The 56,816-nt window shown below is 66.8% G+C and carries 50 protein-coding genes, 1 tRNA gene and 1 pseudogene (1 of these 52 running past the window's edge); 23 read left to right on the top strand and 29 right to left on the bottom strand.

Annotated features, from left to right (window positions below):
• Nucleotides 1-88, bottom strand: partial view of a phosphoribosylformylglycinamidine synthase subunit PurS gene (gene purS, locus ACWDTF_RS21880; protein ID WP_240862350.1) — the 5' portion only. Its footprint begins 152 nt before the window's first position; only the first 88 of its 240 coding nucleotides appear in the window; the start codon lies at nucleotides 86-88; the stop codon falls past the left edge of the window.
• A 75-nt stretch (nucleotides 89-163) separates the two neighbouring features.
• Complete coding sequence (locus tag ACWDTF_RS21875) at nucleotides 164-646, bottom strand: glutathione peroxidase (protein ID WP_240862351.1); 483 nt, start codon at nucleotides 644-646, stop codon at nucleotides 164-166.
• 142 nt (nucleotides 647-788) lie between these two features.
• Here ACWDTF_RS21875 and ACWDTF_RS21870 point away from each other — a divergent pair, with 142 nt between their 5' ends.
• Both ACWDTF_RS21870 and ACWDTF_RS21865 read left to right on the top strand, forming a co-directional pair.
• On the top strand, nucleotides 789-1,325 hold the full coding sequence (locus ACWDTF_RS21870; RefSeq protein ID WP_449755072.1) for a MarR family winged helix-turn-helix transcriptional regulator: 537 nt from the start codon (nucleotides 789-791) through the stop codon (nucleotides 1,323-1,325).
• A gap of 50 nt (nucleotides 1,326-1,375) precedes the next feature.
• On the top strand, nucleotides 1,376-2,929 hold the full coding sequence (locus ACWDTF_RS21865; protein ID WP_449755069.1) for a DHA2 family efflux MFS transporter permease subunit: 1,554 nt from the start codon (nucleotides 1,376-1,378) through the stop codon (nucleotides 2,927-2,929).
• A 198-nt stretch (nucleotides 2,930-3,127) separates the two neighbouring features.
• Here ACWDTF_RS21865 and ACWDTF_RS21860 read toward each other — a convergent pair whose 3' ends face one another.
• Nucleotides 3,128-5,272 carry a S9 family peptidase gene (locus tag ACWDTF_RS21860; protein WP_433257905.1) on the bottom strand — a complete coding sequence of 715 codons (2,145 nt, stop codon included), beginning with the start codon at nucleotides 5,270-5,272 and terminating at the stop codon, nucleotides 3,128-3,130.
• Entirely contained in the window at nucleotides 5,269-6,171 is a 903-nt protein-coding gene (locus tag ACWDTF_RS21855; RefSeq protein WP_449755068.1) for a phosphoribosylaminoimidazolesuccinocarboxamide synthase, read from the bottom strand. Before ACWDTF_RS21855 ends, ACWDTF_RS21860 begins: the two co-directional genes overlap by 4 nt.
• 35 nt (nucleotides 6,172-6,206) lie before the next feature.
• On the opposite strand from ACWDTF_RS21855, the gene ACWDTF_RS21850 reads away from it, so the two are divergent.
• Nucleotides 6,207-6,494, top strand: a complete 288-nt coding sequence (locus ACWDTF_RS21850; RefSeq protein ID WP_240862358.1) for a SelT/SelW/SelH family protein — start codon at nucleotides 6,207-6,209, stop codon at nucleotides 6,492-6,494.
• Between the two features lie 115 nt (nucleotides 6,495-6,609).
• Here ACWDTF_RS21850 and purB read toward each other — a convergent pair whose 3' ends face one another.
• The 3 genes from purB to ACWDTF_RS21835 form a co-directional block, all read right to left on the bottom strand.
• Nucleotides 6,610-8,037, bottom strand: a complete 1,428-nt coding sequence (gene purB / locus ACWDTF_RS21845; RefSeq protein ID WP_449755067.1) for an adenylosuccinate lyase — start codon at nucleotides 8,035-8,037, stop codon at nucleotides 6,610-6,612.
• Between the two features lie 24 nt (nucleotides 8,038-8,061).
• The gene (locus ACWDTF_RS21840) at nucleotides 8,062-8,427 is read right to left on the bottom strand and encodes a hypothetical protein (protein WP_240862365.1); all 366 of its coding nucleotides are present in this window, start codon (nucleotides 8,425-8,427) and stop codon (nucleotides 8,062-8,064) included.
• Between the two features lie 193 nt (nucleotides 8,428-8,620).
• Nucleotides 8,621-9,214 (bottom strand): TetR/AcrR family transcriptional regulator, encoded by a 594-nt coding sequence (locus ACWDTF_RS21835; protein WP_449755066.1) that lies wholly within the window; start codon nucleotides 9,212-9,214, stop codon nucleotides 8,621-8,623.
• Nucleotides 9,215-9,390: 176 nt separating this feature from the next.
• On the opposite strand from ACWDTF_RS21835, the gene ACWDTF_RS21830 reads away from it, so the two are divergent.
• The 6 genes from ACWDTF_RS21830 (at nucleotide 9,391) to ACWDTF_RS21805 (ending at nucleotide 15,026) form a co-directional block, all read left to right on the top strand.
• Nucleotides 9,391-10,128, top strand: coding sequence for a DUF6882 domain-containing protein (locus ACWDTF_RS21830; protein WP_449755065.1), 738 nt, complete (start codon nucleotides 9,391-9,393; stop codon nucleotides 10,126-10,128).
• Nucleotides 10,129-10,260: 132 nt separating this feature from the next.
• Nucleotides 10,261-12,408, top strand: a complete 2,148-nt coding sequence (locus ACWDTF_RS21825) for an MMPL family transporter (protein WP_240862033.1) — start codon at nucleotides 10,261-10,263, stop codon at nucleotides 12,406-12,408.
• 58 nt (nucleotides 12,409-12,466) lie between these two features.
• Nucleotides 12,467-12,736 carry a metal-sensitive transcriptional regulator gene (locus tag ACWDTF_RS21820; RefSeq protein ID WP_449755064.1) on the top strand — a complete coding sequence of 90 codons (270 nt, stop codon included), beginning with the start codon at nucleotides 12,467-12,469 and terminating at the stop codon, nucleotides 12,734-12,736.
• A 27-nt stretch (nucleotides 12,737-12,763) separates the two neighbouring features.
• A complete protein-coding gene (locus ACWDTF_RS21815; protein WP_240862029.1) occupies nucleotides 12,764-13,177 on the top strand; it encodes a DUF302 domain-containing protein in 414 nt (137 codons plus the stop codon).
• A 6-nt stretch (nucleotides 13,178-13,183) separates the two neighbouring features.
• Nucleotides 13,184-13,834 carry a mycothiol-dependent nitroreductase Rv2466c family protein gene (locus ACWDTF_RS21810; RefSeq protein WP_240862027.1) on the top strand — a complete coding sequence of 217 codons (651 nt, stop codon included), beginning with the start codon at nucleotides 13,184-13,186 and terminating at the stop codon, nucleotides 13,832-13,834.
• 253 nt (nucleotides 13,835-14,087) lie between these two features.
• Complete coding sequence (locus ACWDTF_RS21805; protein WP_240862025.1) at nucleotides 14,088-15,026, top strand: alpha/beta hydrolase; 939 nt, start codon at nucleotides 14,088-14,090, stop codon at nucleotides 15,024-15,026.
• 91 nt (nucleotides 15,027-15,117) lie between these two features.
• On the opposite strand, the gene purD is transcribed toward ACWDTF_RS21805, so the two are convergent.
• The 4 genes from purD to ACWDTF_RS21785 form a co-directional block, all read right to left on the bottom strand.
• A complete protein-coding gene (gene purD / locus ACWDTF_RS21800; RefSeq protein ID WP_355276750.1) occupies nucleotides 15,118-16,371 on the bottom strand; it encodes a phosphoribosylamine--glycine ligase in 1,254 nt (417 codons plus the stop codon).
• Nucleotides 16,372-16,395: 24 nt separating this feature from the next.
• A complete protein-coding gene (locus tag ACWDTF_RS21795) occupies nucleotides 16,396-17,658 on the bottom strand; it encodes a low temperature requirement protein A (protein WP_374247857.1) in 1,263 nt (420 codons plus the stop codon).
• Nucleotides 17,659-17,982: 324 nt separating this feature from the next.
• Nucleotides 17,983-20,064: an ArnT family glycosyltransferase gene (locus ACWDTF_RS21790; protein ID WP_355276748.1), complete on the bottom strand. Its 2,082-nt coding sequence runs from the start codon at nucleotides 20,062-20,064 to the stop codon at nucleotides 17,983-17,985.
• Nucleotides 20,061-21,329 (bottom strand): glycosyltransferase, encoded by a 1,269-nt coding sequence (locus ACWDTF_RS21785; RefSeq protein ID WP_433257892.1) that lies wholly within the window; start codon nucleotides 21,327-21,329, stop codon nucleotides 20,061-20,063. Before ACWDTF_RS21785 ends, ACWDTF_RS21790 begins: the two co-directional genes overlap by 4 nt.
• Before the next feature lie 146 nt (nucleotides 21,330-21,475).
• Between ACWDTF_RS21785 and ACWDTF_RS21780 the strand changes: the two genes are divergently transcribed.
• Complete coding sequence (locus tag ACWDTF_RS21780) at nucleotides 21,476-23,587, top strand: RecQ family ATP-dependent DNA helicase (RefSeq protein ID WP_240862019.1); 2,112 nt, start codon at nucleotides 21,476-21,478, stop codon at nucleotides 23,585-23,587.
• A gap of 14 nt (nucleotides 23,588-23,601) precedes the next feature.
• On the opposite strand, the gene ACWDTF_RS21775 is transcribed toward ACWDTF_RS21780, so the two are convergent.
• Nucleotides 23,602-24,192 (bottom strand): TetR/AcrR family transcriptional regulator, encoded by a 591-nt coding sequence (locus ACWDTF_RS21775; protein WP_240862017.1) that lies wholly within the window; start codon nucleotides 24,190-24,192, stop codon nucleotides 23,602-23,604.
• Between the two features lie 69 nt (nucleotides 24,193-24,261).
• Between ACWDTF_RS21775 and ACWDTF_RS21770 the strand changes: the two genes are divergently transcribed.
• Complete coding sequence (locus tag ACWDTF_RS21770) at nucleotides 24,262-25,119, top strand: alpha/beta fold hydrolase (protein WP_240862016.1); 858 nt, start codon at nucleotides 24,262-24,264, stop codon at nucleotides 25,117-25,119.
• Nucleotides 25,120-25,124: 5 nt separating this feature from the next.
• Here the strand turns inward: ACWDTF_RS21770 and ACWDTF_RS21765 are convergent, their stop codons facing one another.
• Nucleotides 25,125-25,553 (bottom strand): HIT domain-containing protein, encoded by a 429-nt coding sequence (locus tag ACWDTF_RS21765; protein ID WP_433257890.1) that lies wholly within the window; start codon nucleotides 25,551-25,553, stop codon nucleotides 25,125-25,127.
• Nucleotides 25,554-25,684: 131 nt separating this feature from the next.
• Here ACWDTF_RS21765 and ACWDTF_RS21760 point away from each other — a divergent pair, with 131 nt between their 5' ends.
• The gene (locus ACWDTF_RS21760) at nucleotides 25,685-26,737 is read left to right on the top strand and encodes a DNA adenine methylase (protein ID WP_433257888.1); all 1,053 of its coding nucleotides are present in this window, start codon (nucleotides 25,685-25,687) and stop codon (nucleotides 26,735-26,737) included.
• A 12-nt stretch (nucleotides 26,738-26,749) separates the two neighbouring features.
• Complete coding sequence (locus ACWDTF_RS21755; protein WP_449755063.1) at nucleotides 26,750-27,589, top strand: hypothetical protein; 840 nt, start codon at nucleotides 26,750-26,752, stop codon at nucleotides 27,587-27,589.
• A gap of 270 nt (nucleotides 27,590-27,859) precedes the next feature.
• Here ACWDTF_RS21755 and ACWDTF_RS21750 read toward each other — a convergent pair whose 3' ends face one another.
• The 5 genes from ACWDTF_RS21750 to ACWDTF_RS21730 form a co-directional block, all read right to left on the bottom strand.
• Nucleotides 27,860-29,323: an ATP-binding protein gene (locus tag ACWDTF_RS21750; protein ID WP_433257886.1), complete on the bottom strand. Its 1,464-nt coding sequence runs from the start codon at nucleotides 29,321-29,323 to the stop codon at nucleotides 27,860-27,862.
• On the bottom strand, nucleotides 29,323-30,048 hold the full coding sequence (locus ACWDTF_RS21745) for a response regulator transcription factor (protein ID WP_374247849.1): 726 nt from the start codon (nucleotides 30,046-30,048) through the stop codon (nucleotides 29,323-29,325). The genes ACWDTF_RS21750 and ACWDTF_RS21745 overlap by 1 nt, the downstream gene beginning before the upstream one ends.
• A 93-nt stretch (nucleotides 30,049-30,141) precedes the next feature.
• Nucleotides 30,142-30,819 (bottom strand): DUF899 domain-containing protein, encoded by a 678-nt coding sequence (locus ACWDTF_RS21740; protein WP_355276367.1) that lies wholly within the window; start codon nucleotides 30,817-30,819, stop codon nucleotides 30,142-30,144.
• Nucleotides 30,820-30,882: 63 nt separating this feature from the next.
• The gene (locus ACWDTF_RS21735) at nucleotides 30,883-32,082 is read right to left on the bottom strand and encodes a winged helix DNA-binding domain-containing protein (protein WP_449755062.1); all 1,200 of its coding nucleotides are present in this window, start codon (nucleotides 32,080-32,082) and stop codon (nucleotides 30,883-30,885) included.
• Nucleotides 32,079-32,525 (bottom strand): RidA family protein, encoded by a 447-nt coding sequence (locus tag ACWDTF_RS21730; protein WP_449755061.1) that lies wholly within the window; start codon nucleotides 32,523-32,525, stop codon nucleotides 32,079-32,081. The genes ACWDTF_RS21735 and ACWDTF_RS21730 overlap by 4 nt, the downstream gene beginning before the upstream one ends.
• Nucleotides 32,526-32,969: 444 nt before the next feature.
• On the opposite strand from ACWDTF_RS21730, the gene ACWDTF_RS21725 reads away from it, so the two are divergent.
• Nucleotides 32,970-36,743, top strand: coding sequence for an nSTAND1 domain-containing NTPase (locus tag ACWDTF_RS21725; RefSeq protein WP_449755060.1), 3,774 nt, complete (start codon nucleotides 32,970-32,972; stop codon nucleotides 36,741-36,743).
• Nucleotides 36,744-36,990: 247 nt separating this feature from the next.
• Here the strand turns inward: ACWDTF_RS21725 and ACWDTF_RS21720 are convergent, their stop codons facing one another.
• From ACWDTF_RS21720 to ACWDTF_RS21710, 3 genes are all read right to left on the bottom strand, one after another.
• Entirely contained in the window at nucleotides 36,991-38,355 is a 1,365-nt protein-coding gene (locus ACWDTF_RS21720) for a lipase family protein (protein WP_449755059.1), read from the bottom strand.
• Between the two features lie 248 nt (nucleotides 38,356-38,603).
• Nucleotides 38,604-39,428 (bottom strand): hypothetical protein, encoded by an 825-nt coding sequence (locus ACWDTF_RS21715; RefSeq protein WP_433257875.1) that lies wholly within the window; start codon nucleotides 39,426-39,428, stop codon nucleotides 38,604-38,606.
• Between the two features lie 200 nt (nucleotides 39,429-39,628).
• On the bottom strand, nucleotides 39,629-41,218 hold the full coding sequence (locus ACWDTF_RS21710) for a carboxylesterase/lipase family protein (protein ID WP_449755058.1): 1,590 nt from the start codon (nucleotides 41,216-41,218) through the stop codon (nucleotides 39,629-39,631).
• Nucleotides 41,219-41,389: 171 nt separating this feature from the next.
• Here ACWDTF_RS21710 and ACWDTF_RS21705 point away from each other — a divergent pair, with 171 nt between their 5' ends.
• A complete protein-coding gene (locus ACWDTF_RS21705) occupies nucleotides 41,390-42,247 on the top strand; it encodes a formylglycine-generating enzyme family protein (RefSeq protein WP_240862038.1) in 858 nt (285 codons plus the stop codon).
• On the opposite strand, the gene ACWDTF_RS21700 is transcribed toward ACWDTF_RS21705, so the two are convergent.
• Both ACWDTF_RS21700 and ACWDTF_RS21695 read right to left on the bottom strand, forming a co-directional pair.
• On the bottom strand, nucleotides 42,218-42,586 hold the full coding sequence (locus ACWDTF_RS21700) for a hypothetical protein (protein ID WP_433257871.1): 369 nt from the start codon (nucleotides 42,584-42,586) through the stop codon (nucleotides 42,218-42,220). The genes ACWDTF_RS21705 and ACWDTF_RS21700 overlap by 30 nt on opposite strands.
• Before the next feature lie 90 nt (nucleotides 42,587-42,676).
• A tRNA-Thr gene (locus ACWDTF_RS21695) sits at nucleotides 42,677-42,751 on the bottom strand.
• Between the two features lie 4 nt (nucleotides 42,752-42,755).
• On the opposite strand from ACWDTF_RS21695, the gene ACWDTF_RS21690 reads away from it, so the two are divergent.
• From ACWDTF_RS21690 to ACWDTF_RS21670, 5 genes are all read left to right on the top strand, one after another.
• Entirely contained in the window at nucleotides 42,756-44,192 is a 1,437-nt protein-coding gene (locus ACWDTF_RS21690) for a threonine/serine exporter family protein (RefSeq protein WP_240861988.1), read from the top strand.
• Between the two features lie 123 nt (nucleotides 44,193-44,315).
• A complete protein-coding gene (locus tag ACWDTF_RS21685; RefSeq protein ID WP_240861986.1) occupies nucleotides 44,316-44,477 on the top strand; it encodes a hypothetical protein in 162 nt (53 codons plus the stop codon).
• Between the two features lie 85 nt (nucleotides 44,478-44,562).
• Nucleotides 44,563-46,116 (top strand): alpha,alpha-trehalose-phosphate synthase (UDP-forming), encoded by a 1,554-nt coding sequence (locus tag ACWDTF_RS21680; RefSeq protein ID WP_240862037.1) that lies wholly within the window; start codon nucleotides 44,563-44,565, stop codon nucleotides 46,114-46,116.
• A complete protein-coding gene (gene otsB / locus ACWDTF_RS21675; RefSeq protein ID WP_240861984.1) occupies nucleotides 46,113-46,898 on the top strand; it encodes a trehalose-phosphatase in 786 nt (261 codons plus the stop codon). The genes ACWDTF_RS21680 and otsB overlap by 4 nt, the downstream gene beginning before the upstream one ends.
• A gap of 15 nt (nucleotides 46,899-46,913) precedes the next feature.
• Nucleotides 46,914-48,149, top strand: coding sequence for a DUF4185 domain-containing protein (locus ACWDTF_RS21670; protein WP_240861981.1), 1,236 nt, complete (start codon nucleotides 46,914-46,916; stop codon nucleotides 48,147-48,149).
• A gap of 267 nt (nucleotides 48,150-48,416) precedes the next feature.
• On the opposite strand, the gene ACWDTF_RS21665 is transcribed toward ACWDTF_RS21670, so the two are convergent.
• The 3 genes from ACWDTF_RS21665 to ACWDTF_RS21655 all read right to left on the bottom strand — a co-directional run bounded on the left by ACWDTF_RS21665 (nucleotide 48,417) and on the right by ACWDTF_RS21655 (nucleotide 51,553).
• On the bottom strand, nucleotides 48,417-49,529 hold the full coding sequence (locus ACWDTF_RS21665) for a zinc-binding metallopeptidase family protein (RefSeq protein WP_355276355.1): 1,113 nt from the start codon (nucleotides 49,527-49,529) through the stop codon (nucleotides 48,417-48,419).
• Nucleotides 49,530-49,550: 21 nt separating this feature from the next.
• Nucleotides 49,551-50,360, bottom strand: a complete 810-nt coding sequence (locus tag ACWDTF_RS21660; RefSeq protein WP_355276353.1) for a transglutaminase-like domain-containing protein — start codon at nucleotides 50,358-50,360, stop codon at nucleotides 49,551-49,553.
• 68 nt (nucleotides 50,361-50,428) lie between these two features.
• Nucleotides 50,429-51,553, bottom strand: a complete 1,125-nt coding sequence (locus ACWDTF_RS21655) for an ROK family transcriptional regulator (protein WP_240861975.1) — start codon at nucleotides 51,551-51,553, stop codon at nucleotides 50,429-50,431.
• 65 nt (nucleotides 51,554-51,618) lie between these two features.
• Here ACWDTF_RS21655 and ACWDTF_RS21650 point away from each other — a divergent pair, with 65 nt between their 5' ends.
• A complete protein-coding gene (locus tag ACWDTF_RS21650; RefSeq protein ID WP_355276351.1) occupies nucleotides 51,619-52,395 on the top strand; it encodes an SDR family NAD(P)-dependent oxidoreductase in 777 nt (258 codons plus the stop codon).
• Between the two features lie 125 nt (nucleotides 52,396-52,520).
• Here the strand turns inward: ACWDTF_RS21650 and ACWDTF_RS21645 are convergent, their stop codons facing one another.
• Both ACWDTF_RS21645 and ACWDTF_RS21640 read right to left on the bottom strand, forming a co-directional pair.
• Nucleotides 52,521-53,786, bottom strand: coding sequence for a L,D-transpeptidase (locus ACWDTF_RS21645; protein ID WP_449755057.1), 1,266 nt, complete (start codon nucleotides 53,784-53,786; stop codon nucleotides 52,521-52,523).
• Between the two features lie 32 nt (nucleotides 53,787-53,818).
• Complete coding sequence (locus ACWDTF_RS21640; RefSeq protein ID WP_240861969.1) at nucleotides 53,819-54,397, bottom strand: helix-turn-helix domain-containing protein; 579 nt, start codon at nucleotides 54,395-54,397, stop codon at nucleotides 53,819-53,821.
• A 47-nt stretch (nucleotides 54,398-54,444) separates the two neighbouring features.
• On the opposite strand from ACWDTF_RS21640, the gene ACWDTF_RS21635 reads away from it, so the two are divergent.
• Both ACWDTF_RS21635 and ACWDTF_RS21630 read left to right on the top strand, forming a co-directional pair.
• Complete coding sequence (locus ACWDTF_RS21635; protein WP_449755056.1) at nucleotides 54,445-55,323, top strand: class I SAM-dependent methyltransferase; 879 nt, start codon at nucleotides 54,445-54,447, stop codon at nucleotides 55,321-55,323.
• Nucleotides 55,320-56,273 carry an NAD(P)/FAD-dependent oxidoreductase gene (locus tag ACWDTF_RS21630; protein ID WP_449755055.1) on the top strand — a complete coding sequence of 318 codons (954 nt, stop codon included), beginning with the start codon at nucleotides 55,320-55,322 and terminating at the stop codon, nucleotides 56,271-56,273. Before ACWDTF_RS21635 ends, ACWDTF_RS21630 begins: the two co-directional genes overlap by 4 nt.
• 12 nt (nucleotides 56,274-56,285) lie before the next feature.
• Here ACWDTF_RS21630 and ACWDTF_RS21625 read toward each other — a convergent pair.
• Nucleotides 56,286-56,816, bottom strand: a pseudogene (locus ACWDTF_RS21625) (hypothetical protein); the annotation flags it as partial.

Raw genomic sequence — 56,816 nt, 5'->3', positions numbered from 1 at the left:
CGAGACGTCCCAGGGCTCCGACGATCGCCTGCCCCTGCGGGTCGAGGATCTCGGCCTTGGGCATCACGTCGACCACCACTCGCGCCATGGGCACTTGCTCCGTTCTCGCTGATGCGCTGAATCTCGCCATCACCTTACCGGGTGGGCCAACTCGCCACGCGTCTCAGAGGACCGCCTCGATGGCCGAGACCACTGCAGGGTCGGTGGGCTCGGTACGGGGCCGGAATCGATTGACGACCGTCCCGTTCGCGTCGACGAGGAACTTCTCGAAGTTCCACTGCACATCGCCGGCCTCACCGTCGGCATCTTCGGTCTTGGTGAGCTCGGCGTAGAGGGGATGCTGTTCGTCGCCCTTGACGTCGGCCTTCTCCAGAAGTGGGAAGGTGACGCCGTAGCTGGTGGAACAGAAGGTGGCGATCTCCTCGGCGGTGCCCGGTTCCTGGCCCATGAACTGGTTGCACGGCATGCCGACGACGGTGAGGCCACGATCACCGTAGGTCTTGGCCAGTTCTTCCAGTCCGGTGTACTGCGGCGTCAGCCCACACTTGCTGGCGACGTTGACCACCAGCAGCGGACCGCTGAAGTCCGCGAGATTCACGGTGTTGCCGTCGAGGGAGTTGACCGGGATGTCCTTGATGTTGCCCATGACATCCGAGCCTAGTGGTGTGTCCCGACACAGTGGCCATGTGAGCCCCACCACACAGTTTTGCGAACTATGTGCAAGGTCACCAATGCTTGCGTTGAAGAAATAGTTGCACGGAAGTTAGCATTTCTGGGTGTCCACACCCATGTCTGCGATCGCGTCTGCCGGAGCCACCCCCGGCAACTCGGTGGACACCGCGCAGGTAACCCTGATCGACTTCCTCGATCGTCTTGCATGCCTCGGCAAAGCCCACACGATGGACGACCTGGCCGCCACCGACCTCACCTTCTCGCAGTTGAAGGTCATCTTCGCGCTCGGCGGCCACGGTGCGCCGATGTCGGTCAACGAGATCGCCGAACACGTCAACCTCTCGCTGGCCGCGGCCGGACGCACCGTCGACAAACTGGTCGGAGACGGCTTGGTGGATCGGCGCGAGGACGCCAACGACCGGCGCGTGAAGCGTGTTTCGCTGACCACCGACGGGCAGCGGTTCATCGACTCCCAGCTGAACATCAAGCAGGAGATCGTCCGCCGCTTCGTCACCGGACTACCCGACGACATTCGCGACGACCTCTGCCGAGCCCTGCGACCGATCGTCGGCGCCGACACCGACTACTTCGACATTCCGCACGACGGGCTCTCCGAATTGAGCAACTCGGAACCCGGTGAGCCCGCGCAGTAACTCTCGACTTCCCAATTCTCCGCACGTAACCCGAACCGACAGGAACACTCATGTCAGTCTCCTCGACCGGTGGCCACCTTCACGAAGGTCCACCGGACACCAAACTCGATCGTCATGTCCTGATGATCGCCGGCGTCGTGGTGCTCGGCGCGATCATGTCGATCCTCGACGTCACCGTGGTTGCGGTGGCGCAGAACACCTTCCAGCAGGAGTTCGGCACCGACGCGGCCGGCGCGGCCTGGACGGCCACCGGCTACACGCTGGCCCTGGCCGCGGTCATCCCGCTGTCGAGTTGGGCCGCAGCACGATTCGGCACCAAGAAGGTCTACTTGACGTCGCTGGTGTTGTTCGTCCTGGGTTCGGCGCTCTGCGCGCTCGCCTGGAACATCGGCAGCCTGGTCGCATTCCGCGTGATCCAGGGCCTCGGCGGTGGTCTGCTCATGCCGATCGGCATGATGATCCTGACCAAGGCGGCCGGACCCGAGCGAATCGGTTCCGTGATGGCGGTTCTCGGTATCCCCATGCTCCTCGGCCCGATCGGCGGACCGATCCTCGGCGGCTTCCTCATCGAGACCACGTCGTGGCACTGGGTGTTCCTGATCAACGTGCCGATCGGCATCGTCGCGCTCGTCTACTCGTGGTTCGTCCTGCGTGACGACGAGGAGACGACGAAGGCGTCCATCGACATCGTCGGATTGCTGCTTCTCTCACCGGGTCTCGCGCTGTTCCTGTTCGGCATCTCGTCGAGCGCCGAACACCGCACCTTCCTCACGCCGACGGTGTTGATTCCGGCGATCATCGGCGCCATCCTCATCGTGGCCTTCATCTGGCATGCGCTGCGGGCCAAGAATCCGCTGTTGGATCTGCGCCTGTTCCGAAACCGGACGCTGTCGATCTCGGTCGTCACCATGACGCTGTTCATGATCGCGTTCTTCGGTGCGTCGCTGTTGTTCCCGCAGTACTTCATCGGTGTGCGCGGCGAGTCCACGCTGACCGCCGGCCTGCTGCTGGCGCCGCAGGGTCTCGGCGCGATGCTCACCATGCCGATCGCGGGCAAGCTGACCGACAAGATGGGCCCCGGCAAGTTCGTCCTGCCCGGCATCGTCCTGATCCTGCTCGGCATGGGAGTCTTCATCTTCCTCGGCGCCGACACGTCGTACTGGATTCTGTGCAGCGCGCTGTTCGTGCAGGGCCTCGGTATGGGTATGACGATGATGCCGATCATGTCGGCCGCGCTGGCAACCCTGAACAACAAGCAGGTGCCCGACGGCTCGACCCTGGTGAACGTGGTTCAGCAGACCGCATCGTCGATCGGTACCGCGGTCATCTCGGTGGTCCTCGCCAGCGGCCTGGCCGGCAGCATGCAGGCCGGTCTCGCGATTGCCTCCAACACCGCGCCCGACAAGCTGCCACCGGAGATGCAGAACGCCCCGCTGCCGCAGTCGTTCTTCGAGTCCGCGGCCGAGATCTTCGGATCGACCTTCCTGGTCGCGGTGATCCTCATCGCCCTGACCTTCATCCCGGCATTCTTCCTGCCTCGCAAGAAGATCGAGTCGCCATTGGTCGAGGAGGACATGGATCGCGCGCCGATCATCATGCACTGATCGCGCACGCCGACACACGACAGCCCCGTCCGGCCTCCGGGCGGGGCTTTCGTCTGTCACCAGGCCATCCCTAGGTGCGAAGAGCGAGCGCCCACCGCTGGCTGAGGTGCGAGCTTGCGAGCCTCGAAGCCCCCTGGTGAGACGAGAGCTGTTGTCTCACCAGGCCCTTCGAGGCTCTCGGCTAGCGCCTCGAGCACCTCAGGGAGCGGTGGGATCGGTGGGCGCGAGCGCCCCGGTCTGCTGCAGGATCCAGGCGATCTCGAAGGAGATCTCCTCCCACTGCTTGTAGCGGCCGCTCACCCCTCCGTGCCCGGCCGACATCTCCGTCTTCAGGAGCACGAGGTTGTCCGACGTCGAGCATTCCTGCAGCCGGGCAACCCATTTCGCGGCCTCGGTGTAGAGCACGCGAGTGTCGTTGCGTGAGGTGAGAGCCAGGATCGGCGGATACGGTTGGGCCACCACGTTCTCGTACGGCGAGTACTCGCGCATGTAGGCGTAGACCTCAGGGTTGTGCAGAGGGTCGCCCCACTCGTCCCATTCGATCACCGTCAGCGGCAGTGACGGGTCGAGGATCGAGTTGAGCGCGTCGACGAACGGCACCGAAGCGAGGATGCCGTTGAACAGTTGTGGCGCGAGGTTGGCAACCGCCCCCATGAGCAACCCACCGGCCGACCCGCCCTCGGCCACCATCTGCGACGGCGTGGTCCATCCTTCGTCGACGAGATACTGTGCGGCCGAGACGAAGTCGGTGAAGGTGTTCTTCTTCTGCAGCTCTTTGCCGTTTTCGTACCAGTAGCGGCCCATCTCGCCGCCACCGCGCACGTGCGCCAGCACGAAGACCACGCCACGGTCGAGCATGGACAGCCGCGACACGGAGAAGTACGGGTCGATGCTCGCCTCGTAGGAGCCGTAGCCGTAGAGCAGCAGCGGCGCCGGCTTGTGCTCGTCGGTTCCCTTGCGCCGCACGATGGACAGCGGAATCCGCGTACCGTCCGCCGCGGTTGCCCACTCGCGGGATTGGACGTAGTCGGCGGGATCGTAGCCACCGAGAACCGGCTGCCGCTTGAGCAGAGTGCGTTCGCCGGTGGTGACGTCGAGCTCGATCAGTTCGCTCGGCTCGGTGAAGCTTCCGTACCCGATGCGCAACCGCGGTGTTGTCCACTCGCGGTTGCCTGCCAGCCCGACCGTTCCCAACTCCTCGGCAAACGTGACCTCGTGGAAATCCGCCTCGGTCGGAATTCCGGTGATGGTCCGCAGATCTGCGATGGCGATGCGCGGCAACGCCTCCCGACGGTAGGACAGCACCAGGTAGTCGCGGAACGCGTCGAGGTCCTCGATACGTCGGCCGGGATCGTGGGCGAAGAGTTCACGTCGATTCGTCGGATCGTCGACGGGCGCGATGTCGATCGCGAAGTTCTCTGCCTTGCTGCCGCCCCGAATGTCGTTGTGCACGATGACGAAATAGTCGGCATCATCGATCACGGCATGTTCGACGCTGTATTCGACGCCGTCGACCCGGGGTGCCACGCTCACGAACTCACCGGTCGGGTCGTTCGCGTCGAGGACGTAGACCTCGGAGGTGATCTTGGAGCCCGCCCCGATCATGAGATACCGGTCGCTGCGGGTGGATCCCATGCCGACCCAGTAGCGTTCGTCCGGCTCGTGAAAGACCTTGACGTCGGCGGTATCGGTGCCGAAGTCGTGGCGCCACACGGTGTCGGGGCGCCATGCCGCGTCGACCGTCTGGTAGAAGACGTGCCGGGCGTCGGCCGACCAGACCGCCCCGCCCGCCGTGTCCTCGATCAACTCGTCCAGCAATGCACCGGTGCGTAAATCCTTGAAGCGCAGCGTGTATCGCTCGTCGCCGACCACGTCGGTGCTGTAGGCCAGCCAGTTGCCGTCGTCACTGACCGACAGTGCGCCCAGACTGAAGAAGTCGTGGCCCTGCGCCTCGGCGTTGGCGTCGAGCAGCACTTCCTCGCCGGGAAGCGCATTGTCCTCGGAGACTTCCGGCGGCGTCCAGTCATCATCGTCGCCGATCGGGCAACGACAGTGCGTCGCATACTGTTTGCCCTCGTGCGTCCTGCCGTAGTACCAGTACTTGCCGCGGCGACTGGGGACCGACATGTCGGTCTCCTTGGTGCGCGCCTTGATCTCGGCGAAGATCTGCTTGCGCAATCCGGCGAGTTGCTCGGTGTTCTTCTCGGTGAACGCGTTCTGCGCTTCGAGGTACGCGATGACCTCGGGATCGTCCTTGTTCCGCAACCATTCGTAGTGGTCGACGACGGTGTCGCCGTGATGGGTGCGCTCGGCGGGTATCTTCTTGGCGACGGGCACGCTCATCGCTCCACCTCCGCGCCCGGCCAGTCGTTGAAGCTCAACTGCGAAATCCATTCGTAGGCATCGATATAACGTTGACGTGTGCGTGCCACGACGTCGTCGGGCAAGCTGGGTGGCGGCGTGTCGGAGGCCCGGTCCCACCCGGATGCAGGGCTGGTGAGCCAGTTGCGGACGATCTGTTTGTCGAAGCTCGGCTGCACCTCGCCGGCCCGGTAGGTGGCGGCCTCCCAGTAGCGCGACGAGTCGGGTGTCAACACCTCGTCGGCCAGGATCAGTCCTCCGTCGTCGCCGATGCCGAACTCGAATTTCGTGTCGGCCAGGATGATTCCACGCTCTGCGGCGATGTCGGCGCCCCGCGAGTAGATGTCGAGGGTGGCCGCGCGCAATGCTTCGGCCCGCTCGGCGCCCTCCTGTTCGACGACGTGAGCGAAGCTGATGTTCTCGTCGTGCTCGCCCTGTTCGGCCTTGGTCGCCGGGGTGAAGATCGGCGTCGGGAGCTTGCTCGCCTCGTCGAGCCCGGTGGGCAGGTCGATGCCGCACACCGACCCGGTCGCCCGATAGTCGAGCAGTCCCGACCCGGTGAGGTATCCACGGGCGACGCATTCGACGGCGACCATCGGCAACTTGCGAACGACCATCGAGCGCCCGACGACCTCGTCGGGAATGCGGTCATCGGTGGGCCCGCCGACCAGGTGGTTGGGCACGCCGAGCGCGTCGAACCAGAAGAAGCTCATGGCGGCGAGGATCCGGCCCTTGTCGGGGATGACGGGGCTCAGGATGTGGTCGTAGGCGGAAATGCGGTCAGACGCCACCAGCAGCAGGGTGTCCGCGTCGATCTCGTAGATCTCACGAACCTTGCCCGACGCGACGTGACGGTACGACTCGAGGTCTGGGTGGGCCATGACCACGACAGTAAACGTATGCGAGGCTGGCAGCCATGACCGGGCCACAGATCACCATCACCTACTGCACCCAGTGCAATTGGCTGCTGCGCGCGTCGTGGATGGCGAGCGAACTCCTCAACACCTTCGGTGCCGAACTCGGGTCGGTGACTCTGGTCCCGGGCACGGGTGGTGTCTTCCACATCGACGTCGACGGCACCCAGGTGTGGGAACGCAAGCGCGACGGCGGATTTCCCGATGTCGTCACCCTGAAGCGACTCGTCCGAGATCAAGCGCTGCCGGATTGGAACCTCGGGCATGCCGATCGGCAGGCCGATAGCTGAGTCCCTTCTGTCGTCTGATGCGTCCACCACCGATGGCTGAGGTGCGAGGAGCGGTAGGGGCTTCGCTTGCGCTCCGCGTACCTCAGGCAGCGGGTGAGGCGAGCGCGAGCTGGAGTCAGAGAATGGCGGCAGGCGTGTATGACGCCGCTTCCGGATACTGCGCAATGACCTTCTCGGCCGCGGCGATCACGTCGGCGACCTGCGCTTGCGCCGCACCGACAAACGCGGACTTGTCATCGAGCAGGGCGTCGAGCTGAGCACGGTCGAGCGGGATGCGCTCGTCGGCGGCGAGACGGTCGAGCAGATCGGGTTCGCGCCCCTCCTCACGCATGGCGAGCGCGACGTCGACGGCGTTCTCCTTGATCGCCTCGTGCGCCGTTTCGCGCCCGACGCCGGCCCGCACCGACGCCATCAGCACCTTGGTGGTGGCGAGGAACGGCAGGTAGCGGTCGAGTTCGTTGGCGATCACCGCGGGGTAGGCGCCGAATTCGGCGAGCACCGTCAGGAATGTCTCCATCAGTCCGTCGATGGCGAAGAAGGCGTCGGGCAGCGCGACGCGACGCACCACCGAGCAGAAGACGTCGCCCTCGTTCCATTGCGCGCCGGCGAGTTCGGCGGCCATCGATCCGTAGCCACGCAACACCACCGCGAGGCCGTTGACCCGCTCGCAGCTGCGGGTGTTCATCTTGTGCGGCATCGCCGACGACCCCACCTGACCCGCCTGGAACCCCTCGGTGACCAGCTCATGCCCGGCCATCAGTCGGATCGTGTGTGCCAGCGACGATGGCGCGGCCGCGGTCTGGACCAGCGCCGACACCACGTCGTGGTCGAGCGACCGCGGATAGATCTGGCCGACGGAGGTGAGCGATCGCGCGAAACCGAGATGGTCGGCGACCCGGTGCTCGAGTTCGGCGAGTTTGCCCGAGTCACCGCCGAGGAGGTCGAGCATGTCCTGTGAGGTGCCCATCGGGCCCTTGATGCCGCGCAACGGATAGCGGTCGATGAGCTCGCGCAGCCGGGTGAGCGCGATCATCAGCTCGTCGGCGGCCGACGCGAACCGCTTGCCCAGCGTCGTCGCCTGCGCGGCGACATTGTGGCTGCGACCGGCCATGACCAACGACGCGTACTGCGCCGCGCGCTCGGTCAGCCGGGCCAGCACCGTCACGCCGTGCGCGTGCACGTGTTCGAGGGAACGCAGGATCTGCAGTTGCTCGACGTTCTCGGTGAGATCGCGGCTGGTCATGCCCTTGTGGATCTGCTCATGCCCGGCGAGAGCGTTGAACTCCTCGATGCGGGCCTTCACGTCGTGCCGGGTGACGCGCTCGCGATCCGCGATCGACGCGAGGTCTATCTGGTCGACAACGCGCTCGTAGTCGGCGATCGCGTCGGCCGGCACATCGATCCCCAGATCGCGCTGCGCCTTGAGGACCGCGATCCACAGTTGGCGTTCGAGCTCGATCTTGGCGCCGGCCGACCAGATCTCGGCGAGGTCGGCGGAGGCGTAACGGCTGGCCAGAACATTGGCGATGGCAGGCTTGGGCACCGCACCAGTGTAGTTGCGGCCTCCTCAGAAGCCGAAGCAGAGTCCGTTAGACCCGTAGCCCTTGCGTACCTTCACCAGCGTCTTCGCCGACGTCTGACCGTTCTGGACGGCGTACAGGTAGCGGTCGCCGAGGTGGCGCGGGACCCAGGTGGTCGAGGCGAGCGCTCCTCGCGGCAGATCGCGGCCGACGAAGATCGGCGGATACCCGGTGCGCTGTTCGTAGAACGCGACCCAGCCCGAACTGTTGACGGCGAGCGTGACCGGATAGGTGCAGCCGGTGCCGTAGACCACCGACGACAACGGCACACCGGCGTCCGGCTTTCCGGCCGGTGCCGCACTGCTCTGCCCCGCGCCGAGCAGGGCGGTCGCGGTGCAGACGAGCGCGAGCACCGCCGCACCGATCGTCCTGGCGGCCCGACGACCCGACGCCGAGCGCACGCGAGAAGAATCCTGCACCGTCACCACCCCAATTCCGTCCAAGCGTTCATTCCCCCGGCCACCGCGGACACACACTGTGACCGTGGTCATCCTGACACGCTTGCATACCGGGCACCCCAGGATCGGGACAACTGTCCCGATCGGCTCAGCCCTGAGGCGCAAGCACGCCGACGACCTCGTGCAGCGCATCACGTGTTGCGTCCAGTGGACTGACCGACGGCTGGCCGAGCGCGCCGACGATGGCCCCGTCCTCGACGGCGATGAGCTGACCGACGTGGACCGGCTCGGCGATACGACCAGACTTGGCGAGCAGAGCGGAGTGGTACGCGGCGAGCGAGTGCCGCCGCTCGGTAACCACGTCACGGAGTCGCGGGTAGCGCGCCGCGAGCGCGATCAGTTCGTAGCGGGCCGCGAGCTCCTCGATGGAGGTTGCCTCGCCGACGAACACCTCCGCGAGCACACCGGCCGTCGCACTGTTGCCGCGTCGTCTCCGTGGAACCGCGTCGGTGCGCGCGGCGACGCCCTGTTCGTCGTTGCGGCACAGGTGAGCCGCCGCCTCGGCCATCAGATCGTCGAGAGATGCAAAGTAATAGGTTGTCGATGCGAGCGGGAGTTGGGCCCGGTCGGCGACCGCCCGGTGACGCACCGCGTCGAATCCCCCTTCGAGCAGCAGGGCACCGGCGGCCTCGATCAACAGAGACCGCCGCCGCGCACCCTTGGGCGTCGCCGCCGATGTCATGTGCTCATGCTGCCAAAGCGATCAGGACCGCCGGGTTGCTTTCACGAAAGCGGTCCATAGGGTCGCGAACTACCGTATAAGTGCGTCGTCCGAACGCCATATGCACTGTTCAGGCGCTGTCAGTCGGATGTGGGACACCTGCGGAGATCGGCCGTTTCGGCGGATAACGTGGCCCCATGCAGTTCGACGGTTTGCATGCGGTCGCGGACTACGCGGCGTTGTATGCCGTGCTCCGTCAGGGCGCCCTCGCCTCACATCTCGAAGGTCAGCTCGGCGACTATCAAACGCACGCGGACGTCGCTGGTCAGACGTTGTCGTTCACGGCTGCCGACGGCAGCGAGATTCGTTCGGCGACAACCCTGGCGGCCGTGCTCGACCCCGACGAGATCACCTGGGGTTGGGCCCACCCGTTCGGCGACCCGAGCGGGCTGGCCGCGGCCATGCGCGACACCGGCAACCGCTACGGCATCGCCGACCTGGTCTCGCCCCGAGTGGGCTTGCCGGCTCACCTGGCCCCGGCCGAGGTCGACGCCTACCTGAGCGAGACCGCGGAGATCGTCGCCGCGGCAGCGGTGCACAGCACCGGCCACAGCCCGTATCACTCCGCGGACATCGGCGGGGGCGCGCGGGCGGTGCTCCTCCTCGACGACATCGCACTCCCGGAACCCACCTTCGCCGACTTCGCGACGACGATGCCGGGCGTGCTGAACACACTCGCGGTCAACGACCATCGCGTCGCCATTCACGGTGTGGCCGCCCGGTTGGGTTGGCACATTGCCTGGGCGTCCGGCGAGGACAGCACGCGTTCACCCACCTGCGACATCACCGACGGAATCTCTACTGCCCATATCGATTTCGATCGCAAGGGCCGTCCGCGCAGTTACCGGTGCAGCCTCGGCGCCGCGGCCGGCTGATTCTCCACGGCATCTCACCGCCGCCTTCACCAAACGCACCCCCTTGCTTGATCCATACCCCTATGGGTATATTCGGCATCGTTCTGACATACCCATGGGGGTATCTGATACGGCCGGCGGCAAGGAGCCCACGTGACGACGCAAGAGAAGTCCCCACCGCAGTCCCCGTCCGAGGCGGACCCCGGCCCACTGGGCCGGCTCGGCGCCTGGACCGCCACGCATCGCAGATGGGTGTTCGGCACCTGGGCACTGCTCGTGATCGGCCTCGGCATCGCCGCGCCCAGCGTCTTCGGGTCGCTCGCGGGAGCGGGATGGCAGGCCAACGACTCGGAATCGGTGGCTGTGCGCAACCTGGCTCAGGAACACTTCGGCGGCAACTCGTCGGCAGCCGTCCAGGTGGTCATCCACTCCGACAGCAGCCAGATATCGAGTCCAGAAGTCGCCCGCCTGATCGACGAGATCAAGCGAATTGCGCATTCCGACAACCGATTCGGCGAGGTCGTCACGCCGCAGCCGGGCATGACGATCAGCCGCGACGGCCACACCGGCGTGGTGATCATCGGCGCGAACGCCGACACCGACGCCATGGTCCGCGCCGTCGACGACCACAAGGACGAGCTGGCCTCGTTGTCCGGCAACGGAATCGCGGTGTATCCGACCGGCGCGTCGGCACTGTGGAGCGACTTCAACAAGGCCAATCACGACGCGATGATCAAGGCGGAAATGGTGTCGTGGCCCATCACGCTGGCGATCATGATCGTGGCGTTCGGCTCGCTCGTCGCGGCGGGTCTGCCATTGCTGCTGACGATCGCAGGCCTGGTCGCATCCGCAGGCGGACTCGTGCTGCTCAACATGGCGACGCCGATCTCGGTGTGGGCGATGAACTTTGCGATGATGTTCGCGCTGGCGCTGGGCATCGACTACGCGCTGTTCATGGTCTCGCGCTTCCGCGCCGCAATGATCCTGCACGACAGCGGACGACGGGCGATCACCGAAACGATGGACACCGCAGGCAAAGCCGTACTGCTGTCCGGACTGACGGTGCTCGTCAGCCTGTCGGCCGTGCTACTCGTCCCGGCGCCGGCAGTACGCACCATGGCCGTCGGGATCATGCTGGCCGTCGTCTTCGTGCTGGCCGCGACCATGACCCTGCTGCCCGCCGTGCTGAGCGCATTGGGGCCCAAGGTCAATGCCGGTCGTCTGCCGTGGACCAAGCAGCAGGAGCACCACTCGACGTTCTTCGCGTCGTGGGGCCGTCTGCTGCATCGCCATCCCTGGCCGTTCGCGATCGGAGCACTCGTCATCCTGCTCACGCTGGCCGCACCCGTGCTGGGACTCAAGGTCGCCATGCCGTCGATCGCCGTGCTGCCCGAGGATGCGCCGGTGCGTCAGGGCTACGCAGTCGTCGCCGAAGCGATGGGTCCGGGCGCCCCCGGAGCACTGCAGATCGTGACCACCAGGGCGGATGCCGACGCAGCGGCGGCCGCAGCGGCCAACTCACCGGGAATCGCCATGGTCACACCCCCGATCCCGTCGGCAGATGGAACGGATCATGTTCTTCTCCAAGCCATTCCGGCCATCGACCCATCGGCTGCCCAGATCGAGGAGGTGATCACGACGCTGCGCGATCGACTACCGGCCGGTGCACTGGTCGGCGGTGCAGCCGCCGAGAACGTCGACTTGCAGCAGGCACTGGACACCTGGTTCCCGATCATCGTCGCCGTCATCCTGACACTCGGTTTCCTGCTTCTGCTGGTGGCCCTGCGCGCACCGGCGATCGCGCTGATCGGCACGCTGGTGAGCCTGCTGTCGACGGGCGCGGCCTTTGGGGTCGCGAAGCTGATCTTCCAGGATGGTCATGGCGCAAGCCTTCTCGGATTCGAGCCACAGGGGTTCCTCGATGGTTGGGGCCCGGTGTTCTTCTTCGCGATGATCTTTGCGATCGCCATGGACTACACGGTGTTCCTGCTGGCCACCGCGAAGGAGCACTACGAACGCTCGGGTGATCCGCACGCTGCCCAGATCGACGGCCTCGCCTACTCGGGACGAATCATCTTCGCGGCGGCGGCGGTCATGGTGGCGGTGTTCTTCACCTTCGCCCTGGCCGACCCGCTGCCACCCAAGGAGATGGGCATCATCCTCGGTGTCGCGGTGCTGCTCGACGCGACACTGGTCCGCCTGGTGCTGCTGCCGGCATTGCTGCGCCTGTCCGGGCACGGCGCGTGGTGGACTCCTCGATGGCTGGATCGAGTGCTCCCGAAGATCACCTTCCAGCACTGAGCAGATACCCCATAGGGTATAATGAGAAGCCAGAAATGCGCCGAAGAGAGGAGTCGTCATGGTCGGCGACGAAGAATCGATCACCGTCGTGCTCAACAGACTTCGTCGAGCACACGGTCAACTGGCCGGTGTGATCTCGATGATCGAGCAGGGCCGTGACTGCAAGGACGTCGTGACCCAGCTCGCCGCAGTGTCGCGCGCTCTCGACCGCGCCGGATTCAAGATCGTCGCCACCGGCCTACGCCAGTGCCTCACCGGCGAGAACGCCGGCAACTCCGAACCCATGACCACCGAGGAACTCGAAAAGCTGTTCCTGGCCCTCGCCTGAGGACCGGCTCGAAGAGAAAGGAAGATCATGCAACTGGGCATCCGCACCACACTGCACACCACCTTCGACGACGCCGTCGCCAAGACCCGAGAAGCGCTGAGCGAACAGGGTTTCGGCGTGTTGACCGAGATCGACGTCCAGGCAACGCTGAAGAAGAAGCTCGACGAGGACATGGAGCGGTTCCTGATCCTGGGCGCGTGCAACCCGCACTTCGCACACCAGGCACTCGGACTCGAACGCCAGATCGGACTGTTGTTGCCATGCAACGTCGTTGTTCGCGACGACACCGAGAACGAGGGCTCCGTCATCGTCGAGGCGATGAATCCCGACATCATGGTCGCCGTCGCCGACGTGCCCGGCCTGCCCGAGGTCGCCGCCGGTGCGGCAGAACTCATCCGGGCCGCGATCGCGTCTCTGGAAGATGCCAAGGCCGAGGCCTGAGAAGCGATGAACGCCAACACCTCTCCGAATACACCGACGCAGATCGAATGCTACGTCGACCCGGTGTGTCCCTTCGCATGGGCGACGTCGCGCTGGCTGGCCATGGCGACCGCCGCGCGACCGGATGTCGCGGTGACGTGGCGTCAGATGAGCCTGGCGGTACTCAACGAAGGCCGGGAACTCGATGGGGCCCACGCGGCTCGCATCGAGGCATCGCGGCGGGCCGGTCGACTGTTCGCCGCGGCGATCGGCCCCGACGAGTCGATAGGTGACCTCTACATGGCACTGGGCCGACGCATCCACACCGATCCCGCAAGGTCGGCGGAAGTGTTACCTCGAGCCGTGGCGGCCGGGGCGCTGGCCGAGTGTGGACTCGACACCTCACTTGCCCAGGCGTTGGACGACCCGTCCTTCGACGACGAAGTGCGCCGCCGGCACGACGAGAGCCAGCAGGCACTCGGCACCACGGGCGGGAGCCCGATCACGGTCGTCGGTTCGCATGCGTTCTTCGGCCCGGTCCTCACGTCGATACCCGACGACGCCGAATCGGTTCGGCTGCTCGACGCGCTCCTCACCGTCGCCTCCACGCCGGCGTTCTCACAGTTGGAGCGACCCCGCAGCGGGCCGCCGAACCTCGTCGAGAAGGGGGCGGCCTGACATGTGCCATGCGGTGCGGTGCCGCCGATGCGGCAAAACCACGTGGTCGGGCTGCGGACGGCATGTCGCGCAGGTCAAGGCCGCGGTTCCGGCCGGCCAGTGGTGCGCGGGCCACGACGACGAGCCGGGCGGTGGACGAGGACTGTTCCGACGTCGGTGGTGACAGCGTCGGAGCAAGATCGGTCACACTCGCGCGTGGCACACCACGTTGGTTTCGCGAAACCGGCGCCCACGCCAGTACGCTGTTGACTCGATGGCTCGTCTGACCCCGAATCCCGCACCCGAACGTGATCTCGTTCGGGTGCGTCGTCGTACCGTCCTCGCCGCGGGTCTCGGATCGGCCGCCTTGGGGCTTGCGGCCTGCGCCGGACAAGCGAAGACCCCCGAGGTCGAGCCGCGGAAACTCGAGTCGCGGGCCGCCGACGACGAACTGCCCGCCGAGACCACCCCACCGCAGATCGCGACCGGGCCGCCGCTGATCACCGGGACCTTCCCGTCGGCAAAGATGCGCCGCGACACGCGCTGGGCCGTGGTTCGCCCCGACGGCGTGTCGGGACGGATGCCGGTTGTCGTCGTCCTGCATGCACTGAACACCAACGAGAAGTCGATCTTCTCGTCGAAGCTGGAGATCCAGTCGGTCCTGCAGCGCTACGTCGATGCCGGCAACCCGCCGTTCGCGATCGCGGCCGCCGACGCGGGACGCAACTACTATCACCGACGCGCCGACGGCACCGACGGCGCCGCGATGGTGCTCGACGAGTTCATCCCGATGCTGGCGAACAATCGCGAGCTGAACGTCTCCACCGAGCGCATCGGCCTGTTCGGCTGGTCGATGGGCGGGTACGGCGCGCTGCGGCTGGCGTCGCTGCTGGGTGCGCCACGTGTTGCCGCCGTCGCGGTCAGCTCACCCGCACTCTGGGCCGACCCACGCAACTTTCCGCCCCGAGCCTTTGACGGCCTGGCCGACTACCAGGCCAACTCACTGTTCGGCACCCAGGACGCCTTCGCGAAAATCCCGCTGATGATCTCGGTCGGGTCGAGCGATCAGTTCTTCACCTACACGCGCCAGTGGGCCGCCGGATTGCACCCGCCCGCCGCGTTCGGGACCTCTGCCGGCGGTCACACCAACCGCTACTGGCGCAGCGTGCTCCCCGACCAGGTGGAGTTCCTGGGCCGCAATCTCGCGAGCTGACCTCGCCGACGCCGTCGGAAATCTGTACACCTCAGACCCGCCGTGTGCACTGTGCACGCGGGTCGGCTCCCAGGTACAGCTTTCGGACCCGTCAGATGCTGATCTTGCCTTCCAGGGCGTTGCGACCGATGTCGGTGCGGAAATGCGAGCCGGGCAACTTGATCCCGGCGAGCCGTTCGTACGCCTGCGCGCGGGCCTCGGCGAGGTCGGCACCCGTTCCGACGACGGCCAGCACCCGGCCGCCCGACGACACGACCGCACCGTCGGCGTTGCGTGCGGTTCCCGCGTGCAGGACGCCCTCCGCGTCGGAGCCGGTGATCACGTCGCCGGTCCGGGGTTTGCCCGGGTAGTTCTCGGCCGCCAGAACAACGGTCACCGCCGCACCGTCCGCCCATTCCAGAGGCGGCAAGGCGTCCAGTGTTCCGGTGGCGGTGGCGTTCAACGCTTGTCCCAACGGGGATTTCAGCAGTGCGAGCACCGCTTGGGTCTCCGGATCGCCGAAGCGGCAGTTGAATTCGACGACCGACGGGCCGTCTTTGCCGATGGCGAGTCCCGCATAGAGCAGGCCGGAGAACGGGGTCCCGCGTCGAACAAGTTCTGCCGCAACAGGTTTCACCACGTCATCGACGATCTGTCGGGTCACATCGTCGGGCAGCCACGGCAGCGGTGTGTAGGCGCCCATCCCGCCGGTGTTGGGTCCGGAATCGTTGTCGCCCACCCGTTTGTGGTCCTGCGCCGGGATCAGCGGGACCACCGTCTCACCGTCGACCAACGAGAACAGCGACACCTCCGGGCCGTCGAGGAAGCTCTCCAGCAGCACCGGGTGGCCGCTCTCCAGGCATTCCGCGGCGTGATCGCGCGCAGCGGCCCGATCGGTGGTGACCACCACGCCCTTGCCGGCCGCGAGCCCGTCGTCCTTGACGACCCAGGTGGGACCGAAACGGTCGAGGGCAGCGTCGAGATGCGCAGGGTTGTCGACGACTTCGCTGTGAGCGGTCGCCACGCCCGCCGCGGCCATCACGTCCTTGGCGAACGCCTTGGAACCCTCGATCTGGGCGGCCTGCGCGCCGGGACCGAAGGTGGCGAACCCGGCCTCGCGCAGCGCATCGGCCACGCCCAGGACCAGTGGAACCTCGGGACCGATGACGACGAGATCGGCGTCGACCTTGCGGGCCAGGGCCACCACGGAATCGCTCGACGCGACGTCGACGTCGTGGTTGGTCGCCAGCGCCGTCGTGCCCGCGTTACCGGGTGCGACGTGCAGGTCGGTCACCGACGAGTCCTTGGCGAGTCCGATGAGCAGGGCATGTTCGCGGCCGCCCGAGCCGATCACGAGTACGCGCACGCCGTTGACTCTAGTGGTGTGTGTCTAGGACATCGTGTCGAGGACCGCGGCGAGCGCTCTCTCCCGTCGGGGCACCCCCGCGATCTCGTCGACGATCACCATCATCACCGGGGCGAGAGCCGCCACCGCGACCGCGAGGATCACCGACGCGCCGGCCGCGCACATCCACGTCGCCACACCCAGCACGACGATGACACCGGTAGCGAGGAACAGGCTGAGCGGATCAAACGGCAACAGGTAGTCGTACATGGCGATCACGCCCAGGCAGTAGATGCCGAGCGGGACCGCCACCGACGCGACCACCACACCGCCGCCCACGTGCGCCTCGTGCTCGATGTAGAGGGCTGCGACATGCAGACCGGCCCCGACCGCAGCGGCCGCCATGAAGATGACGATGTGGCCGTAGCCCCACCAGAAGCTCTTGTTCCGATGGGCGTGGAGCGCATCCCCGACCGGGACGGTGAAGTAGATCCACCACATCGCGAAGGTCACGGTCATCGACGACAGACCGAGCACGGCAGTGTCGAGCGACCATCCGTGTGTCTCGATGAGTGCGCCGAGCACGGCGACGGTCCCCACCACGCCTTCGCCGAGGGTGATGATCGTCAGGAGCGAATAGCGCTCCGCGATGTGGTGCGGGTGCCATGGGGTGCCGCCCGACGAACGCGTCTCGCCGACAAACGGTCCCAGCAGTTCGATGCCGACACAGATGGCCATGCCGACGAGCGTCGGGATGAGCGACATGTTGATCAGGAGGACTGCCACCCAACCGAATTGGGCCAGCAGCGTCATGGCCGCATAGATGAGGCACGCGCCGCGATACTCCGGACTCTGCGCTGCCGCCCGCAGCCACTGGGCCACCATGCCGACGCGCATCAGGATGTAGCCGAGCACCAGCACCCGGTTGTCGACGTGCTCGTGGCCGCCCAGCGAGGAGAACACGTCGGGGATGCCGAGGGCGATCACCGCCACACCGATCATCTGCACGAGCGTGACGATGCGGAAGAACCAGTCGTCGGTGTCGAAGGCAGAGGCGAACCAGGCGAAGTTGATCCACGCCCAGATCGCGGCGAACGTGCACAGCAGGTAGCCGATGACGCCGGTCTGGTAGTGGCCCTCGGCCAGTTGATGGGCCAACTGGGTACCGGCCACCGAGAACGCGACCACGAACACGAGGTCGTAGAACAGCTCCAGGTTGGTGGCGGCGCGATCCTCCTCGTGCGGATCTCGACCACTCATTCTGTTCAGGCGGTGACCCATCGACGGGACGCTCGGCAACGCAGACATGCGCCGAACTCTAGGCGATCCTCTGGCCCAAAAGGAAAGCCGTCACCTCCTGGTCGCCGACCGTCTCGGCGCTCATCGGGCGCGAGTGAGTGGCTGGCGCTCATCGACGGAGGGAAGGGTTGGAGGTTTGGGCGCCCACAAAAGTAGGGGAAGAAACTTCATCCCCTACCCTTGGAGTCCTCCCCCAGAAAATTCTCGCGGACGACTACGAACCCCGGGGACGAGGTTCGTCCCCTGGATTTTGCGGCAGGACGCTGGCGCATTTCCGCAGGTCATCGGGGTCGGTCACCCAGTTCTTCGGATCGGCACCACCTGCAGGGAGCATCAGGCCTTCGGGGCCGTCAGGTCGTAGACCGTCACGCCGTCGATGGTGGTGGACGAGAAGTTCTCGGTGACCCAGGTGGCGATCTGCGACGACGGTCGAGCAGTATCCGACCCACCCGGACCGAATCCTCGACCACCCGCGATGAAGAAGTGGATCTTCTTCTCCGCGACCAGTTTCTGGAACTGCTCGAGTGTCGGCGAGGGATCGGTGCCGTTGAAACCGCCGATCGGCATCACCGAGTAGCCGGTTTCCAGCTGGTAGCCCGACGCCTCGTTGGAGCCGACGGCCGCGGCCATCCACGTGAAATCGCTTGCGTCACGGGTCAGGTGGTCGATCATCGCGGCACTCGGCTTGGACCCGTTCAGCAACCCGCCCGGACCACCGGGACCGCCTGGGTAGCGTGCCATGCCAGGGCCCTGCTGGCCTGGCCCCTGCGCGCCGGGACCCTGATTGGGCATGCCGCCGGGGCCGCGCCATCCGCCACGATTGCCACGCATACCCGGTCCGCCGCGGCCACCCGGGCCGAACTCACCGTCGACCCGTGGGCCGGCGCTGATGATCGAGCCCTGCTTGGCCGTCGCAACCGTGTCGACGGTGTAGGCGAGCGGACCGGCGAGACCGGCCAGCACCGCCAGGGTCGCGGCAAGTGCACCGAGGTATTCGCGATCGGCCGCGATCATCAGACCGCCCGCGACAATCCCGACGATGATCACGAGGAACCGCAGCCAGGGCACGAAGTCCGGCGATCGGTCGAGTAGGACGAATCCCCAGATCGCAGCGATCCAGATCGACGCGGCGAGCACCAGGCGCACCCAGAGCCGTTCTCGCTGTTGCCAACACACCGCCGCACCGCCCGCGACCACTGCGGCCACCGCAGGCGCCAGCGCCGCCGTGTAGTAGCTGTGGAAGATGCCGGCCATGTAGCTGAACACGACCATCGTGATCAGGAGCCACAATCCCCATACGACGAGGTAGGCGCGACGGAGATCCGTGCGTGAACGGCGTCCGATCAGTACCAGCGCGGCGATGCCGAGGACGAGTCCAGTGGGGATGAGCCAGGCGATCTGGCCGCCCTGTGCGGGTTCGAACATGCGGAAGAATCCGGTCTCACCCCACATACCGCCGCGTCCTCTGGGTCCGCCGGGACCGCCCTGACCGAAGTACGCAGCTGGGCCGCCCATTCCGGCGTCGCCCCCGCGGCCGCCCGGCATGACACTGCCGGTCTCATTGCCGTTGAGACGACCGAAGCCGTTGTAGCCCAGTGTCAATTCGAGAATCGAGTTGTTCTGCGAGCCACCGATCCACGGCCGCGACGACGCCGGCCACAGTTCGACGGCGAGAATCCACCAGCCCGCGCTGACGATCATCGCACCCAGCGCCGCGAACAGCTCACCGAGTCGTCGGAGCCAGCCGCGGGGACCGAAGGCCAGATAGGTGATCGCCAGCGGCGGAACGATCAGCATCACTTGCAATTGCTTTGTCAGAAAGCCGAATCCGACGAATACGCCGACCAGGATGAGCCAACGAATCCTGCCGGATTCCACCGCCTTGAGGCAGGCCCAGACCGCGGCGATCATCAGCAGCAGGAGCAACGCCTCGGGGTTGTTGAACCGAAACATCATGGCCGACACCGGAACCAGCGCGAGTACCAGACCCGCGAGGATACCGACCCAGTGTCCGAAGTATTTGCGGGTGATCCAGTAGAGCAGCGCCACCGCGGCGACGCCCATCAACACCTGCGGCACCAGGATAGACCACGAGTTGAGCCCGAAGATCCGCACCGACAGACCCGGAATCCACAGCGAGGCAGGTGGTTTGTCGACCGTGATGGAGTTCGCCATGTCCGACGACCCGAAGAACCACGCCTTCCACGACTGCGATCCCGCCTGGATCGCGGCGGAGTAGAAGGAGTTGGCCCAGCCGTTGATCGACAGATTCCACAGGTAGAGGACGGCCGTACCGACCAGGAGTGCGGCCAGCGACAGCCGCTGCCACAGAACGCTGTCGGCAACACGGCCGACGGCCGCCGGACCCGCGGGTGCGGAGTCCGACGGCCGGTCGGTGTCGAGAGTGGCGGTCACTGGGCAGCCCGCGCAGTTGCCGGGGACAGGTGTGAACGGAAGACCCAGCGCAGTCCGACGAAGCGGGTCATCGTCGCCACCAGATTGGCCACCACGAGCACCAGCAGTTCGATGTGCTTGGTCGCGTCGGGCACAAAATAGTGCAGTGCCACAAGCGATCCTGCGGTCACGATCCATCCGAACAGGAACACGCCGAGGCCGAACATCTGGTGCCGTATCGCGTCCTTGCGTCCGCGCACACCGAAGCTGAAGCGGCGGTTGGCGGCGGTGTTGAGGACCGCGGTGACGGCGAGCGCCACGAAGTTCGACACCTGCGCACCCAGGAACGAGTGGAGCAGCAAGTAGAGCACCGCGTAGGCGACGGTCGAGGCCACGCCGACCACGCAGAAGCGCAGCAGCTGGCCGACCATGCCGGTCGGGACGCCCGCGAGGTCGGGGCCGGGTCCGCGGTCGCGACCGATGGCGGCGCGCAGGTCGGCGATCGGCAGTCGTCCCGCGGCCAGCGCGTAACCCACACGGGCGCAACCCTTGAGGTCAGCTACAGCGGTGGACACGATGTCGACGGTGCTGTCCGGGTCGTCGACCCAGTCGACGGGCACCTCGGCGATCCGCAGCCCGATGCGCTCGGCGAGCACCAGCAGTTCGGTGTCGAAGAACCAGCCGGTGTCCTCGACGTAGGGCAGCAGTTCGCGTGCGATGTCGGTGCGCATCGCCTTGAATCCGCACTGGGCGTCGGAGAACTTGGCGCGCATCGTTGTTCGCAGGATCAGGTTGTAGGAGCGGGAGATGAACTCGCGCTTGGGTCCGCGGACCACGCGGGAGGTCCGGGCCAGCCGGGTGCCGATCGCGATGTCGGAGTGGCGCGAGATGAGCGGCGCGATCAGCGGCATCAGTGCGTTCAGGTCGGTCGACAGGTCGACGTCGCAGTAGGCGACGATCTCGGCGTCACTGCCCCGCCACACCGAGTTGAGCGCGCGCCCGCGGCCCTTCTCGTCGAGGTGGACCACACGCAGCCCGTCGATCTCCTCGGTGAGCGCCGCGGCGATCGCCAGCGTCGCGTCGGTGCTCGCGTTGTCGGCGACCGTGATGCGGGCGGTGTACGGGACGTGGGTCCGGAGATGCTCGGCGAGGCGTCGTACCGAATCGGCGACGTCGGCTTCCTCGTTGTAGACCGGAACCACGATGTCGAGGGTCGGGAACTGCGACGAACTGTCGGCCACGATCGTCGTTGGCGAAGCCGTTCGCGGGAGTGCTTCTGCTGTCATGGTCACCACTTTCGACCCCTAGGCTTCGCCCACTCTGCGCCGAACCTGCCAGCTTGCTGTGAGCGATTCGCGCAGTTGTCCACACATCGTCGGCGGGAGATGGATTGCCGGTGGCGCTGTCGGTGAGGGCCGTTAGATTGGGCTCCATGACCTCAGCGACCGGAACCCTCACCGCCGCGCAGCGTCAGGCCGCCGACCGGGTGATCACCAGCCTCGCCGGACCCGACGCTGCCCTGCGGGAGGACCAGCTGCGTGCGGTCACGGCGCTCGCCGGCCCCGCCGAAGGTGCGGTGGGTCCGCGGGTCCTCGTCGTGCAGGCCACCGGCTGGGGCAAGTCGGCGGTGTACTGGTCGGCGACCGCGGTCATACGTGCCGGCGGCGGCGGTCCAACGCTGATCGTGTCGCCGCTGCTGTCGCTCATGCGCGATCAGGTGGCCGCGGCCGAGCGTGGCGGGTTGTCGGCGGCCACCCTGAACTCGTCGAACTTCGGTGAGTGGTCGGAAGTGGAGACCCAACTACTGGCCGGTGACCTCGACGTCCTGCTCGTCTCGCCGGAGCGGCTGGCCAACCCCGGATTCGGGCGTCGGGTCCTCGACGCGTTGGCCGGCAACCTGGGTCTGCTGGTGATCGACGAGGCACATGCGGTGTCGGACTGGGGTCACGATTTCCGACCGGACTATCGGCGCGTCGCCGATGTGCTGCGCACCCTCAACCCAGGAACACCGGTCTTGGCCACCACCGCCACCGCCAATCAGCGCGTCACCGACGACGTCGCCGCCCAACTCGGCGACCAGACCCTGGTGCTGCGCGGTTCCCTGGCACGTAAGTCCTTGCACCTCAACGTGATCGACGGAATGTCGCCGATCGCCCGCTACGGTTGGGTGGCACAGCACATCGACACCCTGCCCGGTTCGGGAATCGTGTACGTGCTGACGGTCGCCGACGCCGACCGCCTCGTCACGGCCATCAAGGCCGTCCACGGCCCGGAATATCCCGTTGCGGCGTACAGCGGAAAGCTCGACGGCGATCGCCGCCATCAGCTCGAGGACGCACTCCTGCGCAACGAGGTGAAGGCCCTTGTCGCCACGTCGGCGCTCGGGATGGGCTACGACAAACCCGACCTCGGCTTCGTCGTGCATGTCGGCTCACCGCCGTCGCCGGTGTCGTACTACCAGCAGGTGGGCCGTGCCGGCCGCGCCCTCGACGACGCGGTGGTCATGCTCCTGGCCTCGCGCACCGACGACCGGATCTGGGACCACTTCGCCACCGCCACCATCCCGGAACCCACCCGCATGCACGGGATTCTGGATGCGCTGGGTGAGTCCGACGAACCGATGTCGGTACCCGCGCTCGAGGCGGTCACCGGGTACCGGCGCACCCGCGTCGAACTCATGCTCAAGCAGCTCGCGGTCGACGGCGCGGTCGACCGGACCACTGACGGGTGGCGCACCACCGGCGAACCGTGGGAGTTCGACGCCCCGCACTACGACGGCATCATCGCCGTCCGACGCCGCGAGGCCGACATCATGCGCGCCTACATCACCGGCGACGACTGCCTGATGCGCCTGCTGATCGCCTCGCTCGACGATCCCGAGGCCACGGCGTGCGGCCGCTGCTCTGTGTGCCGGGGCGAGCTGACCTCACCACTGACCGCCGACGTCGCCACCGAGACCCTGCGCGCGGTCACCGGCGCGCTGCGATCGTCGGCTCTGGAGCTGGAACCGCGCAAGATGTGGCCCGGCGGGGCGTTCGGAACGCGCGGTCGAATCAGCGCGGACCTGGCCGCCGAGCCCGGTCGGGTGCTCGCCCACGCCGACGCTCCCGAGTGGGCGGACCTGCTGGCGGCCGCCCGATCCGGCGACGAGGCAGCACTGGCCGAACTCGGCGATGTCGCGGTCGCGACGCTGTCGTCGTGGGTGCGCCAGGGTGGCATCCGGCCCGATCTGATCCTGTCGCTGCGACTGACCGGCACGACGCTCGCGGAGAAGATCGCCGCGCATCTCCGCGAGGTGGGTCGTCGGGGCGGCGGCGTCATGCCGGTGGGCCCTGGTGACCCGCCCACCGATACGGCCGGAGCCGTCGAGGCCGCGCACTGGCGCGACCGGATCGGTGAGCCGCCACCCGAGGTGACCGGACGCGCGGTGCTGCTGGTGGTCGATGCGACGTCGAGCGGCTGGGCCATCACTCTCGCCGCGGCGGCGCTGCGACGAGCGGGAGCAAGCGCGGTGTCACCGTTGCTGATTCACCGAACTGTGTGATTCACAGTCCCGCATTAGAGGAGCCCCTTCAAGTAGGTCGCGATGATTGCCTCGACCGAAGTTCCTCCACCGACGATCGTTCGTTGAAAGACAAGCGCGTCGAGGAGTGAGACGACTTCGTCGGCCTGAGCGTCATCGACCGTCTGACCGCGCGCCGCCAACGCGCTTACGACCACCCGTCGGCCCACCGACTGCACCTCGGAATCGCCCAACAGTTGCCCGCGCAGGGCATCGTCGTCGACCTCGAGTATCAACGCCAACCGCGCCTTCATATCGGAGTGTCGAGAGGTGAGCGAATCGACGAGGTCGCCAAGCGCGCGCGCCAACTCCTCTACGCTCACCTCCTGCGAGTCCTCGAACCGCGCATCGAGGAAGCTGGCCAATCGAGTGGCGTCGGCCAGAGTTCGTTCGGCGAGCGCACCAACGACGACTTCGAGGAGGGCACGTCGCGTTCTCGCATGGTATGAGGTCGAGCCTTGAGGTATCCCAGCTTCTCTGTCCACCGCGCGGTGCGTCAAAGCGCGCACGCCGTCGCGGGCGATGATCTCGATAGCGCTATCTGCGATGAGCGTTCGTCGTGCGGCGGCACCAGATCGTGTGGACACCCCCAAATACTACAGGTGTAGTGTCTCACGCAGAGAACACTACATCTGTAGCGATAGTCAGGAGTGGCAATGGGCATCGATTTCGTACCCGATCGAAATCTCTATCCGTTCACCTCGCGATGGTTCGCGTCGTCGGCGGGCTCAGTCCACTACATCGATGAGGGTGTCGGACCGACGATCCTGTTCTGTCACGGATCTCCGACATGGAGCTTCTTGTACCGACATGTCGTGACGAGACTGCGCGACAGATTTCGGTGCGTGGCCGTTGATCATCTCGGGTTTGGTCGTTCCGAGCGGCCCGATAACTTCGGGTACACCATCTCCGAGTTGACGAGAGTTCTCGGCGAGGTCGTCGACCACCTGGACCTGGAAGGTTACGTACTGATGGGCCACGACTGGGGCGGCCCGATCGGTCTTGGCGCCGCCACTGCCCGGGCGGATCGCGTGCGTGGAATTGTGCTGGCCAACACCGCTTTCTGGCCGATCACCGCCCTGCCGAACAGAGCGTTCAGCGTCGTCATGTCGAGCGATCCGGCGCGCCGACGAATTCTCGAGAACAACCTGCTCGTCGAGAGGTTTCTCCTCGGCGAACTCGGTTCCACACTGACGTCCGCCGAGGCCGATCAGTACCGTTTCGCGCAGCCCGTCGGCGCACGAGAAGCGCTCGCCGTGATGCCGCGAGAGATTCGAGCGGCCGGCCCGCTGCTTCATCAACTCGAACGCACGGTCCCTGAAACGCTCGGCGACAAGCCCGCTCTCGCGCTGTGGGGCATGCGCGACATGGTGTTTCGCCCGTCGTCGTGCCTACCGCGCGTTCGCGCCGCCTTCCGCGATATCGAGGTCGTCGAGTTGTCGGGCGCAAGACACTTTGTGACAGAGTCCGCACCTGAGCCGATTGCAGAAGCGATCGAGCGTCGGTTCGTCTGAACGTGTCAGTGCTCCGGCACGTACTCCCCGTGCCCGCGACTGCGCAGCGCCTTGCGGATCTTCTCCGCGGCCTCGTCGAGGGATTCGGGACTTGCGTTCTTGTCGGCATTGGCGAGGTCGAAGATCTCCATGCTGCGCGCGGGGAACACATGGAGGTGGACGTGGGGCACCTCGAGTCCGGCGATCAGCAAGCCCATTCGCGGCGCGTCGAACGCCTGCCGGACCGCGCGGCCCACGGTTTGCGCGACGTCGGCGAGATGGGTGAAGGCCGCCGTGTCCAGCAGGTCCCAGTGGTCCACCTCTTTACGCGGAACAATGAGCACGTGCCCCGGCGTCACCGGCTCGATGGTCAGGAATGCGACGGCCTGGCCGTCCTTCCACACGAAACGTCCGGGTAGTTCGCCGTTGATGATCATGCTGAAGACGGTTGCCATGGGAGACAGTCTAGAACCGCCGCATCGTCGAACCGGCCTGTCCGCAAGAGGTTGTCGGGGGTCCATGAGATTCTTTCCCTGTGAGTCGGCCAGAGTTCACGCGTCGGGGGGTCACCCGCGCCGGACGGGATATGAGTTCGAGCGACGTCGTCGCGCGTGCTCAGCGGTTTCCGCGTCTGCGCTACATGGGGTCCAAGTACCGGCTGCTCGCCCATCTCGAGCGCACCTTCGCCGACATCGGCGGCGCGACGGCGGTCGACGCGTTCTCCGGATCCGGGGTGGTGTCCTATCTCCTCAAAGCGCAGGGGTTCGAGGTGGTCAGCAACGACTTCCTCAACTTCCCGCACCTGATCACCCGTGCGACCGTGGCCAATTCGAGCGTCCGTCTCGAACCGGAACTCGTCGAGGAGATCTGCGGGCCGCCCGCCGACGACCGCGACTTCATCTCGACCACCTTCGACGGCCTGTATTTCACGCCGGCCGACCGCGCCTTTCTCGATTCGGCGTGGTCGCACATCGACCGTTTGCGCGGCTATCGCCGTGATCTCGCCATCTCGGCTCTGATCCTGTCGGCGGCCCGCAAGCAACCGCGAGGCGTCTTCACCTTCACCGACTCAACGCGCTACGCGGACGGTCGGCGCGATCTCACAATGAGCCTGCGCGACCACTTCCGCCTGCGGGCCGCGGAGGAATACAGCTCGACGGTGTTCAGCAACGGCCGCAGCAGCCGCAGTGTCTGTGGGGACATCTTCGACCTCGACACGGGGTGGTCGGAGCCACCGGATCTCGTCTACCTCGATCCGCCCTACGCGCCACCGACCGACGACAACGACTACATCAAGCGCTACCACTTTCTCGAGGGGCTGTCCGCATACTGGCAGGGCATGAGCATCATGGAGAACACCAAGACCAAGAAGCTCCACAAGCGCTACACGCCGTTCGCCTACAAACGCACCATCGAAGACGCACTCACCCGCACCTTCGAGCATTTCGAGGATGCGGGGGCGATCGTGCTGTCCTACTCGTCGAATGCCCTGCCCGGCGCCGACCGCATCGTCGACCTGCTCGGCAAGGTGAAACCGTCGGTCGAGGTGATCGCCATCGACCACAAGTACAGTTTCGGCACACACGCGTCGGCCACTCGACGCGACGTCAGCGAATACCTGTTCATCGGACGGGACTGACCGGCAGCCGACATGAGTGACGCGGGCGACTTTGCCGACTACCTGAACTCGTTGGGCCGGTTGACATCTCATGTCGACCCGACGACGTCGACCCCGGAGGCGGAGCGGATCGCGCTGGCCGTCGACCGCCTGGGCGGCCTGCTCGACGCGGATGCGACCGGACTGGCCGCGTGGGTGCGGGACAACCCCGCCGACGTCCCGGTCCTCGGACTCGCCGTCGGGCTGTCGCAGGAGAAGCTCAAGAACGCGCTGCGTGACCGCTTCGACACGACGGGATGGTACGGGCTCGCACGCACACAACCGGTGGAGCTGGTGTCGTGGCTCGACGCCGAGTTCGACCTGGTGCGAACGCTGCGCGCCCAGATGTCGAAGACCTACACCTTCGCCGACATCCTCGTCGCGCGAGCAGGCAGTCGGGTCACGGCGACCCGGGCCGGCGCGTCGGGCCGACGGATCGAAGACGAGATCGAAGACATTGCACGCGATCTGGGACTCGACTACGTCACCCGGTCGCGGTTCACCGGGCGCAACGGTCGTACCGCGCCGGCGGATCTGATCATCGGAGATCCCGATTCCGCCGACATCGTCGTCGCAGCAAAGGGATTCGATTCCACTGGCAGTAAACTCACCGACGCCGTACGCGAGATCGAGGAGATGGCCGAAGTTCGTCTGCCCAAACAACTCGTTCTCGCCGTGATCGACGGGATCGGTTGGAAGTCAAGGCAATCCGACCTTCGTCGCATCCACCAGCTGTGGGCCGACCGGCAGATCGACGGCATGTACACCCTCGTCGGACTCGACCGATTCCGAGCCGACGTCACCGAGTTCGCCCAACTGCGTCGACTCATCTGAGCCCACCACTCCCTGAGCTGACGTGCGAGCGAAAGTCCCCTTCCGCTCCCTGAGGTGATCGAGGCGCTGGCCGAGATCCTCGAAGGGCTTGGTGCGACGACAATTTCACCTCGCCAGGGGCTTCGAGGCTCGCAGGCTCGCACCTCAGCCATCGGTAGGGCTCGACCTCGACGAGCACCTCAGGGAGCGGAGGAGGGGCGGTGTGAGTTGTTCGGTTCACTCGCTTGATGTGCTTCCACGAATCCAGACTGAGGGCCGCCCACGATCCGGTCAGTCGTCGAGGCGAGGTAGGCGAACCCAGAAGGTGGCACCGGCACCGGGAACCGAGTCGACGCCAACACGCCCGCCATGCGCGTCGACAAGTGCGGCGACGATCGAGAGTCCGAGCCCACTGCCGCCGCCTTCCCCACGTGAGCGGGAACTGTCGCCGCGGTAGAACCGCTCGAAGACGTGGCCCGTCTCGTCGGCGCTCAGACCCTGGCCGGTGTCGGCGACGCGCAACACGACGTCGTCGCCGTCCACTGCGACGCCGACCGTGATCGATGCGTCGTCGGGGGTGTGCACCACCGCATTGTTGACGAGGTTGCGCACCACCTGGACGAGTCGCGGGGCGTCACCGAGCACCATGGGTGGCGCGTCGGACACGTCCACCTGCATTCGGATGTCGCGGTTCGGCGCCGCCACTCGCGCGGCTTGCACAGCGTCGGCGGCCAGTGCAAGACAGTCGACCGGTTGGGCGTCGAGTGGTCGCTGCGCGTCGAGGCGCGCGAGCACCAACAGATCCTGCACGAGCAGCGTCATGCGGCCGGCCTCATCGTCGATGCGCCGCATGGCGTCTGTCGCGTCGGGCACACCGCCCTGTCGGTACAGTTCGGCGAATCCCTTGATCGAGGTGAGGGGTGTGCGCAGTTCATGACTCGCGTCGGCCACGAATCTGCGCATCTTCTCCTCCGACGCGCGGGCCTGCTGTTCGGAAGCCGCGGTGGCGGCGAAGGCATGCTGGATCTGGCCGAGCATCGTGTTCAGCGACGCCGACAGGCTGCCCACCTCGGTGTTGGACGCGGCAGGCGGCACCCGCATGTTCAGGTTCCCGGCCGCGATGGCGTGCGCCGTCTCCTCGACCCGGCGCAGCGGACGCAGACTCGAGCGAACCAGCAGATAACTGGCCACACCCAGGACCACGACGACGACCGCCCCGATCGCCAGCTGTAGGCCAACGAGCCTGGAGATGGTCGCATCAACGTCGGACAGCGGTATCGCAACGATGGATTCGCCGTACGGATTGGTGTGTTTGATCAGCCGCCATTCCGGACCGTCACCGTCGGCCGAATCGACCGTGATGGGTCCGACGTTGCCGTCCGGCAGGCCGTTCAGTTGCGGCTCGTCGTTGAAGTCGTTGCTGGACAAGATATCTCCGTCGGGCGTCGTGGAGACCACGAAGTACGGAGATGGTGGACGACGCGGACCGGGCGGCGGTCCCGGTGTCGGATTACCCTCGCGGTTGCGAGGTTTGGCCCAGGTGTTGACGGCGTTCTGCAAACCGGTGTCGGTGCGGTCGATGAGATCTTGCTTCATCGCGGATGTGACGGCGACACCGGAGGCGAGAAGACCGAGAACAACGAGTACGAGCATCAGCCCGACCAACGAGAAACGCAGCGGAACACCATGTTTGGGCACCCGCCGAGCCGCAATGGCATCCAGCGGGGCGGGCGACGCCGCCGACGATCCGGCCATCAGTCGCGCGGCTCGCGCATGACGTATCCGACGCCGCGCAGCGTGTGGATCAGTCGTTTGTCGCCGGTGTCGAGTTTGCGGCGCAGGTAGGACACGTAGGACTCGACCACGTTGACCTCACCACCGAAGTCGTAGTTCCAGACATGGTCGAGGATGCGCGGCTTGGACAACACCGTGCCCGCATTCACCATGAAATACCGCAACAGGGTGAACTCCGTCGGCGAAAGCGCAACGAGCTTGCCCGCCTTGAACACCTCGTGGGTTTCGTCATCGAGTTCGATGTCGGCGAAGGTGATTCGCGACGCCTGCTTCTCGGTGGCGTCGAACCCGCTGCGGCGCAACAGTACCTGCAGCCGCGCGACGACCTCTTCGAGACTGAACGGTTTGGTCACGTAGTCGTCGCCGCCGATGGTCAGCCCGTTGATCTTGTCCTCGACCGAGTCGCGGGCCGACAGGAACAGGGCGGGCGCGGCAATTCCATCCGCACGGAGACGACGCAGGAGGCCGAAGCCGTCCATGCCGGGCATCATCACGTCGAGGATGAGGGCGTCGGGTTTGAAGGTGCGGCACCGGTCGATCGCGGCGGGACCGTTCTCGGCAGTCTCGACCTCGTAGCCCTGGAACTTCAGCGAGACCGACAGCAGCTGCCGAATGTTCTCCTCGTCGTCGACCACGAGGATCTTGGCGCCCTTGCCTGCATGCTGCTCACTACCCGGTTCACTCACATCCATCACACTCCCCCATGAGCCTGCCACTGCCCTGGCGACACTCTGGCAGAACCCTGTGAATGTTGACCTGCGACGATGCAGTCGCTGGAGTCAGGTGCCGTACAGTCGCGCGACGTCGGGTGAGTCGAGCCAGCCCGAGTAGGTGGGCCGTTGCGGCCAGCCGTCGGGCGAATCCTGCCATTCCTCCTGGCGGCCCCACGGCAGGACGTCGATCAGCGCGAAACTGTGGCTGAGCTGCTCGGTCCCGCGGCCGGAGGTGTGCCAGGTGCGGTAGACGGTGTCGCCGTCCCGGAGGAACACGTTGACTGCGAAGCCCTCACCCGGCGCGGCATCGACGTCGGACCCGAACGGGCTGTCGGCCGACGAGTACCAGTCCATCTGGTTCCCGACCTTGCGCTTGTACGCCAACGCCTCATCGATCGGACCGCCCGTCACGATGACGAACCGGGCGTCGTAGTTGTCGAGGAAGTCGAGGCGCGTGAATTGTGAGGTGAAGCCGGTGCAACCGCCGCATTGGAATTCGGCACCGTCCGACCACATGTGGTTGTAGACGATGAGCTGCGAACGACCCTCGAAGACATCGGCGAGCCGCGCCGGACCGTCGGCGCCGACGAGCGTGTAGTCGGGCATCTCGACCATCGGCATCTTGCGTCGTTGCGCTGCGATCGCGTCCAGTTCGCGGGTCGCGGACTTCTCGCGAGCACGTAACTCGGCGAGTTGCGCGGCCCAGGTCTCCTGGTCGACGACCTCGGGTATTCCGTCAGACATGTCGGGTCCTCTCGATGAGTGGTTTCCGGTCCCTTGGTGGTCGACCAGCCGCAGACGCCCAACTCATCGCTTGCGCATGAACGGCGCCGGATAGCCCGGTTTCGGCCGGACCTCGCCGAGCCAGGTGGCGAGTTCGTCCGCGCGCTCACCCAGGGCGCGGCGGGCGCTTGCCGGCAGCTTCTCGAGGAGATGCACCTCGACCGCGCCGTCCGGGTTCTGCGACCACCCGCCCACGATCCGACCGTCCCACCAGGCGGTCTGGCCGCCATTGCCGTTGGTGTCGAAGACGTGCGCGGCATGGTCGCCGACGTAGAAGTCGCGCTCCTTGTGGCCCATGGTGGTCGGGTCGAGTTCCGGGAGCAGCAGCGCGCACGGCTCGACGGGGTGGTCGGGGTCAAGGTCGTCGGCGTGGACGTATCCGACGCGACCGCCGTCGAGATCGACGGTCACCACATCGAGGTCGGCAAGCGCGGCGCGCACCGCGGTCTTGGTGGACCCGAGCCACCACACCAGATCGGTCTCGGTTCCCGGGCCGAACGCGCGTAACCAACGGTCGATCATCGCGCGATGCCCTTGTGCCGGGTCGACAGGCTCCAAGGGCGCGCCGAGCCATCGGGACATGAGGACCCACGACGGTCGGGACAGGTGCCAGCCGGCCGCGTTGGGACCGCGGACGATCTCGCCGGCGGCGCTCATCATGTTGAGCACTCGCGGCCCCATCGGCGCCCGGCCCGCCCACTTCGTGCCGGCGCCGTGAACGATGTAGCCGTCCAGCTCGGAGCGCCGCTCGCGGAGTTGGGTCGACGTGAGTGCCGGTTCCGTCCCGAGCTCGTCGAGCACCGCCGCTCGCGCCTTGTCGATCCAGCCGTCGGGATCGTCGTAGTGGTCGGGACCGTCCGGGCTGTCGCTGCGGCGGAGGTCGCGCAGCATGTTGGTGCGCTCCGACGCGGTCACCCGTGGCCCGACAGCGCCGATGGCGTCGGCTAGCGTCGGCCGGCTGAAGACGAACAGAGTCCGCCGCATCGCGAGCTGCTTGACGAGGACTCGATCGGTATAGAGGGCCGCGGTCATGTCGTCCGGATCGAAGTCGGGGATGCGCGCCCACGCCGACAGGTAGACGGTCGACGGTGTGGTCGCGTGTAGCCCGACCATCGCGTCCGCGGCGTCGACCACCCCGCCCGCCGGGTTCTCCGCGGCGAGTCGGTGCCGACGCATGAGCCGGGTTCGACGCTCGGCGTCGTCGATGTGCGGTCGGGACGTCACGGCTGACGCGCACCGAGCGCGGCGACGGCGTCGACCTCCACCACCTGACCGTCGTAGGGCAGCACGGTCACCCCCACGATCATGGCGGGTGGCACATCACCACCGAAGGCCTCGACGACGGCGTTCCACGCGACGGCGAGGTCGGCTTGCAGATGCTCGGCGACATAGACGGTGAGTTTCGCGATGTCGGCGAATCCGGCACCCCGCTCGGTGAGAACGGCGTCCAGATTCGACAGACACCGACGGGTCTGGGCGACCACGTCCCCGGGTGAATCGATCGCTGCTTTTGGCAAGGAAAGGTCGAAGGGAGAGATCCCGGCGGTGAAGAGAAGCGGTCCCGCGTCGACCGTCGCGCTGTACGGGAACCCACCGTCGGGAAGTGCGGCCGATGCGTGCCTGCGGACCCGGCCTACCGATGCGGATTCGGGCAACTCGGAATTCATGCCTCGAGATTAGGCGGGTGGTCCGGGACCGGGCCGACCCCCATCGGCTCCGGCCCCGGTACCCCATTGCGGATGCGGTCGACGTGCGACACACAACCCCCGACAGGCGGTGCAAGCACCTCCGTGTGTCGTCCGTTCGTCCGTCCTCCGCAGCGCCTCCCCCGACGCGCTCCATAAGCTCACCCCAAACATCCGGCCGTCTCCAGTCCACCCTCGGATAACCCGATGAAGATACTGGTCAGGACGCGATTAGAGAATCCGGACCGGACAGCATGTGCTCCGGATCCGGACAAAATCAGGTCATTTGACCTGGCATCGGCGGCACTAAGGACAGCCTCACCACGTGGCCGGGGTCACCTGCATTGGCGTCGCGCCGACACGTACCGGATGATTGAGCCTGCAAGTTTCAGGTGTTCGGTTGGTCGGGGTCGTGGGTGATGGTCAGTGGATTTCGGTGAGGCGTTGGCGCGCCTGTTCGTCCAAGCTGGACGACCCACGCTCCGCGCTGCTGCCTCCCGCGCGAAGGCGTCCGCCCAACGCATCAGCGACTGGCGCAATGGGCGTCATCTGCCGCGCGACTTCGCCACCGTCGAGCCGCTTCTCCTCTGGCTGACGTCGCGTGCGGTCGCGGCCGGCGAGGCCGACGTCTTGAGCATCCCGCAATGGCGGGAACTCTGGGACCGTCACCTCGAGGAGGCCCTCGACACCGACGCGACCACCGCACCGGTCACCCGGCCGTATGCCGGTCTGGCGACGCTCACCGCCGCGGACAGTTCTCTGTTCTTCGGCAGGGACGATCTGGTCACGACGCTCGTCGACACGATCTTGGCGGCTGCCTGCGAGCCGGCGCCCGGCGGTGCGACGGATCAGGGTCCCGGGGCACGGATCGTCGTGGTCACCGGGGTGTCGGGTTCGGGCAAGTCGTCGCTCCTGCGCGCGGGCCTGGCACGCGACCGGCGCCTCGAGACACCGAGTCACGCGACCGTCGGGCCCGCGGGCATTCGCCTCGACCCCACCGACGCCGACTCCGGCGACAGCCCGGCCGTGATCGTGATCGACCAGTTCGAGAACGCCTTCTCTCTGGAACCGGACGCACTGACCTCCACCTTGCTGGAGGTGGAAAGGCTGGCGCGCGACTCCGTGGTGGTGCTCGGCATCCGGGCCGACTTCTTCGAACAGTGCGTGGAGTTCCCGTTGCTCGCCGACGCCTGGCAGTCGCGGTGCGTCATCGTCTCCGAGATGACGCGCAACCAGTTGCGCGAGGTCATCACCGGTCCGGTGCGTATCGCCGGCGGCCGCATCGAATCCGGCCTGGCCGACGTGATGATCACCGACCTGTACGAGGCGTCGACGGTCAGCGACCGGGCCGGACGACTACCGCTGCTCGCCCACGTCCTCCAGGCGACCTGGACGCGCCGATCCGGGAACCGGATGACCCTGTCGGCCTACCGCGCGACCGGCGGCATCGCGCGTGCCGTCGCCGATACCGCCGAGGCCGCCTGGGCCGCACTCGACCCGGGTGACCAGGACCTGGCCCGCGCCTTGCTGCTCGGTCTGGTGCACGTCGGCCCGGCCGGAATCGCATTGCGCGTGCCGCTCGCCCCGGCGACGATCGCGAGCCGCTTCCCGCCGACCGTCTCGTCGGTCATCGACATCTTCGCCCAGGCTCGCCTGCTGACCGTGTCCACGGACTCGGTCATGTTGGTACATGACGTCGTCCTCACCGCCTGGCCGCGTCTGGCGGAGTGGATCGCCGCGGACTCCGGCACCCATCTGTGGCGCCAGCAACTCGACGCCGACACCGAGTCGTGGGTGAGTTCGGGTCGTAGCCGGTCGTTCCTCTACACCGGCTCGCGGTTGGACGACGCACGTCACCATCGGACATCGTTGCGGCGCACGTACCAGCACCTCCTGAGTAAGGAGAACGACGAGTTCCTCGACGCCGCGGCCGCCCAGCAGCGCCGCCGACGTCTGTTCCTGATCGTCGCGGCCGTCATCGTCGCCGGTCTGGCGGTCGCGTCGACCATCACGGCCGCCATCGGACTGCGGCAGGCCCACGACCTCACCCTGCAGCGCAACGCGGCCGAGCGGGCAGCGCTCCTGTCCCACATCGACAGCATGCAGCAGACCAATCCGTCGCTGGCCGCGCGACTGCTCCTCGTCGCGCACAACCTCTACCCCGACGACCCGACGGTGACGAGCCGCGTCCGCGGCGCGGCGACCAGCCCGCTGGCCTACCCACTGACCGGCCACACCGGACCGGTCTACGACCTCGCCTTCAACAGCGACGGCCGGTTCCTGGCGTCGGCCGGCGGTGATCGAGAGGTTCGGCTCTGGCAACGCAGCGCCGACGCCGCCGGATACCGTCAGCAAGCGGTGATGACGGGGTTCGGGCAGTACGTGACATCGGTGAGTTTTCACCCCACCCGGCCGCTGCTGGCCTCCGGCAGCGGGGACGGGACGGTCCGGCTGTGGGACATCTCCACACCGTCGGCACCGCGGCTGGCCGCGACGATGTCGCCGGGACACGGGACGGTCTACATGGTGCGGTTCGCGACCGACGGCACCACGCTGGCCGCGTCGTCGGACGACGGAACCATCACCATCTTCTCGGTGCCGGCGGTCGGCGCCCCGGTCGAGACGGCCGTCTTGCGGGGACATTCCGCGGCGGCGCGCACCCTCGCGTACAGCCCGGACGGGCGACTGCTCGCCAGCGGCGGCGACGACCGGGTGGTGCGACTCTGGACAACGGGCCCCACGCCGGTGCCCGTCGGCGCCCCGATCGCCGGGTTCCCGAGCATCACCCATTCGGTGACGTTCGGCCCCGACAGCCGGCAACTCGCGGTGACCGGCGACAGCCCGAACGCCCAGATCTGGAGTGTCGCTGACCCGCAGCGACCGGTCCCGGTCAGCACGTCGTTGCCCAACACCACTGCCGGCTCGTGGTCGATCGATTTCAGTCCGGCAGGCAATCAGCTCGCCTCAGCACGGGCCGACGGGACGGTCACCGTGTGGAACACCGCCAACCCGACCACGCCGATCACGCAGTGGGCGCTGCAAACCGCGTCGGAACAGGGCTCGGTGCGCACGTTCTCCGCGCAGTTCAGTCCGGACGGGTCGGAGTTGGTGTCCGGCAGATCCGATGGCACGCTCGACGTGTGGAGCCTGCCGTCGACCACACACCCCGACCACGGCGGCACCATCACCGGCATCGGCCAGAGCGCGGACGCCCGCATTCTGGCGACGGTCGGGGTCGACACCACCCTCAACGTGTGGACCAACGATGCCGGTGTGCTGACGTTTCGGTCGCGCACCCCGATCCAGCGTCGCGTCAACGACCATCCGCGGGTGAGCGTCAACGCCACCGGCACACAAGTCGCCACGGCCAACAACAACGGTGGCGTGGTCGAGTTGTGGGACATTGGCAACCCGTCGCGTCCGCGTGCCGCAGCCAAACTCGAGATCGGTACCCGGTATTCGTCACCGGTCGCCTTCGCGCCGACCGGCCTCGAGGGTGGCGGCATCCTGGCGACCGGCGCCGACGATTTCAGTGTTCGTCTCTGGACCACGAGCGACCCCAACCGGCCGACGCCGTTCGGGCCGGTGCTGCGCGGCCCGTCCGACCTGATCCGCGGTATCGCGTTCAGCCCGCAGGGCGATCGCCTCGCCGTCACCTCCGACGACAAACGCGTCTACATCTACGACGTCGCCGCACAGCGGGCGGAGCCGATCGCGATCATCGACGACGTCGCACCGGTCACCGCGGCCGTGTTCTCCGACGACGGCAATGTGCTCGTGGTCGCCTCCAAGGATCTGAGCACTTGGCATCTGCCCCGTGGCGAGGGCCCGGCGACGCCGATCGACCGGCGAACCGACATGCATGTGTCGACGCTGTCGCTTGCCCCGTCCCGGGTGATCGTGGGCACCTCCACCCACGAACTCATGAGCTTCGCCATCAGTGCCGACGGCAAACTGTCCGATCAGCAATCGGTGCTTCCGCTGCTCGCGACCACCGACTCCACCACGACGTGGCAGTTCCCGCCGCTGACGACCGCCGACGACATGATCGTCACCGGCGGCGACACCACCGGCGCGGTCTACCAGCAGACAATGCGCGTCGAAGATGCCCAACACTGGATCTGCAACAGCACGCCCCCACTCACCGACGGCCAGCAGGAGGCGTACCTCCCGCACACCGAGATCAAGGCGGGTTGCTGAGCGAGATCAGCGCTCGCTTTCTGGATTCGCGACACACCGACGCGCGCTCGAACGAGGGGTGGTCGTCCGGCCGAAGGCCACACAAGAAAGTAGGGGAAGAAACTTCTTCCCCTACCCTTGGAGTCCTCCCCACAAAATTTCGCGGGGACGGCTTGGAACTTAGGGGAGGAAGTTCTTCCCCTAGATTTTTCGGCACTACGCAAGCGCATTCTCCCAGGTCAGAGGACCGGTCACCGAACTCTTCGGCTCAGGCCTTCAGACGTGCCGCCATCCAGTCGATCGTCTGCATGCCGAAGAGGTCGGTGCCCCAGCCGTACATGTTGGTCAGGAAGTTGACCATGCTGCAGTTGGTCGGGTGATAGTCCACCCGGGTTCCGCCGAGCCGGTATTGCCTCGTCAGATTGCGCGCGTCGGCAGCCGGAACGATCGACATGAACGAGTCGTCGGCGACGCAGGACGCGATGAGGACCGGCGCCTTCGGTGCCTGGTGGCCGAGCACGTTGTCGCGATAGGCGCGCTGGAAGTCGGGGATGTCGGCGGGATGCTGACCGTTCTTGAACAGTGCCTGCAACGGCAGGAACGGGGTCGCGAAGTACGCAGGGGTCTGGCATTGGGTCCGGAAGACGTCGGCGAGGGCCTTGCCTGCCGGAGAGAGCTTCTCGTCGATCTTCATCTCGGGGTAGCGCGGTTCGAGGCCGAGCAGAGTCGCGAAGGCGAAGCCCGAACCGATGGACCCCGACGACGTGCGAATGAAGTTGCGCTGATCGACGGCCATCCCCTCGAGCACCGTGCCCTTGATGTTGAGTTCCGGGGCGTAGTCCGCGGCCCGCTCGGCGGCGAAGGCCGCGCCCACGCCACCGCCGGCGATGCCGAACATCGAAATAGGTGCGCGGGCAGAGAGTTTCGCCGGACGGTGAGCCAGCGCGGCACGCAGGCCGTCGAGCAGTGCGTTGGCTCCGAACTTTCCGGCAAATACTCCGTGCGGCCGCGGATCCGCGTTGTTGCCGACGTCGCTGACCATCACGGCGTACCCCTTGCCGAACATCATCGCCAGTGGCCCCAACGCCGACCACGACGCACCGTCCATCGGATCTTTCCCCGTCCACATCGTCGACGGATGGCAGTAGGCGCCGACGCTGTCGTTGGCGAACTGATACCCGATCACCGGACGAGTGGCGTCGGACCGACCGTCGACCGGGACCATGAGAATGCCCGTGCTGATCTCGGCCTCACCGTTGAGGCCACGCGTCACGTACATCAGCTGGTATGCGTCGAGATTTCCTGGACGAAAACCGGTGAACTGCACCGCGACTCGGCGTGCCTTGACGATCTTTCCGGGCGCCTCGTCGCCCCGCAGGCGGGGTTCGCGGAAGAACGGGTCGTTCGACACGAGAGGCGTGAAGATCTCCTGCGGTGACGCCACTCGTCCGTCGGTGAAGGTGCCGAGGACGTAGCCGTTGAAGATCTCGTTCAGACCGGGCGTCCGGTTGGGTGCGGAGTCGGCCGACGGCACCGAGGTGAGCAGTGCACACGCGGCGAGAACGAACGCGATCGTGGTACGCCTCCACACCTTTGCGCTGGTGTCGAGAGTCGAAGTCCGGGCATGGGTCACTGCTGCAGCCTTTGCGTCAGGACGTCACCGGGAGACCCCCGACCCAGGCGACTTCGTCATTGGTCATTGACAACATTGCTCATTGACAACGAGACGAACTCTAGATTGCGTCTCAGCTCGGCCGCAAATCATCGTGGCGCAGGTCACTTCGGCCGACTCGCGGGCGGCGACGCAACGAAAGCGCTCCGCAGTTCGACGAGAAACCGACGACCCGCGGAGCGCTTTGCGTTGTTGTGCGAGAAGCAGACTCAGTGCTTCGGCAGGAAGGACCGGGCGAGATCGCCGACCGGGCCGAGCTGCGGGTTCGCGTCGATGGCACGATCGACCGCCGTGACAATGTTCTGCACGGTCGGGTTCTCGGTGACCTCGGCAACCGGGGCGGGCACGACGGCAGGCACAGGAGCCTGTGCCGCAACGCGTTCCGGCGCCGGAACCTGAGCAGGAGCCGACACGTAGGTGGCGCCGATGGCCGCACCCACACCGGCACCGATCGCAGCGCCGATGCCCATGCCGACGAGCGGAGTGGCGATGACCGCAAGCGGCCACGCGACTGCGAGGACGAACGGAGCAACAGGAGCGCCCGCGCCAGTCGCTGCGACGATCGCAGTGGCCGCCGCCGACGCGATGGTGCCGACGAGTGGCGCCGCCAAGAATCCGATACCGAAGCCGATGGCGCCACCGGCGATGGCACCGACGATCGTCGAAGTGCCGATGGCCTCCGGTGAGGCGGCCTCATGACGTCCCGGTACATCCTTCAGGACCCCGGCGTTGTTGAGGACCGCCGACGACGGAATCGCCACCAGGCGAAGGACATTCGGTCCTGCAACGTTCTCCGGGGTGATCGGCGTCATCGCGATCCGCGGCGCCACGTGCGCGGCGACCTGCGAGATGGCCACCGACGGTGCCGCGACCGACTGCGCGCCGGTCACGCCGGCACTGGCCGACGGTGTGGCCATCGCAAGGGCACTGGCCATCGCGACACCCGCGAATCCGGCCCCCACCGTACGATTCATCCAACGACGACGCCCGGCGTCGGCGCCGAGCGACAGCGTCGCCGAGCCCCCCGCGGACATGTCCAATCCCATGTTTTCCCGACCCATTGGACCTTCCATTCATTCAGTTGAAATCTTCTTGCCAGACGGCAACCTCAATCTACGATCGATGATCACGATTGGCTAACGCGAGCAGTCGCCATGTGACGGAGATCGCATCCGGCCTTCAGAGTGACTGGGGCCCAACATGTCTGTTCAGAAACGAAATTGACAATCGCACATCAACGGAAGCCCAACACCTCGTCGCCCCAGGTGCGGCGGAGGTCCGCGTCGAGGTCGTCGACCACGCGATCCTGGGCGTCGACAACGAGGACCGAGCGCGTGCCCGTGTGATATCCCGGCCATTCCGGATGGACCTCGTCGGTGTGCGGCACACCGGTCCTGGCGAAAGATGTCCAGCGTCTCATCAGACGCCGAGACACGTCAGCACCATCGGCACGACCACCGAGAAGAAAGGTGATGTCACGAGATCCGGCAACGAGATTGCCCCAGACATAAGGCAATTCGGTTGCATGTGCCGCACCAAGTCGTAGTGCCCGCAGCATTCGCGTCGCCCAGTCGAAGCGATAGACGAACACGGGTGCTCGCGTGGAGTGCGCGTCGGCCACCCACAGCGTCGGCATCCGGAACGCGACGTCGCGGGCGACGCCGAGGCCGGCGACCTTCGGCTTCAATCCCGAGTACGCGGCGATGATCTCGGCGCGGGCGGGCAGGGTGACGTGCGGGTACTCGCGCGCAATGTCGGCGAACATGCGGGTGATGTCGTGGGGTGTGATCGGCATGAGTGGTGACTTCATCCACTTGAAGAGGTTCGCCTCGTCGCGGTTGGTACCGATGAGCAGTGGCACCGGCAGCGACGACCCGTCGCGGTAGACGTCGATCGGGTGCCGTTGCACGAGGTCGCCGTCGATGACCGGCGCGAAGGCGATGGTGCCGGGGCTGTCCGCAGGGACGTCGGCGAAAACCCGCATCGACGCGGCCACGATCGCAGCAGGATCGGGATCGAACAATGCTTCCGGAGTGGGAGTTTCGCCATCCGGGGCGCCGATGCCGAGCGCGCGGAGGAAGGAACGGGTCACGCGTCGGGCTCGGTCGTGGTCGTACATCGAGGTTGCCGGTGAACTCTGCGCGATGGCCCGATGGAACAGCCCCTCGGCGACCGGCATGGTGAGCAGAGTGGTGACGATGCCGCCGCCGGCGGACTCGCCGAACACCGTCACGTTTGCCGGGTCGCCCCCGAACGCCTCGATCGTCTCCTGCACCCACCGCAGCGCGGCGAGTACGTCACTGAGGGCCGTGTTGGTCTCGAACTGCTCGCCGAGCGTCGACAGGTCCGCGAAACCCAGTGCGCCGAGTCGGTAGTTGAAGGTCACGACCACCACGTCACCGGTCGCCGCGAGCTGCGTTCCGTCGTAGAGCGGCTGCGTCCCGGAGCCGAAAACGTATGCGCCACCGTGAATCCAGACCATCACCGGGAGTTTGGATTCCGGCGTGGCGCCGGCAGGCGCCCATACGTTGAGCCTCAGGCAGTCCTCGGACATCTCGGTTCCGGGACCGAGAGCGATCGCCGGATTCTTCTCTTGCGGACACACCGGTCCGTTGGCGCCCGCATCGAATTCATTCTCGTACGGAACGGGTGGTTGCGCACGGCGCCAACGCAATTCGCCGACCGGGGCCGCCGCGAACGGCATGCCGCGCCAGACGTTGACGGCACCTTCCGTCGATTCCGCTCGGCGCCCGCGCACGGGCCCGAGGTGGGTGGTCACGACGGGGCGGGGTACCTCGGCGTCGACGTCGTTGTCTTCTGCCATGTCCCAATCATGCCGCGAATCTGAGGCGGTGTCCGAAATTGCGCCGCAATAAACAACGACCACGTGGGAGTCCAGTCAACGATTTGGGACGCACGGTCAACGGGGTGGGGCGATAGCCTCGACCATGTGGCCCTCACCGAACTCGTCGACCTGCCCGGCGGCACGTTCCGGATGGGTTCGGACCGCCACTACCCCGAGGAACGGCCGGCACATGAGCGGACGGTCGGGGCGTTCGCGATCGAACGTCACCCGGTGACCAACGCCCAGTACGCGGAGTTCGTCGCCGACACCGGCTATGTCACCGTCGCCGAGGAGCCCATCGACCCGGCAGACTTCCCCGACGCCGACCCGGCCGCGCTGGTGCCGGGTGCCCTGGTGTTCACCCCGACCACTCACCCGGTGAACCTGGCCGACTGGCGACAGTGGTGGCGCTGGCAGCCCGGTGCGTGCTGGCGTCATCCGGACGGGCCGGAGTCCAGCGTCGGAGCTGTGCCCGACCATCCCGTCGTCCACGTCGCCTATCGCGATGCCGCGGCCTACGCGCGGTGGGCCGGACGCCGACTCCCCACCGAGGCGGAGTGGGAGTACGCGGCGCGGGGCGGTCTGGAGGGTCGGGAGTATGCGTGGGGCGATGAACTCCATCCCGGTGGCGCCGATCTCGCCAACACGTGGAAGGGCCGGTTCCCGTTCCAAAGCGACGGTTGGGGCACCACGTCGCCGATCGGCACCTACCCCCCGAATGGGTACGGCCTCGTCGACATGATCGGCAACGTGTGGGAACGAACCTCCGACGTCTTCACACCGCGCCACGTCGTGCCCGACGCGGTACACGTCGGCGAATTTCATGTCGAGGCCGACGGTCGACCCGACCTCCTGGCACCGACCACATCACCGCAGGTCATGAGGGTCACCAAGGGCGGATCGTTCATCTGCGCGCCCGAATATTGCCGGCGCTACCGGCCGGCCGCGCGCTCCGCGCAGTCCGACGACTCCGCGACCTCACACCTCGGGTTTCGCTGCGTCGGGTGACTCGGGTGACTCGGGTGACTCAGGTGACTCAGACGACTCGGGTGACTCAGACGACTTGGGTGGCCGGCGCCAGATCAACTGCCAGGGAAGTGCGCAGAGCAGCAGTCCGCCGCCGACCGCGCCCAACGTCGTCGCCCACACGAATCGTTCCGAGGTCAGGGCCGCGCAACTCGACTCCGCAGCGGCGGCGGTGTCACGCATGACGCTCTTGTGCCACGCCGCCGAGCAGATGATGGGATTCGGATACGCGTCCTGGGTGAGCGCTGGCCGGGTGAAGCCGATGATGCATGCCGCGACGACACAAGCCAGACCCATCAGTGCGAACCGAATGTGCGCCACGCTTTCCGACCATATAGCCGGATGAGTCTCGTCACACTCAGGAACACGCGGGGCCCCGACGTCCGTTGTCGTCGGGGCCCAAAACGTGCGTGGAGCCCCCTGTCAGGATTGAACTGACGACCGCTCGCTTACAAGGCGAGTGCTCTACCACTGAGCTAAGGAGGCCTGCGTGCGCGAGTATATCGGCAGTGCGTTGCGTCGCCTCACCGGCACCAGCCAGGCGACGATCGACACCATCGAACCCGGCAGCATCATGGTGTCGCCGCGAAAACCGATCGATCGGTTCGACGTCGCGGCGATCACCGAGGTGCTCGACCTCGCCACCAAGATCGGTGCGGTACTCCTGGATTCGGGCACTGCCGCCATCGACACCCAGAGCCAGATCAAGTTCGTCGCCGGCGCCTACGGGCTGGCCGACATCGACGTCGATGTCACCTACAACACGATCGTGGTCAGCGCCCGACGCGGCGCCACCCTCCCACCGATCACGACGATGGAGCAGGTCTACTACCGCTCGATGGACTTCACCCGTCTCGCACAAGTGGACAAGCTGATCCGTCGGATTCGGGACACCGGGATCACTCCGTCGACGGCCCACCAGATGGTCGACAACATTATCGCCGCGCCGCATCCGTACCCGCATGCGGTTGCCACCGTCGCCTGGGGCGTCATGGCGTCGGGGATCGCGGTCCTGCTCGGCGGACATGTTCTCGTCGGCCTTCTCGCGTTCCTGACGACCGTCGTCACCGTCACGGTCAACCGCAGGCTCAACCGGATCGGCACCCCGGTGTTCTTCCAGCAGGTTGCGGGTGGATTCATCGCCGTCGTGCCGGCCGCGGTGGTCTTCGGCAACGCCGAGGCCCTCGGGGTGACGATCGCGCCGTCGCAGGTCATCGCGGCGGGCATCGTCGTGCTGCTGTCCGGTTTGTCGCTCGTCGGGTCGGTGCAGGACGCCATCACCGGCGCCCCGATCACCGGGGTGGCGCGGTTCTTCGAACTGCTGCTGATGACCGGCGGCATCATCGCGGGGGTCGGCATCGCCATCCGCATCCTCGAACTCACCGGCATCTACCTGCCGACCATCACCACGTCGACCAGCTTCGACGCGGTCGAGATCCCCTCACGCGTGATCGCCGGAGCGGTCGCGTCATGTGCCTATGCGCTGGCCAGCTACGCGGAGAAGCGGGCCTTGCCGGTCGCCTTCCTCGGCGGCCTGATCGGCTCCGGCGTGGTCGCAGGCGTCACGTATTTCCTGCAGGTTGGTGACGTGATCGCCAACGGCACCGCAGCCGCCTGCGTCGGGCTCATCGGTGGCCTGCTGGCGCGCCGAGCACTGACGCCACCACTGGTCGTCGCGGTCGCAGGCATCACACCGCTGCTGCCCGGCCTCGCCGTCTATCGCGGGCTCTACGGAATCCTCAACGACCAGACCCTCGACGGTTTCACCTGGGTGGCCGCGGCGCTCGGCGTCGGCTGTGCACTTGCCGCGGGGGTGACGCTCGGCGAGTTCGTCGCACGGTCGCTGCGCCGACCCCAGTTGTCGACCAGACCCGAATGGTTGCTGCGGCGCCGACTCGGCGCGCGCGAGTACCGCCAACGTCGGTGAAACCGTCCGCCCGACCGGTGTCGGGTATGAGCGCAATCACGGCCAGGTAGAATCGATCAGGGCGCAGCGCTGCCACTTCTCGGCAGCGCGCCCAGACCAGCGACTGCACAACGAGGGGACGAGATGCCCGCGAAGACCACCGACATCGCCGACGAAGAGCTCGAGCCGGTAGCCGACGAGACCGCCAATTCGGCGCGACGCGTCGTTGCGGCTTACGCCACCGACGCCGACGAGTGCCGGATGCTGCTGTCCATGTTGGGTATCGCACCGGGCGAGAACGCCTAGAACGGTGACGCCGGAAGCGGGCGACCCAATTGGCCAGAGCGGGCCGAGTGTGACCGGCGCCGGGAGCGAAGCGAGCGGGCCGAATGTGACCGGCGCCGGGAGCGAAGCGAGCGGGCCGAATGTGACCGGCGCCGGCAATGCCGAGTTTGTGGTTGTCGCGAATCGGTTGCCCGTGGACAAGGAGGTCCTGCCCGACGGGACGGTGCGCTGGAAGCGCAGCCCCGGTGGGTTGGTCACCGCGCTCGAACCGATCCTGCGGTCGCACACCGGCGCCTGGGTGGGGTGGTCGGGGATCGCCGATTCCTACGACAACCCCGACATCGAGGGCATCGACATTCACGCGGTGCCGCTGTCGACCCGCGAGATCGCCGAGTATTACGAAGGCTTCTCCAACGCCACGCTGTGGCCGCTCTATCACGACGTCATCGTCAAGCCCGAGTACCACCGCGAGTGGTGGAACACCTATGTCGAGGTGAACCGCCGGTTCGCGGAGGAGACCTCGAAGGCCGCCGGCGAGGGCGCGGTGGTGTGGATTCAGGACTATCAACTGCAGCTGGTCCCGAAGATGCTGCGGATGCTGCGCCCGGACCTGCGTATCGGGTTCTTCCTGCACATTCCCTTCCCGCCGGTCGAGCTGTTCATGCAGATGCCGTGGCGGACGGAGATCGTCGAAGGTCTTCTCGGTGCCGATCTGATCGGATTTCATCTGCCCGGCGGCGCACAGAACTTCCTGTATCTGGCCCGACGACTGGCCGGGCAGGCCACCAGCAAGGGCTCGGTCGGTGTTCGTTCCCGCTTCGGCGTCGTGCAGGTAGGTTTCCGCACGGTTCGTGTCGGCGCGTTCCCGATCTCCATCGATTCCGGTGAGCTCGACGCGAAGGCGCGGTCGAAGGAGGTCCGTAAGCGGGCCGCGGAGATCCGCAAGGAACTCGGCAATCCGAAGACGATCTTGCTCGGGGTCGATCGCCTCGATTACACCAAGGGCATCGACGTGCGGCTCCGCGCGCTCTCCGAATTGCTCGCAGAAGAACGCATCGACCCGCACGAGACGGTGATGGTGCAGCTCGCGACGCCCAGCCGCGAACGCGTCGACAGCTACGTGAAGATGCGGGCCGGTATCGAGCAATTGGTCGGCAACATCAACGGCAGTTACGGGGCGGTCGGGCAGCCGGTGATCCAGTACCTGCATCGCCCGGTCCCGCGCGACGAACTCATCGCGTTCTTTGTGGCTGCCGACGTCATGCTCGTCACGCCGCTACGCGACGGCATGAACCTGGTGGCCAAGGAGTATGTGGCCTGCCGCAGCGATCTCGGCGGTGCGCTGGTTCTCAGCGAATTCACTGGGGCTGCAGCGGAATTGCGCTCTGCCTACCAGGCCAACCCGTACGATCTGGACGGCGTGAAGGACGCGATCGCGGCTGCCGTCGACCAGACCCCGAACGAGGGCCGACGCCGCATGCGAGCCCTGCGCAGGCAGGTCCTGACGCACGACGTCGCCAAGTGGGCGGAGGCCTTCCTGGGTGCGTTGTCGGCGACCGCGGAGACCGCGTCGTCGGCCAATCGTGGTGTCCACCTGGTCAGCGAGTCCGACGCGGAGGCCGTGTTGGAGTCGGACGAGCGGAGTGTTCAGAACACATGAGCGCCAACGGAATCCCCGCAGATCTCACCGAAGCACTCACGGCAGCGGCAGGTCGGGGACGACTGTTGGTCGCATCGGACTACGACGGCTGTATCTCGCCGATCGTGTCGCGGCCTGAAGATGCCGTCCCCAATCCGGCGTCGATCACGGCGATCGAACACGTTGCCGCTCTTCCCGATACGTTTGTCGCGGTCATCTCGGGCCGTGAGCTCGCCGTGTTGGCCCAGCTGTCCGGTCTGCATGCCCCGGCCATCCTGGTGGGCAGTCACGGCAGCGAGTTCGAGTCCGGCTTCGCCGAGGAGATCACCCCGGAGCGCGCGGCCCTACTCGATCGCCTGATCGCCGAACTGCGGTCCATTGCAAGCGATTACCCCGGAGCGATGGTCGAGACCAAACCGGCCAGCACCACCTTGCACGTGCGTAACGTCGAGCAGGACGCCGACGACGCGCTGGATCGGGTGCGCCGCGGCCCGGCGTCGTGGAGCGGCGTTCAGGTGACCGAGGGCAAGGCCATCATCGAACTTGCCGTCATCGAGACCAGCAAGGGCCACGCGCTCGATGTGCTTCGCAAGCAACACGATGCCGATGTGGTGATCTACATCGGCGACGATGTGACCGACGAGAAGGCATTCGCTCACCTGCGGCCCGCCGACGGCGACGTCGGTATCAAGGTCGGCACCGGCGACACCATCGCCGGCTACCGCGTCGACGACACCGACGACGTCGCAACGGTTCTCGACTTCGTCGCCACGCATCGTCAACCGTCGGGCACCGGCACCTGACGCCGATCGGGTCCGATGGCTTTCTGGCGTCGTGAGAGTCCGGCCGCGAACTCCGCGATCGGGGGAATGAAGGTCGCCAACCTGACAGGTCCGGGATGTTCCGATGACTTCGGTGTGGGCGCAGCGGATCTGGGTGCCATGGTGCAGGCGCCGAACGGCAAGATCGTCGCCGTCTTCGGTGACACCTACCGTGATGCGCGGGCCGGATCACCGGATTGGCGGTCTCCGGTCATCCTGGTCGGCCACCGTGATCCCGGCGGCGAGCTGGTATGGGAGCACGCGGGCGGCCCCGACCCCGACTACGCGCGCCAATTGTGGCCCTACACCCACGATTCCCCGCCCTGGCGCCGCGGCGGATTCTCCACGGTGATCCCCAGTGACGTGCTGCGCGTCGGCGACGACCTGTTCCTGCACGCCATGGTGATAAAGGGATTCCCGCGGGTGGCGTGGTCGGAGATCTGGCGGTCGTCCGACAACGGCGTCACGTGGGGCCACATGGGACGGCATGCGGGCTTCGCCGCCGGCCTCCACGACGGTTTGGCACAGTCGTGGACCTGGGACTACGACCCCGACGACGGTTGGGTGTACGTGATCTCGACGGTGTTCCAGGCGGGTTCGGGAATGATCCTGCGACGTGTGCGTCCCGCCGACATCGGCGACCGCGATCGCTACGTCACCTGGGGATTCCAGGATGGCCGGTGGGCCTGGGGCGTTCCGCCGACGGTGATCACGCCACCCGGAGAGCTGTGGCGGGAGACCACCTTTCGTCGTCTGCGGGGTGAGCACGGGGTGGGCTGGGTACTCGGCGGCTTCTGCATCTCCGACCGCGGACTCTCCTACCGGGTACTCGAGCGCCCCACCGACGACGTGGGTTCTCGCGTCAAGACGATGCCGATCTCCGAGCTGTCGGACTGGTCGGTCGAGGACCATCCGGGCGGTCGGGTCGCACAAGCGTACGGCGGCTACATCATTCCCGGGTCGACGCTGGACGTCCCCAACGGTATCGGTATCGCGGTGTCGCAGTGGAACACCCGAACCCACTGGCCGTACCGGGTGATGCAGTTCCAGACCACCCTGCACTCGCCGCCGGCCCGATCCGCCCCGCACGCCCGACTGGCGCAACGCGTCGGTGATTGGCAGACGACACTGGAATCCGTCAAAGCGCAGGATGATCTCGCCGACCTGGCCGTCGAGGCCGACCGCGCCCTGGACCGACTGCGTCGAGCGATAGACGGCTCCACCGACGCCTGAGCCGCCCACCACCCCGAGCCGTCCACCGCTCCGAGCCGCCTACCGCTCCCTGAGGTGCTCGAGGCGCAAGCCGAGAGCCTCGAAGGGCCGGTGAGACAAGCCAATTGGTCGACCGGGTAGTGATGGTCGCCAGGCCTTCGAGGCTCGTCGACTTCGAGACGCTCCATGCTCGTACCTCGCAGGGGCTCCTCAGCCCGGCGGCCAGCGCTCCTCGCACCTCAGGCAGCGGGGGGCGGATAGGGCTCGTCGCGCCTCAGGCAGCTGAGCTCACACGTCGGCGGCGGCGGTGACGAGCGGATCGGTGGCCGGATTCCTCCGGGCCGATTCGCGGATCACGCGGTGGACGAATCCGAGTTTGCGCACAACGGGTTTCGGGATGTCGAACGGGTACAGCGGGCGACGACCCATCGCCGAGTTCACCCGATTGAACATGGTGGACAACCACTTCCAGTCGTAGAGCAACCGTTCGATGGACTGGTCGGCGTATGACCGCAGCGGCACGATGTCGCGGTCCATGGTGAAACGAACCTGATCGCTCTCCAGCATGAGCCCGGATTCCCGTGCGGTGTCGATGGTTCCGGTGATGTGCAGGTAGTGGGCGAAGCATTCGGCGAAGTCCTCCCACGGGTGCATCGTCGCATACTCCGAGATGAAGGAGTCCTGCCAGTTGCGGGGTGGGCCGAACTTGTAGTGCCGCTCGATGGCGTCGGAGTAGCTGGCACGTTCGTCGCCGAACAGCTCGCGACATTCGTCGAGGTAGAGGTCGGCACCCGGTCCGGTTTCGACAAGGATGTGCTCGTAGTAGTGGCCGACCTCGTGGCGGAAGTGCCCGAGCATCGTCCGATAGGCCTCACCGAGATCGACGCGGAGCCGTTCGCGGTACGCGTCCTGGGTTTCGGCCAGGTCGATGGTCACCACACCGTTGGCGTGGCCGATCATCACCGGCGTGCCCAGGGTCTGACTCGACAGCAGGTCGAAGGCCAGGCCCCCTTCGGAACGCCAGAACGGCTCGACCGGCAGACCCAGGTCGACGAGCTGGTACACGAGCATCCGCAGATCGCGCAGCGCCGTCGGCAGCTTTTCCAGCGCGAGCGTGTCCTCGGCGTCGGGTTGCCGTCGGACCAGCGATCCGGGAAAGCACCGGCCGCGCAGCCCGATGTCGCGCTGCTCCACCTCGGCGAGCGTCAGCCAGTTGCAGTTGTGGTTCTGCCAGTTCGAGCATCGGACCCACCGACGACCGTCGATGTCCACGCCGGCATCGGACACCACGGCCAGGGATTGGGTGGGGAGGTGGATGCCGACCGCGGTTCCGCAGGACGGGCATTCCAGATTGTCGAATCCCGAGAGGGCGTTGCAGACCGGGCAGGTGAGCGCATGCACGCGCTCAGCCTATGTCACTCATCACCCGATGCGAATGCGTTGGGTTCCGTCGTCGACCGGCAAGTCTCCGCGCACGGTTGCGGTCACCTCGTAGGTGTTGAGCGTGATCGATCCGCGGTGGTTGTCGAGGAAGGCCGTGTCGGCGGCGTCGCGGCCGGTCGCGATCCGGACCAGACTCTGCCGCGGCGCCAGACGGGTCGCATCGACGACCACCCACTCGCCGTCGATGATGGCTTCGGCGACGGCGTGGAAGTCCATCGGGTCGCAACCGGGCGCATAGACGGCGACCAGTCGGGCCGGGATGTTCAATGCGCGCAGCAGTGCGACCACGAGGTGGGCGTAGTCGCGGCAGACGCCGGCGCCGGCCAGCAGGGTGTCGGCCGCGCCGTCGATGGGGTCACTCGCGCCGGGGATGTAGCTGAGCCGCTCTTCGACGAAGGCGGTCACCGCGTTGAGCAGTTCACCTTCGGGCAGCGTCGCGTCGAACTGTCCGGCGGCGAAGCCGAAGAACTTGTCGCACTCGGCATATCGGCTGGGCCGCAGGTACTTCGAGCGGTCGGTGAGGGCCACCGGAATCGGGTCGGCCGGCTTGGTCACCGATGCGGCGTAGTCGATGGCGATGAGTCCGCCTTCGACCTCGAAGCGGTGGATGCGCGAGCCGTGTTCGTCGACGATCTCCTCAGGGGTGATCGCCACACCGTCGATCTCGACTTTGAGTTCTTCGGTCAGCTCGAGTCCGGGCAGCTTGGCGACCGTGATCTGCATCTCTAGTTCGGTGGGTGCCCCGACAAAGACCTCGAGCTTCGCAGAGACATCGCGTGGGAGGGTCATGGACTCCACCGTAAGGGAATCGGCCGCGTGCGGCACATCGCGGTCGCGTCGTTTCCGACGCGGCCATCTCATGTCGACGCCACCGCAACCACCGGATCAGCATAGATCACGCTGAGCGCGACCACGATCGCAGACGCTTCCTGAACGCGCACACCGAATCTCGACGGCGAGATCTCCAGGGGCCAGCCGATGGAGGTCGCGTCGTCGAAGGCCGCCTGGACGGGGGCGAGCCCCGCCGGGTGCGCGGCGAACGCATCGCCGGAGACCACGATCGAATCCGGATTGATCACGTCCCGGATCATCGCGACCGCCCGGCCGAGTACCCGCGCACGTTCGTCGAGGATGGCCGGGTCGTCGGACTGTACACCCAGCCGGCCCGCCGCAGACTCGGCGGCCTCATCGCCGATCACGTCCTGCAACCGACCGGCCCCATCACCTCCGACGAGCACCGGCGCATGGACCGGCAAGTGCGCGATGGTGCCCGCACCTCGTTCGGGCACGTGCACCCGACCGTCGAGAGTCATTGCCATACCGGCGGTTTCGCGGGCGTAGAAGAACAGCCCCGACCCGGCTTCGGCCCGCGGATAGGTCAGCAACAGTTCGGCCGCGGCCATCGCCTCGACATGCTCGCACACCGACACCGGGACGCCGAGCGCATCGGCGAGGGTCGCGCCCAGCGCCTGCTGCCGCCACCCCAGCACCGGGTGGCTGACCACTCCGGTCTCGATGTCGACCGCTCCGCCGATCGCGACGCCCGCCCATAGCAGCCGTCGTCCGCTGAATCGCCCCGCCAGTTCGGCAAGCAGCCCGCACAGTTGCGCCACCGCGGCCCGTGGGTCGCCGGACGGCGTGAGCACCGCGTGGCTGTAGAGCGTGCGACCGCCGAGATCGGCGATCGCCAGGACCGTGCGACGTGCACCGACGTGCATCCCGGCCACACACAGCTTGTCGCGATCGATGGTGAGCGGGTTCTTGGGCCTACCGATGGCGCCGGGGTCGATCAGGTCGGGTCGTTCGACGACGAGTCCGTGCGCCGCAAGAGCGTGTACCTGGCGGTTGACGGTGGCCGCGGACAAGCCCGTCGTCGACGTGATGTGATCGCGCGTGACCGGGCCACCCACCCGGATCGCGTGCAGCACGGCGGCCGCAGCGGCAGAGGTGACCTGCAATGTCGCCGGCACCACCCCAACCATGGAGTGAATCTAGCAGGCACTCGACCCTGGATCCGTCGTGAGTCGAGGGTCGTAAGCTGAGTTCCATGACCAGCGAGCACACCGACTTCTCAGCGCAGCAACCGAATGACTCGTCGAAGATCGCGGTGGTGACCGGTGCCAGTTCCGGGATCGGCGCGGCCACCGCACGACAGCTCGCCAAACAGGGCTACCACGTGGTGCTCGGAGCACGCCGCGTCGACCGTGTCAAGGCGCTCGCCGACGAAATCGGTGGTACCGGAAGACAACTCGACGTCACCGACGAGGACTCGGTGGCCCAGTTCGTGGACGGTCTCGACTCGGTGAACGTTCTGGTGAACAACGCCGGCGGCGCCAAGGGCCTCGACCCGGTGGCGAACGCCGACCTCGACGACTGGCGCTGGATGTGGGAGACCAACGTGCTCGGCAGTCTGCGCATCACCAAGGCCCTGATCCCGGCGCTCATCGCGTCGGGCGACGGTCTGATCGTTTCGATCACGTCGATTGCTGCGATCGAGGCCTACGACAACGGCGCCGGCTACACCTCGGCCAAACACGCACAGGCGGTCACCCACCGCACGCTGCGCTACGAACTGCTCGGCAAACCGGTCCGCCTGACCGAGATCGCGCCCGGCATGGTCGAGACCGACTTCTCACTGGTGCGCTTCGACGGCGACCAGGAACGCGCCGACGCCGTCTACCAGGGCCTGACGCCGCTCACGGCCGACGACGTCGCCGAGGTCATCGGGTTCGTCGCCTCACGCCCACCGCATGTGAATCTCGACCAGATCGTGCTCAAGCCGCGCGATCAGGCGTCGGCGCGGCGGAACGTCAAGACGGGTTAGGAATCAGCGACCACCCGCCAGCCGAGGTGCGAGCCTGCGAGCCTCGATGCCCCTGGTGAGAGGACATTGTCGGCTCACCAGCACCCTTCGAGGCTCGCTCCGCTCGCACCTCAGGGAGCGGAGGATCAGCGCGGGGCAGGCGTGGTCGCGTCGGGGGTCGGGGCGCCGCTCGGTGTCGCGCGTGCGGTGGTGTCGCGGGCCTCGCCGTCGATCGCCGACATCCCCTTCCAGGCGCTCCAGTCGAAGGTCCAGTCGTAGATGTCGCCGTCGGCCTCCGACAACGCGATCCGCGTGCCGGTCACCTCGACGGGGTCGCCGTAGATGGCGGTCTCGAAGTAGCGTTGCGCGTTCTCCAGCGACAGGTTGATGCAGCCGTTGGTGACGTTCGACGATCCCTGCACGCCGACGGTCTCCGGGTTCGCGTGGATGAACTCGCCGTTGTTGGAGATACGCACCGCATAGCGCTCGCGGACGTTGAAGTATCCGGCGGCCGGGTTGCTCATGTAGAAGTCTTCGTACTTCTCGCTCACCACGTGGATGCCCGACCGGGTGACGTTGCGGTCGAGGTCGCCGCCGCCGTAGCTGCACGGCAGGGTCATCAGCGTCTCACCGCCGCGAACCACCACGATCTGGTGCGACGACGCCTCCGCATTGACGACCTGCGCCCGCCCGATGGTGAAGTCGCTGGTGACGTCCGCGGCACCGTAGGCACCTTCGCCGTGGTCGAGGCCGTAGAGCTTGGCCGACATGTGCACCTTGGTGCCCGGCTTGTAGTAGTTCTTCGTGCGCCAGTGCACGCGTGAGCCGTTGTCCTCGCCCAGCCACGCCCAGGAGCCCTCGGTCCGCGGCGTCGTGGTCACGGTCAGAGCGCGCTCGACGGCAGCCTTGTCCTCGACCGTTCCGTCGAACTTCAGGATGATCGGCGCGGCGATGCCCACTTCCTGCCCGTCGCCGATGTTGACGACGACGTTGAGCTGGGTCTTCGGCGCGAGCGTGGTGAAGCTGCCCTCGATGTTCTTCGTCTTGCGATCGGTGCCGGTCGCGCTGCCGCTCCACGTGTATTTCGTCCCATAGCCGAGCGGCTCGGAGACGGTGAAGGTGGTGCGGTCGTCGGAGAGCTTGCCCGCGACCGCCCTGCCACGCGGATTGACCAGTTTGACGTCGGGATTCAGGACGCCGTTGGACACCTTGACGGAGAAGTCCGTGGTCGGGTTCGGGTCGTCGGCGTCGAGTGCCGGAGTGAACGTGATGTCGACGACGGGCGCTTCCGGCTCCTTGGCCTTGCCGGGGTCCGACGACGAGCCGCTGCACGCGGCGAGGGTCGCGCCGAGGACGCCGACGCCGGCCGCGGCGAGCATCGTGCGCCGGTTGAGTAGGGGCTGGGTGTTCATCGCCTACCCACTGTACCGATCGAATCGCCCGGTCAGCGGGCCGCGACCGCTCCGGGAAGGTGTGCTCGCTCACCGTCGTGGTCGAAGATCGACAGAATCTCTACCGGTCCGCCGTGCGCGCCGATCGAATGCGGCACCATCGTCGAGAACTCCGCGGCGTCACCTTGGGGAACGAGGATGGTGCGCTCACCGAGCAGCAGCCGCACCGTGCCGGAGAGCACGGTGAACCACTCGCGGCCGGGGTGAACGCCCAGGTGATCGGGGTCGTTCGGGTGGTCGACATCGATGCGCATCTTCGCGACGGTGACCCCCTGAGGTGCGCCTTCCCGCGACAGCATCCACACCGTGACCCCGTCGCGGGTGTGCGGTTCGGGGCGGATCACGACGTCGGCGTCGTCGGCGGGTTCCACCAACTGATCGAGGGTGGTTCCGAGCGCGCGAGCGATCGGCACGAGTTGGTCGAGGGCGACGCGCCGATGACCGGTCTCGATGCGGCTCAGCGTCGACGGACTGAGGAAGCACCGTGCGGCCAGCGCATCGAGCGTCCAGCCCTTGGCGATGCGAAGTCCGCGGATGCGCTGCCGGACCACCACATCGAGTTCTTGCGTCATACGCAAGAGTGTATGCCCCTCGCGCATTTCCGCGCTACCGTCGAGTCATGGCCCAGTCGCATCACCACCACCACAATCACGGCGAGCATCCCCAGGATCACCAGATGGCGAGCGTGCTCGATCTCGACGCCGCCGTCGCCGGTGGATACATCGACGACGCGATCGACCTGATCCGCGACGCCCTGCCGCGCGAACCGAAGATCGTCGTCGACATCGGATCTGGCACCGGCACCGGCACGGACCGGCTCGCCGCGCGTTTCGACGCCGCAGAGATCATCGCCGTCGACCACTCCCCCGAACTCGCGGAGTTGCTGACCGAGCGTGCTGCCGCAGCCGGATACGCGGACCGGCTGCGCACAGTTCTCGCGAACCTCGACGACGGGTGGCCGGCAGAGGTGTCGAATCCAGAGGTGTCGAATCCCGACGTGGTGTGGGCGTCGTCGTCGCTGCACCACATCGCCGACCCGGACCGTTTCCTCGCGGCAGCACGCACGGCACTCACCGACGACGGCATCCTCGCGGTGATCGAACTCGCCGGTGCACCAAAGTTTCTCCCGGACGACCCGGGTGTCGGGCTGTCGGGACTCGAGGGCCGCTGCCAGTCCGCGATGTCGGTCAACGGATGGAATTCGTTCCCCGACTGGACAACTCACCTCCAGTCAGCCGGGTTCGACGTGGTGGCGCACCGAAGGATCCGCGTCGAGCCCGATCCGCTGCCGCCGCAGACCGTCGAGTACGCCGTGCAGTGGTACAGCCGACTCCGCGTCGGCCTCGCCGAGGTCCTCGACGCCGACGATCTCGCCGCCCTCGACGTTCTCCTGTCCGACGATTCGCCGCTCGCATTCCACCGTCGCGGTGACCTGACCTTCCGCGCCGGTCGCATCGTGTGGATCGCGCGCCCGGCAACCGAAAGGAATCTTTCATGAACATCATCGATGTCGCCGTCATCGGCGGCGGTCCGGCCGGACTCAGCGCGGCCATCGCGTTGGCACGGTCGTTGCGCTCGGTCGTGGTCATCGACGCCGGCACGCCCCGCAACGCCCCCGCCGACGGCGCCCACAATGTCCTCGGCCACGAGGGTGTGCCGCCACTGGACATCCTGGCCGCGGGTCGCAAAGACCTCGAGGCCTACGGCGGCGTCATCCGCACCGATTCGGTACTCACCGCCACGCGCGACGATTCCGGCTTCACTCTGGATCTCGCGTCGGGCGAGGTTGTCCAGGCCCGCCGACTCATTCTCGCCACCGGTCTCGTCGACGAACTTCCCGACATTCCCGGTGTCGCCGAGCTATGGGGACACGACGTACTGCACTGCCCGTACTGCCACGGCTACGAGGTGCGCGGCAAGCGGATCGTGGTGCTCGGCACGAGCGCGATGTCGACCCATCAGGCGATGCTGTTCCGGCAGTTGTCCGACCAGGTCACCGTGCTCACCCACAACATGCCCGCGCTGGAGCCGGCCGACTCGGAACGACTGCGCGCCCGTGGGATTGACGTCGTCGACGCACAGGTGCAGCGGCTCGCCGTGAGCACCGACGCCGACGGCACCCACCACCTCGACGGCGTCGAGCTCGCCGACGGTTCGGTCGTCGAGGCCGACGCGGTGGTTGTTGCGCCTCGATTCATCGCTCGGACGGACCTCTACGAGCAGCTCGGCGGCACACCCTCCCCGCATCCGATGGGTGGCGTGTTCATCGAGACCGGGATCATGGGCCAGACCGCGGTCCCCGGCGTGTGGGCGGCCGGCAACACCTCCGACCTCTCGGCGATGGTCACCGTCGCGATGGGTGCGGGCGTTCAGGCCGGGGCCGCCGTGAATGCCGATCTGGTGGCCGAGGACACCGAGCGCGCGGTCGCAGCTGCCGCTGCCGGCTGAACCTCCACCCGCTCACTCAGGCAGCACCACCCGCGAACCACCACCGCTCCCTGAGGCGCCGCCCTGAGGAGCGAGCTTGCGAGCGTTGGTCCAGCCGCCGTCGATGGGGTGGGCATGGTTGTAGGGCTTGACGTGGTCGAGTTGGCACTGTTCCGCGGGTCGTCCGCAGTAGGGTCCGCGGCAGTGGTGATCAGTCAGCGCGATAGCGCGCCGCTGTGCGTCTGTTGGTTCGTAGTCCAACGCCCCGACCGGGGGTACAGGTAGCCCACCGTGTCCGGTGGGGTCGATCGGCGCCGGGTTGGGTGGGCGGGAGAGCACCCGGACCAGCGCCGAACCCGTCTGCGAGCTGCCGGCCAGGTGGGCGGGCACATGAACACGGCCGGCCTTGCGGGGTCGTCCGGCGCGCAACATGCTGACCCGACCGTCCGGGTCGGTGTCGGTGGGATCGCTGCGATGCAGAAACCGTTGGCTTTCGCGGTACATGCCGGTCCAGGTGGCATCCTCGGCGAGTGCACGCGCGTGGGCGGGGTCGATCACCCCGTA

The sequence above is a fragment of the Gordonia sp. NPDC003422 genome, assembly GCF_053588675.1.
The sequence above is the reverse complement of the archived record's forward strand: the minus strand, read 5'-3'. Positions and strand labels throughout refer to the sequence as shown.

What these genes read in the sequence shown, in the direction of transcription:
- ACWDTF_RS21705 (WP_240862038.1), top strand. Translation starts at nt 41,390, where the DNA reads ATGGGTTCGGACCGCCACTACCCCGAGGAACGGCCGGCACATGAGCGG.
- ACWDTF_RS21645 (WP_449755057.1), bottom strand. Translation starts at nt 53,786, where the DNA reads ATGAACACCCAGCCCCTACTCAACCGGCGCACGATGCTCGCCGCGGCC.
- ACWDTF_RS21660 (WP_355276353.1), bottom strand. Translation starts at nt 50,360, where the DNA reads ATGACCCTCCCACGCGATGTCTCTGCGAAGCTCGAGGTCTTTGTCGGG.
- ACWDTF_RS21815 (WP_240862029.1), top strand. Translation starts at nt 12,764, where the DNA reads ATGCAACTGGGCATCCGCACCACACTGCACACCACCTTCGACGACGCC.
- ACWDTF_RS21860 (WP_433257905.1), bottom strand. Translation starts at nt 5,272, where the DNA reads ATGAGCGTGCCCGTCGCCAAGAAGATACCCGCCGAGCGCACCCATCAC.
- ACWDTF_RS21810 (WP_240862027.1), top strand. Translation starts at nt 13,184, where the DNA reads ATGAACGCCAACACCTCTCCGAATACACCGACGCAGATCGAATGCTAC.
- ACWDTF_RS21870 (WP_449755072.1), top strand. Translation starts at nt 789, where the DNA reads ATGTCTGCGATCGCGTCTGCCGGAGCCACCCCCGGCAACTCGGTGGAC.
- ACWDTF_RS21780 (WP_240862019.1), top strand. Translation starts at nt 21,476, where the DNA reads ATGACCTCAGCGACCGGAACCCTCACCGCCGCGCAGCGTCAGGCCGCC.
- ACWDTF_RS21820 (WP_449755064.1), top strand. Translation starts at nt 12,467, where the DNA reads ATGGTCGGCGACGAAGAATCGATCACCGTCGTGCTCAACAGACTTCGT.
- ACWDTF_RS21835 (WP_449755066.1), bottom strand. Translation starts at nt 9,214, where the DNA reads ATGACATCGGCGGCGACGCCCAAGGGTGCGCGGCGGCGGTCTCTGTTG.
- ACWDTF_RS21755 (WP_449755063.1), top strand. Translation starts at nt 26,750, where the DNA reads ATGAGTGACGCGGGCGACTTTGCCGACTACCTGAACTCGTTGGGCCGG.
- ACWDTF_RS21750 (WP_433257886.1), bottom strand. Translation starts at nt 29,323, where the DNA reads ATGGCCGGATCGTCGGCGGCGTCGCCCGCCCCGCTGGATGCCATTGCG.
- otsB (WP_240861984.1), top strand. Translation starts at nt 46,113, where the DNA reads ATGAGCGCCAACGGAATCCCCGCAGATCTCACCGAAGCACTCACGGCA.
- ACWDTF_RS21685 (WP_240861986.1), top strand. Translation starts at nt 44,316, where the DNA reads ATGCCCGCGAAGACCACCGACATCGCCGACGAAGAGCTCGAGCCGGTA.
- ACWDTF_RS21715 (WP_433257875.1), bottom strand. Translation starts at nt 39,428, where the DNA reads ATGTCCGCGGGGGGCTCGGCGACGCTGTCGCTCGGCGCCGACGCCGGG.
- ACWDTF_RS21855 (WP_449755068.1), bottom strand. Translation starts at nt 6,171, where the DNA reads ATGGCCCACCCAGACCTCGAGTCGTACCGTCACGTCGCGTCGGGCAAG.
- ACWDTF_RS21805 (WP_240862025.1), top strand. Translation starts at nt 14,088, where the DNA reads ATGGCTCGTCTGACCCCGAATCCCGCACCCGAACGTGATCTCGTTCGG.
- ACWDTF_RS21730 (WP_449755061.1), bottom strand. Translation starts at nt 32,525, where the DNA reads ATGAATTCCGAGTTGCCCGAATCCGCATCGGTAGGCCGGGTCCGCAGG.
- ACWDTF_RS21795 (WP_374247857.1), bottom strand. Translation starts at nt 17,658, where the DNA reads ATGTCTGCGTTGCCGAGCGTCCCGTCGATGGGTCACCGCCTGAACAGA.
- ACWDTF_RS21770 (WP_240862016.1), top strand. Translation starts at nt 24,262, where the DNA reads ATGGGCATCGATTTCGTACCCGATCGAAATCTCTATCCGTTCACCTCG.
- ACWDTF_RS21655 (WP_240861975.1), bottom strand. Translation starts at nt 51,553, where the DNA reads ATGGTTGGGGTGGTGCCGGCGACATTGCAGGTCACCTCTGCCGCTGCG.
- ACWDTF_RS21740 (WP_355276367.1), bottom strand. Translation starts at nt 30,819, where the DNA reads ATGTCTGACGGAATACCCGAGGTCGTCGACCAGGAGACCTGGGCCGCG.
- ACWDTF_RS21640 (WP_240861969.1), bottom strand. Translation starts at nt 54,397, where the DNA reads ATGACGCAAGAACTCGATGTGGTGGTCCGGCAGCGCATCCGCGGACTT.
- ACWDTF_RS21785 (WP_433257892.1), bottom strand. Translation starts at nt 21,329, where the DNA reads ATGACAGCAGAAGCACTCCCGCGAACGGCTTCGCCAACGACGATCGTG.
- ACWDTF_RS21630 (WP_449755055.1), top strand. Translation starts at nt 55,320, where the DNA reads ATGAACATCATCGATGTCGCCGTCATCGGCGGCGGTCCGGCCGGACTC.
- ACWDTF_RS21850 (WP_240862358.1), top strand. Translation starts at nt 6,207, where the DNA reads ATGACCGGGCCACAGATCACCATCACCTACTGCACCCAGTGCAATTGG.
- ACWDTF_RS21865 (WP_449755069.1), top strand. Translation starts at nt 1,376, where the DNA reads ATGTCAGTCTCCTCGACCGGTGGCCACCTTCACGAAGGTCCACCGGAC.
- ACWDTF_RS21670 (WP_240861981.1), top strand. Translation starts at nt 46,914, where the DNA reads ATGGCTTTCTGGCGTCGTGAGAGTCCGGCCGCGAACTCCGCGATCGGG.
- ACWDTF_RS21710 (WP_449755058.1), bottom strand. Translation starts at nt 41,218, where the DNA reads ATGGCAGAAGACAACGACGTCGACGCCGAGGTACCCCGCCCCGTCGTG.
- ACWDTF_RS21830 (WP_449755065.1), top strand. Translation starts at nt 9,391, where the DNA reads ATGCAGTTCGACGGTTTGCATGCGGTCGCGGACTACGCGGCGTTGTAT.
- ACWDTF_RS21650 (WP_355276351.1), top strand. Translation starts at nt 51,619, where the DNA reads ATGACCAGCGAGCACACCGACTTCTCAGCGCAGCAACCGAATGACTCG.
- ACWDTF_RS21635 (WP_449755056.1), top strand. Translation starts at nt 54,445, where the DNA reads ATGGCCCAGTCGCATCACCACCACCACAATCACGGCGAGCATCCCCAG.
- ACWDTF_RS21875 (WP_240862351.1), bottom strand. Translation starts at nt 646, where the DNA reads ATGGGCAACATCAAGGACATCCCGGTCAACTCCCTCGACGGCAACACC.
- ACWDTF_RS21765 (WP_433257890.1), bottom strand. Translation starts at nt 25,553, where the DNA reads ATGGCAACCGTCTTCAGCATGATCATCAACGGCGAACTACCCGGACGT.
- ACWDTF_RS21760 (WP_433257888.1), top strand. Translation starts at nt 25,685, where the DNA reads ATGAGTTCGAGCGACGTCGTCGCGCGTGCTCAGCGGTTTCCGCGTCTG.